Here is a 56,864-nt window from a genome sequence, read left to right on the forward strand (position 1 = left end):
CGGCAAGACCTGCTCGAAGGTCATCGTGGACGGCCAGGCCGCGCCGGTGGCTCACGCCTCGCTGGCGGCGTAGGGTTCGCGACCATGGCCGCCGACATCGACATCTTCGAGGCCCAACGCCCGCGCCTGATCCGGCTCGCCTACCGGATGCTTGGCTCGGTCGCCGAGGCCGAGGACGTGGTCCAGGACGCCTGGCTGCGCTGGACGCGCACCGAGGAGGAGGTGCGCGATCCGGCCGGCTGGCTGGTGCGGGTGACCAGCCGGCTCTGCATCGACCGGCTGCGCTCGGCCAAGGCCCAGCGCGAGGCCTATCGCGGGCCCTGGCTGCCCGAGCCGCTGATCGAGGAACTCAGCGTCGATCCGGTGGAGCGGGCCGAGGATGTCTCGGTCGCCTTCCTGCTGGCGCTGGAGCGGCTCTCGCCGTTGGAGCGGGCGGTGTTCCTGCTGCATGACGTGTTCGACGAGGACTACGCCTCGGTGGCGGAGACCTTGGGGCGCAATGAGGCGGCGGTGCGCCAGCTGGCCGCGCGGGCGCGAACCCACGTGCGCGACGCTCGGCCGCGTTTCACAGTCAGCGAGGCGGACGCGGCCAAGCTCGCAGCCGCCTTCATGGCCGCGGCCGCCCAGGGCGACATGAAGGCGCTATCGGAGGTGCTCGCTGAGGACGCCGTGCTGATCTCCGACGGCGGCGGCAAGCGCACCGCGGCGCTGCGGCCGATGATCGGGCGCGAGGACATCATCCGTCTGCTGGAGGGCCTCGCCTGGCGGACGGGCGGCTCTCAGCTCTGGCCGATCAGCTTTCGCGCGGTGCGGATCAACGGCTATCCCGGCGTCGTCATGGAGCGCGAGGACGGGCCGATGACAGTGGCCTTCCAGCCCGGCGAGGACGGCAAGCTCGCCGCCATCTATCTGGTCCGCAATCCCGACAAGTTGGGGCGGGTGTCGCTGGATCAGTGAGCCTTGCGGTGCGGCAGCAGGTGCAGCACCCCGGCGATGATCCCGCCGATCAACAGGCCGACGACCGCCGAGCCGACCGCGAAAGTCACCCAACCGGTGACCGGCCCGATCGCCGGAACCTGGCCGGCCCAGTGCGAGGCGCCCTCGACCCAGACCGGGATCGGGGTGAGGTGGAAGTGCTCCAGGCCATGGACGATGATGCCGCCGCCGACCCACAGCATGGCGGCGGTGCCGATCACGGTCAGCCAGCTCATCACCGCGGGCATGCCCCTCACCAGCAGGCGGCCGATGACCTGTGAGGAGCGCCCCGGACGTTTGGCCATGTGCAGGCCGATGTCGTCCATCTTCACGATCAGGCCGACCACGCCGTAGACGGCGGCGGTGATCGCGATCCCCACTAGCAGCAGTGCGCCAGCCTGGACGAAGATCGGCTGGTCGGCGACGTCGGCCAGGGCGATGGCCATGATCTCGGCGGAGAGGATCAGGTCGGTGCGGATCGCGCCGTTGACTTTCTGGTCCTCCAGCTCGGTGGCGCTGAGCGCGAGCTCTTCAGGCTCGTCGGCCTCGTCCTCGCCGCGGATCGCTTCGATGATCTTCTCGGTGGCCTCAAAGCACAGGTAGGCGCCGCCCGCCATCAGCAGCGGCGTCACCCCCCAAGGGGCGAAGGCGCTGAGCAGCAGGGCGCCGGGCAGCAGGAACAGCAGCTTGTTGCGCAGCGAGCCGATGGCGATGCGCAGGACGATCGGCAGCTCGCGCTCGGGCGAGAAGCCCATCGCGTAGCCCGGCGACACCGCGGTGTCGTCGACGACCACGCCGACCGCCTTGGTTCCCGCCTTGCCGGCCGCCCCCGCCACGTCGTCCAGCGAGGCGGCCGCCATCTTGGCGATGCCCGCGACATCGTCGAGCAGCGCGACAAGTCCGGAAGCCATCGGGAACCTCTGCTGATTGAAAGACTTGAGCCAAATATCACCGGTCGGTACGAGCTAGCCAAGCGAGCGTGCAGCCGCTTCGCTCATCCGACCCGGACTGCCTGTGGATGGGAATGGGGTCAGATGCAACGGCCCAAGAAGGAAGCGGCTCCCGCGCCATTCGTGGGCGGGACGGGTCGAATGATCCGATTGGTGCGCGAGTTCGACTGGGCCGCGACGTCCCTCGGGGCGGCGGCCGACTGGCCGCCTGAACTGAAGACCATGGTCAACTTCATTCTGGAGTCGCACTTCCCCGCCGCGATCATGTGGGGCAAGGAGCTGACGACGATCTACAACGATGCGTTCCTGCCGATCTTGGGCGATAAGCCCGAGGCGCTGGGACGCCGCTTCGACGAAGTGTGGTCCGAGGTCTGGGATCAGATCGGCCCTATCGTGCATCGCGCTTTCGAGGGCGAAGCGACTTTCATCAAGGACTACCCCTTGATCGTGAACCGATCGGAGCTGCCCGAGCAGGCCTGGTTCACCTTTTGCTACAGCCCCCTGAGGCTGGCGAGCGGCGACATCTGCGGCGTCGTCGACACGGTGGTCGAGACGACCGCCACTGTCCGGGCGCATGCGGACATGGACACCCTGGCCCAGGAAATGAGCCACAGGCTGAAGAACACCATGGCCACGGTCCAGGCGTTGGCCGCCCAGTCGCTGAAGGAGGTGGTCGAGCGCAGCGTCGTTGAGGAATTTCTCGATCGTATCGTCACGCTCGGCAACGCCCACGACGTGCTGTTCCGCCAGAACTGGCAGGTCGTGCCTCTGCGCCGGGTGGCGGAAGCGACGCTGGCGCCGCTCGACGGCCTGGGACAGATCCACCTCAAGGGGCGCGACGTCCAGATCGGCGTGCGCACCACCATGGCCCTGTCGCTGCTGCTGCACGAACTGGCCACCAACGCGGCCAAGTACGGCGCGTTGTCGACCCCCAAGGGCCGGGTCGATCTGGAGTGGAGCGTGCGGGCTGGATTGTTCCGGCTGCGCTGGCGCGAGTGCGGCGGTCCGCCCGTCCAGGCGCCGGCCCATGCGGGCTTCGGCAGCCGGCTGATCGACCTGGGCCTGTCGCCTGAAGGCTCGGTGGTGCGGCGCTACGGGGCGGAAGGCGTCGAGGTCGACATCGAGACGCCGGTCTCAGGCCTGCTGGATCGCTGAGGGGGCTACGCCACGGCTCCGGACGCTGTATCATCCACGTGGTGCGCGTCGACGAACACTTCCTTGATGAGATCAAATCCCGCCTCCGGCCCTCCGACGTGATCGGGCGGACGGTGAAGCTGCGCAAGCAGGGGCGGGAGTATGTCGGCCTGTCGCCGTTCAACAAGGAGAAGACCCCGTCGTTCTACGTGAACGACGAGAAGGGGCAGTTTTTCGACTTCTCGTCGGGCAAGAACGGGGACCTGATCACCTTCCTGCAGGAAACCGAGCGCCTGACCTTCATGGAGGCGGTCGAGCGGCTGGCCGCCGAGGCCGGCCTGACAATGCCCGAGGTCGACGCCCGCTCGGCCGAGCAGGAGCGCCAGCGCCAGGGACTGTCGGACTGGATGGACGCCGCCGCCCAGTGGTTCGAAGGCGCCCTGCGCCGGCCCGAGGGCAAGGAGGCGCGCGCCTATCTGGAGCGCCGTGGGCTGCCGGAGTCCGAATGGTCGCGATTCCGTCTCGGCTTTTCACCGCCCGGGCGCACGGCGCTGAAGGACTACCTGGTCACCAAGGGCGCGCGGCCGGGCGAACTGGTCGAGGCCGGGCTGCTGATCGCGCCGGAGGAGGGCGGGGCGCCCTACGACCGCTTCCGCGACCGGATCATCTTCCCGATTTCCGACCATCGCGGCCGGATCCTGTCGTTCGGCGGCCGGGCGATGGATCCGCAGGCCAGGGCCAAGTACCTGAACGGTCCGGAAAGCCCGCTCTTCCACAAGGGGCGCACGCTCTACGGGGTCGGTGAGGCCCGCAAGATCCTCGGGGCGGCGCCCAGCGGCGAGAACCCGTCCCTGGTCGTGGTCGAAGGCTATATGGACGCCATCGCCTGTCAGCGGGCGGGGATCGCCGCCGTCGCCCCGCTCGGCACCGCGCTGACCGAAGAGCAGATGGAGATGCTCTGGCGGCTGCACGGCGAGCCGACGCTGTCGTTCGACGGCGACCGTGCGGGGCGTCAGGCGGCCTCGCGCTCAATCGACCGGGCCTTGCCGCTGCTCAAGCCCGGCAAGAGCTTCAAGTTCGCGATCGTCGAGGGCGGCAAGGACCCGGACGAGGTGCTGCGCGAGCAAGGGGCGGTCGCGCTCCGCGCCCAGTTGTCGCAGACCACGGCCTTCGTCGACGCGCTGTTCACCCGCGAGCACGACCTGGAGCCGCTGGATACGCCCGAGCGGCGGGCCGGCTTCAAGAACCGGCTGCGCAACGCGGCCGGCCAGATCGCCGACAAGGACCTGCAGCAGGCCTACCGCGAAGCGCTGATGGAGCGCTTCGATGCGACCGGCCCGCGGGCGCGCGCGGCTCCCGAGCAAAGCGCCCGTCCGCAACGTGGAAATGCAGGCGGTTCAAGAGCTTGGCGCGGCGGCGGGCGCGAATGGATCGACCCGGCGCCGACCGAGGCGGGACGCGAGGCGGCGCGCCGGCTGGCCGTGTCGATCGACCCGGTGGCCGCTGCGCTGGCCAAGTATGCGATCGGCGATCCGAGCGTTCTGGACGAACATCTGGAGAACTCGTTCCTCGCCAAAGGCTTCGGTGTCGAAGCTCTAGCGAAGCTGACGGGCGAGATCATCGGATTCAGATTGGATGCTGATCATCTTGACACCGCGACTCTCGCACGCCATCTGGCGTCTTGCGGGTTTAATGCGCTGCTGACAGACATCGACCGGGCCGCTGCGAAATCGGGCGCGCCCATCATGAAACCGGATGTCTCCCTCGACGTCGCTAGATCCCAGTGGTCGCAAGCTTTCGCGGGCCTTTCACGGCTCGTGGCGCTCGACGAGGCTATTGCGTCCGCCAAGGGTAACCTTAGCGGTCGTTCCGATATGGAAGCTCTCGAGCGTCTGAAAGGCGAACGCGACACGCTGAAACGCGCGATCAGAACGGGAACGATTTGGGCGGGAGAAGGGTCGTAAGGGAGTACGACCGTCTGTTCGCTATTGGAGCATCTTCGGCCGGCGCCTGCATGGCGCGGCCGAAATCCGGAGACCTAGATGAGCACGAACACGGCTGAAGCGGAAACCACTGAAACGACCGGCGGTGATGGTCCGCTGCTCGACCTCACCGACGCCGGCGTAAAGAAGTTCATCAAGCAGGCCAAGGCCCGCGGCTACGTCACCATGGACGAGCTGAACAAGGTCTTGCCCTCTGAGGAAGTCACCTCCGAGGCCATCGAAGACACCCTCGCCATGCTTTCGGAGATGGGCGTCAACGTCGTCGAGGCCGAGGAAGACGCCGAAGGCGGCGAAGTCGCCGTCCGTGAAGAGACCGCCGTGGTCGAGACGGCCAAGGAGCCGGCCTACGACCGCACCGACGACCCGGTGCGCATGTACCTGCGCGAAATGGGTTCGGTGGAGCTGCTCTCGCGCGAAGGCGAAATCGCCATCGCCAAGCGCATCGAAGCCGGCCGCGACACCATGATCCGCGGTCTGTGCGAAAGCGCGCTGACCTTCGAAGCCATCATGGTCTGGCGTGAGGAGCTCGGCTCCGGTCGCATCCTGCTGCGCGAAGTCATCGACCTCGAGCAGACCTACGGCGGCGCGAACGCGGCGGCGGCTGAACTGGCCGGCGGCGAGGCTGCCGAGGCCGAAGAGGAAGAGACCACCGAAGACGGCGAAGCCGTGGCCAAGGCCGAGGGCGCCGAGGACGACGACGACTTCGACGACGGCGCGGGTCCGACCATCAGCGCGATGGAAGGTGAACTGCGCGAAGGGGTCATGGCGACCCTCGACGCCATCGCTTCGGAGTTCGACTCGTTCCGCGCCCTGCAGGAGAAGCTGGTCGGCAAGCGCCTGAAGGGCGAAGACCTCTCGGACGCCGACCGCAAGGCCTACACCAGCGCCTCGTTGGCCATCGTCCAGCACCTGAAGACGCTGAAGCTGAACAACAACCGCATCGAGGCGCTCGTCGAGCAGCTCTATGCGATCAACAAGCGTCTGATGGGCCTGGAAGGCCGCCTGCTGCGCCTGGCCGACAGCTACGGCATTTCGCGCTCTGAGTTCCTCAAGGCCTACTTCGGCCAGGAACTGTCGCCGAACTGGACCGACCAGGTGAAGCCGCTGGGCGTTCGCTGGACCAAGTTCGTCGAGAACGACGCCGGCCAGATCGGCGACATCCGCGCCGAGGTCGCCGCCCTGGCGACCGAAACCGGCGTGCCGATCGACGACTACCGCCGCATCGTTCAGACCGTCCAGAAGGGCGAGCGCGAAGCGCGTCAGGCCAAGAAGGAAATGGTCGAGGCCAACCTGCGCCTCGTGATCTCGATCGCCAAGAAGTACACCAACCGCGGCCTGCAGTTCCTGGACCTGATCCAGGAAGGCAACATCGGCCTGATGAAGGCGGTCGATAAGTTCGAATACCGCCGCGGCTACAAGTTCTCGACCTATGCGACCTGGTGGATCCGTCAGGCGATCACCCGCTCGATCGCCGACCAGGCCCGGACCATCCGGATCCCGGTGCACATGATCGAGACGATCAACAAGATCGTCCGCACCAGCCGCCAGATGCTGCACGAGATCGGCCGCGAGCCGACCCCGGAGGAGCTGGCCGAAAAGCTGGCCATGCCGCTGGAAAAGGTCCGCAAGGTCCTGAAGATCGCCAAGGAGCCGATCTCGCTCGAAACCCCGATCGGGGACGAGGAAGACAGCCACCTGGGCGACTTCATCGAGGACAAGAACGCGATCCTGCCGATCGACGCGGCGATCCAGTCGAACCTGCGCGAGACCACCACCCGCGTGCTGGCGTCGCTGACGCCGCGCGAGGAACGCGTCCTGCGCATGCGCTTCGGGATCGGCATGAACACCGACCACACCCTCGAAGAGGTCGGCCAGCAGTTCAGCGTCACCCGCGAACGGATCCGTCAGATCGAGGCCAAGGCGCTTCGCAAGCTGAAGCACCCGTCGCGTTCGCGGAAGCTGCGCAGCTTCCTCGACAGCTAGAACTATTCGGCGCTGGCAGCGCCTGGACGCCCTCGACTAAGCTCTGCGGAGGTTGGTCGGGGGCGTTTTCATGAGTCTTTCCAGGAATCTGGCGCGGGTCCTCACCTGCGCAGCGGCCGTTGCTGCTCTGTCGACGGGCGCCGAGGCGCAGCCGGACACGCGTTCGGCCGAGCGCATCAAGGCGCACGTCGGCTTCCTGGCCGATGACCTGTTACAGGGCCGCGAGGCGGGCACGGCCGGGTTCGACATCGCCGCGGCCTATGTCGCCTCGCAACTGGCGCAGATCGGCGTGAAGCCCGGGGCGGCGGACGGAACCTACTTCCAGCGCGTGTCGATGGTCGCCGGCCGGCCGTCGGACGAGGGCGCGCTCGTCCTGACGTCGAAAGCTGGGCCGGCGCCGCTGAATTTCGGCGAGGACTATCTGCCAGGGCGCAATCTGCTCTCGGCGAGCACCCATGTCGCCGCGCCGCTGGTGTTCGTCGGCTATGGAGTTCGCACGGCCACGCAGGACGACTATGCGGGCCTCGACGTGAAGGGAAAGATCGTCGTCGCTCTCAGCGGCGCTCCAGCTGGACTGCAGACCGAGGAACGCGCCTACTACGCCGGCTCCCGCACCAAACGTTTGGCGGCCGAGGCGAAGGGCGCGGTGGGGTTCATCACCATCATGGCGCCCTCGGACGAGACGCGCCGTCCCTTCGCCAACAGCGCGCGCCAGTGGCGCAATTGGGCCATGGCCTGGCGCGCCCCCGATGGCGCAGCCTTCTCGCCGGCCGCCGCGACGCCGGATCTCGGAGTTCTGAGCGTGAAGGGCGCCGCCAAGCTGTTCGTCGGGGCGCGGCAGTCCTACGACGACGTGGTGAGAGCGGCCGAGACCGACGCGCCGCCGCGGTTCGCCCTGCCATATGGCCTGGACGCGACGATCAACACCGAGACGAAGATCGTCGAAAGCGCCAACGTCGTCGGCCGTATCGAGGGCTCTGACCCCAAGCTGAAGGACGAGGTGGTGGTGCTCTCGGCCCATCTCGACCACATCGGCGTCACTCCGCCGATCAAGGGCGACGCGATCAACAACGGCGCGCTCGACAACGCCGGCGGCGTGGCCACCACCCTGGAGGTCGCCCGCGCCTTCGTGCAAGGCAAGCCGCCCCGCCGCACCCTGCTGTTCCTGCTGAACACCGCCGAGGAGAAGGGGCTGGTCGGCGCCGACTACTTCGCGCGCCATCCGCCGACGTCGGCGCCGATCGTGGCGAACATCAACCTCGACATGCCGGTCCTGACCTACGACTTCGTCGACGTCGTGGCGTTCGGCGCCGAACGCTCGAGCCTCGGGCCGACGGTCCAGCGGGCGGCAGGTCGGATGGGGCTGAAGCTCTCGCCGGATCCGTTGCCGGAGGAGGGGCTGTTCACCCGCAGCGATCACTTCCGGTTCGTCGAGCAGGGCGTGCCGTCGGTGTTCCTGATGACCGGTTTCGAGAATGGCGGCCGCGAAGCCTTCACCTCGTTCCTGAAGGACCACTACCACAAGCCCAGCGACGACCTTTCACTGCCGATCGACTACGCGGCCGGCGCGAAGTTCGCGGCGATCAACTACGAGATCGCCCGCGAAGTGGCCGACGCCGACGCACGACCGGCCTGGAATCGCCGCGACTTCTTCGGGACGCTGTTCGGCAGGCGGTGACACAACGCCGATAGGCGAGCAAGCTTGGCCCATCAGGATGAGGTGGGCGACATGCGCAGGACGATCCTAGGGCTTGGGGCGGCGCTGACATTGGCCGCAGGGGCGCAGGCGCAGCAGATCGCGCCGCCTCCGAAGATGAGCCAGGCCGAGGGCGTGCAACTGTTCGAAGCCGGCGGCTTCAAGGTCGGGAGCGGCGGCGCGATCAACGTCTGCGGCACGGTCTCCCAGCCGAAGTTCGCCTTCATGGACCTGAACGGCGACGGGACACTGGAGGCGGCCGCCGTGGACAAGAACCCCTCCTGCTACGGCGGCGAGGGGCTGTGGTTCACGCTGCTCGCCAAGGGCAAGGACGGCCGCTGGCGCGCTATCGCGAGAGATAGTGGAGCCTTGGGGTTCGAAACATCACGAACGAACGGCTGGCTGGACGTCCGCGTCACGGCCGACTGCGCGCGTATCTGGAAGTATGCCGGCGACGGCTATCAGCGCCCGGCCGCCTGCACGCAGGCCTCGTTCGCCAAGACCGAGGCGTCGACCGGCGTCACCGCCGCCGACCGCACCGCCGCGATGCGCGCCGCGGGCTTCGTCTCCCAGGGCGGCCGCTGGCTGGGCGGCGAGGGCAACTGCGAGGCGGCGATCGAGCCCAGCGACATCCGCGACCTCAATGGCGACGGCCGCCAGGAGATCGTCATCACCGAGACGGGGACCTTCTGCTACGGCAATACGGGCCAGGGGTTCTACATCATGGAGCGGGCCGGAAACGGCTGGCGCACGCTGTTCCAGTCGCAGGGAATTCCCGATTTCCTACCGACCAAGGGGGCCGGCGGCTGGCCGGACATCGTGCTGGGCGGGCCGGGCTTCTGCTTCCCGGTCGTGCGCTTCAACGGCAAGACCTACGCCGTTCACCGCCAAAAGGAAGAGCAGCCGGGGGCCTGCGCCCGGCGCTAGCGCCAGGCGTAGTTGAAGGAGACCGAGATCCGCTCCTTGCGCGCGGCGTTGGCCGGCACCTCGTGGCGCAGCCAGCTTTCCCACATCAGCACCGTCCCCGGCTCCGGCTGGAGGTACACGAAGCTGCGGGCGTCTTCGGGCGCGTCCGCCTCGCGCGGCGGGGCGGCCATCATCAGCGGCAGCCGCGGGTCTTCCAGCTTGAGCGCGCTCGCGCCCTTGGGGATCGCGACATAGACGGTGCCCGACAGCACGCTGTGCGGGTGGATATGCCCCGAATGCGCCGCGCCGGGCTTCAGGATGTTGACCCACAGGCTGTCGAGCTTCAGCCGCCGGCGGCCGAGGTCGAGATGCAGCGCCTTGGCGTAGGCGGCGGCGTGCTTGTCGAGCTTGCGCTTGAGGTCCTCGAAGATGCTGGCCCGCATCGGCAGGTCGTCGAGCGAGGCGTAGGAGGTGTAGCCGCCATAGCCATGCTCGCGGCACCAGGCCTGGCCGGCCATGTCCTCGTCGGCCAGCATCCGGCAGGCGTCTTCCAGCTCGGCGTTGAAGTCCGCAAAGCCGCGCTCCTTGGCGAGGCTGGCTTCATAGACCTGGGTGACGAAGAGAGGGCGCAGGCTCATGGCCCGGCGCTAACGGTCCGCAGCCCCGATGTCAAAGCTAGGCGAGCACGTCCAGCAGTTTGCCCGTCATCTCCTGGGCGCTGCGGATGACCGCGGCGTTGGCGGCGAAGGCGGTCTTGGCGGTGATCTGCTCGACGATCTCGGACGGCAGGTCGACGGCTTCCCCTTCGACGCCCATGCGGGCGGTGCGGCTGGCCGAGGCGTCGAAGCGACGGCTGGCGGCGAGCATTCCGTACTGAGCGGTGGCGATCGGATCCATCGGGAGCCCCTTCCACCGTCGAGCATCGCCGATGCGCGGTTAAGCCTTCGCGCAGCGACATGATGAACACGCCGCTCACCCTGCATCGCCTGAAACCCGCCGCACTCGGCGCGTGTTATGGTCAAGTCGAACTGGAGGTTAGTCCGATGATCCGCACCGCCTTGATCGCCGCCGCGACGCTTGCCTTCGCCGGCGCCGCCTCCGCCCAGGCGCCGCTGTCGCAGAACCCGCCGACCCAGACCATCATCTGCCTGGACGTGAACGGCCAGACCCTGCCGGTGTCCTGCAAGGTGCCGGCCAGCCGTCTCGACAAGCGCGAGGACTTCTGCACCTGCCGCACCGGCACGCAGGTCGATATCGGGATCTGCCCCGACGGGGTGAAGGCGCCGCCTGAGAACCGCGCCTACGAGAAGGCGCGTAAGGCCGCCGTCAAGAACGGCAGCCTGCTCGGCGCCACGTATGAGGGCCGGCCGATGTGCGTGGCCGGCCGCAACACGTTCTAGAGCGCCTTGCCGAGCGCGGCGTAGGTGAGCTTCTGGAACACGGGCAGGGCGGCGCGCCCGCCCATCCGCTGCCCGGTGGCCAGCTGCGAAGCGGCTTCCGGCTCCAGCGGGATCGAGTTCTGGATCAGGTAGATCATCACCATGTCCTCGACAGGGTCGGCCTGCCACCAGGTGCCGAACGCGCCCGGCCAGCCGAACGAGCCCTCCGAGCCCGCGCCCATCCAGGCTTGCTTTTCCGGGTCGGTGATCACCGAGACGCCCAGGCCAAAGCCTTGGCCCATCCAGAACGGAATGCCCATGAACGGGACCTGGCGTTGCTCGGGCGTCAGACGGTTCTCACGCATCGCCTCAAGCGTCTCGCGCTTGACGTAGCGCACGCCGTCCAACTCGCCGCCGTTCAGCATCATCCGGGCGAAGCGCAGATAGTCGTCGGCCGTCGAGATCAGGCCGCCGCCGCCGGCGCAGAACTCCGGCGGGCCCGGCAGGTGCGGGAAGGAGATGTCCTCCATCGCATCGGTCTTCGGGTTGATCCGGTAGAGCTTGGCCATGCGGTCGCGCTTTTCCGGCGGGCACCAGAAGTCGGTGTCGTTCATGCCGAGCGGCTGCAGGATCCGCTCCATGATGAATTCGCGATAGCCCTGACCGGACACCCGCCCGACCAGGAAGCCGAGCACGTCGGTGGCGTGGCTGTAGTGGAAGCGATCGCCCGGCTGATAGGACAGCGGCAGCTGACCCAGCGCCTTCAGCCACGCGTCGGGGCTGAGGTGGCCGCCAAGCGGCGAACCCAACGCGTCTTCGTGGGCCTGGGCGATCGGTCCCATCGAGGTGAAGGCGTAGGCCAGCCCCGAGCGGTGGGTCATGAGGTCGTCGACGGTGATGTCGCGCGCGGCCGGGACCGTGTCGTCGATGGGGCCGTTCGGCGACTTCAGGACGCGCATGTCCTTGAATTCCGGCATCCACTTGGTGATCGGGTCGTCCAGGCGGAGCTTGCCTTCTTCCATCAGCATCAGGACGGCGATGGAGGTGATCGGCTTGGTCATCGAGGCGATGCGGAACAGGGTGTCGCGGGTCATCGGCGCCCGGCCGGCCACGTCGCGGTAGCCGAGCGTGTTGACTTGGGCGACCTCGCCCTTGCGCCAGAGCAGGGTCACGAAGCCCGAGAGATCGCCGGCGTCGACGATCGGCTGCAGGGAGGCGGGGATCGCCGCCAGACCATTGGAAGAAAAGCCGCCCAGAGCCAGATCGCCGTCCATGTCGCCTCGCCAGATGATCCGCCGAGGTCGGATGCCAGGGCGTTTTTCCAGCTATGCCCCGGATGACCTGGAGCCCGTCAACATACTTTTTATTCGAACTATTGGCGGCGTGGCGCCTCGTAGGTCGCCATCATCTCGCCCTGGGCCACGGTGTGGCCCTTGAGGATGTTGAGCAGTTCATGCAGCGGCGTGTCCGGCCCGACTTCCAGATGCTGGTCCAGGGCGAAGACCTGGAAGTAGTAGCGATGCACGCCATGGCCCACGGGAGGGCGCGGCCCGAACCAGCCGTAGTCGCCAGCGTCGTTGCGGCCCTGGATGATCGGGTGGGGGGGATCGATGTACTGAGCCTGGGGTACGCCCTCAGGCAAGCCGCCGGCCTCGGCCGGGATGTTCCAGATCATCCAGTGCACGAACGGCTTCTCCATCGGCGCATCGGGGTCCTCGACGATCAGGGCGTAGCACTCGGCGCCCTCGACTTCGGTCCAAGTGATCGGGGGAGATAGGTTCTCGTGATAGGCCGAATGGCGGTCGGCCAAGCGCCCGTCCGGGGCCTGGGACGGCGACATCACGACGAGGCCGGCTTGGTCGCGCGGCTCGACCTTGAAGATGGTGATGGTTTCACCGGAATGGGCAGGGCTGGACATTGGATTGCTCCTTGCGCTCCCCGGAAGGAAGCGCGCGGCCAACGGCTTGGTTGCGGCGATCGGGAAAAGGCCCTAGCCGGTAGCGCATGATCCCGCGTCGCGTGTCCGCTTCGGTTCGCCTGGCCTTGCTCGCCGCTCTGGCGGCAGCTTGCGCGGCCTGTACGCCGCTGGGGGTTTTCGCGACCTTCACGCCGCGCGACCCGGCGATCCTGACCGCCCATGACCAACCCTACGGCCCCGGCGGGCGCCAGAGCCTCGACGTCTACGCCCCGCGGCGGATGGATGCGGCCCGGCCGGTCGCGGTGTTTCTCTATGGCGGCGGTTGGGAGCGGGGGCGCAAGTGGGACTATGGCTGGGTCGCCCAGGCCCTGGCCGCGCGCGGCTATGTCGTGGTGCTGCCGGACTATCGGCTCTACCCGCAGGTCCGGTTCCCGGCGTTCCTGAACGACAGCGCTCAGGCCGTGCGGTGGGCGGTCGATCACGCCGCCGCCTATGGGGGCGATCCCTCACGCATCGTTCTGCTGGGCCATTCGGCCGGGGCCTACAATGCGGTGATGCTCGGACTGGAGCCGAGCTACCTGCAGCACGCCGGGGTCGATCCGGCCCGCATCGCCGGCGTGGTCGGCATCGCCGGGCCCTATGACTTCCTGCCGCTGAAAGGGCACATGGCCGACGTGTTCGGCGGCGGCGATCCGGCCTCCACCCAGCCCGTGCGGCTGGCGCGGGCCGACGCGCCGCCCATGCTGCTGGTCACCGGCGCGGCGGACACGATCGTCGATCCGCGAGAGACGGCCTCGCTGGACACGGCGCTTCGCGCGGCGGGCGCCCAGGTCGAGAGCCGGAGCTATCCGGGCGTCGGTCACAACGAGATCATGGCTGCGATGTCGCGCCCGTTCCGCGATCGCGCGAGCGTGCTCGGCGACATCACCGGCTTCATGGAACAGGTCGCTGACGCCCCGGCAGCTCACGCGTTTGTCACTGGTCGCAAGCCCTGATCCAAAGGGCGATGAATCGCGCCTAAGCTATAGGAAGTAAGGCTAAAAATCGCACTCGTGGACCGTTGTTCGGCCGCGACATATTGCCGTTAGGTCAACCTTGCTGCGCCGCCGCAATTGTGGTGTTCCCCAATCGACGCTATATCCGGCGGCCCTTCGTTTCCGAAGGTTTGTGCGCCGCAGTTAGAAGGACCGCCCATGCTGGTGACCCTGATGAAGGCCAAGCTTCACCGCGCCACGGTGACTCAGGCCGATCTCGAGTACGAAGGCTCGATCGCGATCGACCGCGATCTGCTGGACGCCTCGGGCATCCTCCCCCACGAGCAGGTCGACGTCCTGAACATCACCACCGGCGCGCGGTTCACCACCTACGCTATCGAAGCGCCGCGCGGATCCAAGGTGATCGGCGTCAACGGCGCGGCCGCCCGCCTCGTCCAGAAGGGCGACAAGGTGATCGTGGTCACCTACGGCATGCTGCCGGCCGAAGAGGCCCGCAACTATTCGCCGAACGTCGTGCTGCTCGACGACGGCAACGAGATCAAGCAGGCCGCCTGATGCGCGTCCTGGCCGCGCTGGGCCTGTCCGCCGCGGTCCTCGCCGGCTGTTCGCCGACTGCGCCCAAGGGCGTGGACAAGGCGGTTCTCGACGAGGCCGTCTCCCGGGCCATCGGCGATCCCGGCACCTGCGTGCTGATCGCCGAGAACGGCAAGACCGTCTATCAGTACGGCACCCATGTGGTGTGCGGGCGCTCGCTTCCGTCCTGCGAAGGGCAGGGCGTGCAGACCCTGGATCAGCTGCTGAAGGCCACGCCGGCGACCGGCGAGCGCAAGACCGCCAGCTGCCGCAGCAATCCCGAGGGCAGCCGTATCGTCGCCTGGGCCAGCGGTCCGGTCGAGGGGCGTCCGGGCATGACCTACGCCGCGGTGATGGAGGCCAACGAGGCTCCGCCCGGCATCGTCATCGCCGACAAGCTGACCGCCGCCTTCGCGCGCGCCGGGCTCGGCCCGAAATAGGCCCTCCCCCGAGGGGGAGGGCCGTTTCGCTTACCGCGACAGTTCGTAGAGACCGGTGATGTCCACGCGGACGTTCAATTCGCCGGCGGCGATCGGCGCGCCGCCGTCGGCCATTTCCTTGCGAGCGTAGGCCATCATCGGAGCCGGGGGCGGCGAGGGCATGTAGCTGCCGCCTTCGCTGAGGTTGACCAGCCGGTTGACGCGATGACCGGTCGCGCGGGCGTAAAGGTCTGCCTTGGCGGCCAGCGCCTTGACCGCTTCCTGACGGGCGGCGTTCTCGGCCGCGCTCGGATCCTTCAGGCCGAAGGAGATGCCGTTCACCTGGTTGGCGCCGGCCTTCACCGTGGCGTCCACGGCCCCGCCCAGCTTGGCCAGGTCGTTGACGGTGATCGTCACCTGGTTCGAGGCTTGGTAGCCGCGCAGCTTCGGCGGCTCGTTCTGGACGTAGTCGTATTGGGCGTTGAGGTTCAGGCCCGAGGTCTGGATGTCCTTCTCGGCGATGCCGGCCTTGCGCAGGGCGGCGATCACCGAGTTCATCTTCTCGTTGTTGGCGCCCAGGGCGCCGGCGGCGGTCGGGGCCTCGGTCACGACGCCGAGGTTGATGGTCGCCTTGTCGGGCGCGACGCGGGTCTCGCCGTACGCCGAGAGGTTGAGCGTGGTCGTCTGGAACATCGAACCTGCCGAGGGTTGCGCGGTTTGAGCGAAGGCGGCGGGCGCGGCGGCGGCGGCGAGCAGCAGGGCCATGGCGCCGGCGCGGACGAAGGTCTTCATCGAAATCTCCACAAACGCCCCGGGGGTAGGGCGGGATCGAGGTCTCCAAACGTCGGATGACGGTGGAGGTTGCAGTTCTGACAAAGCCAAGCTGAACGGCAGCTTTAAGGCGCGTGCAGGTCGTGGTAACCCGCAGCCCTGCGTCGCTGCAGGGGCCTGTAGCTCAATGGTTAGAGCCGACCGCTCATAACGGTCTGGTTGTAGGTTCGAGTCCTACCGGGCCCACCAGCGATGTTCGCGCCTCGCTTGCTCGCGCCGCCACGCAGACTGCCAGCATCATCAAACTGTCACGCAGAGCCGCTTTAGGAGCGCAGCCCGAGCCGCCGGCGTCTGCCGCGGCGGGCGATTCACAGGAGACCGGGCGGTCGCATCCCATGAATGGCGAGCGGGACATCATCACGGCTTGGATCGCCCGGGAAATCGTCCCTCATGAAGGCGCTATGCGCAAATGGCTCGCGCGGCGCTGGCGCGGCGCGGTCGATGCGGAGGACGTCATCCAGGAGGCCTATTGCCGGATCGCGGGGCTGGCGCGCATCGACCATATCGACAACCCCGCCGCCTATTTTCACCGCACCGTCCACACCGCGGCCACGGACATGGCCCGCCGCGCCGGCGCAAATAATCTGGTTTCAGTGACCCAAGACGACTGGTTTGGCGTCATCGATAGTAAGCCCCTGCAGGATCGGGTGCTGGAGGCGAGCGAAGAGCTCCATCGGGTGAACGCGCTGCTGTCGGGTCTGTCGGACACCTGCCGCCGGGTGATCGAGCTGCGGCGCATCGAAGGGCTGTCGCGAAAGGAAACCTCCGAGCGGCTGGGCGTGAGCGAGAACGACGTGAAAAACCTGTTGGTGCGCGGCCTGCAGAAAGTCCTGAAGACGATGGCCGAGCAGGAAGCGGAGGGCGAGGATCCGGAGCAGGCCCGCACGAAGGTGCAAGCGCATGGCTAGCTCAGTCCCGGCCCTCAGCATCGACGATCAGGCCGCTCAATGGGCGGTCGAGGCGGCTTACGGCGACATGACGGTCGAGGTCCGCGCCGCCCTCGACGTCTGGCTCGCGGCGGACCGGCGCCATCGCGGCGCCTATGTGCGCGCGCGGGCCGTGTTTCTCGCCATGGAGGACGCCGTCGTCGCTGCGGGTTCCACGGCGATGTCGCCGACGCTTGGCCCGATCAACGAGATCCCGGCTTCGAGCGCCAGGCGCCGGCCTTCGATCTCGCCGGGTGGACGGAAGGTCTTCGGGGCCGCGCTGGCCGCTTGCCTTGCGGTCTTCGTCCTGGGCGGCGCGTACGTTGTGTCCCGCACCGACCAACCCGCCCTGGCCGCCGGGCGCATCGTCAAGCTGGATGACGGCTCGGTCGCGACCTTGCTGGGCGACGCGCGGATCGACGTCGTCCTGTCGGCGGACGCCCGGCGGGTCACCTTGCTGAGCGGCGACGCCACCTTCCAGGTCGCAAAGGATAAGGCCCGGCCGTTCGTCGTGAGGTCGGGCGAGGTCTATGCGCAGGCGACCGGAACGGTCTACTCGGTGGCGCGCGTCGGGCCTCGGGGCGGGACCGTGAAGGTCATGGAAGGCAGCGTGCTGGTCTGGCCTGGCGATCAGCGCGAACGAGCGGTCCTGCTGCGCGCCGGCGAGGCGCTGACCCTCGACCCGCCATCGCCGGCGCCGGCTCGCCCGCGTCCGGAGAAGGCCGCCAGCAAAAGCCCGTCGCGGCCGGCGGCCTCGGCGCAGATCGCGCTCGACGACACGCCGATCCGGGTGGCCGTCGCCCGTCTCAACCGCGTCAACGCCACCAAGATCGTCCTGGCCGACCCGGCGATCGGCGACATCCGCATCGTCGGTCTGTTCAAGGCGGACGATCCCGACGAGTTCGCGAGAATGGCGGCGGCGGTATCTGGCGGAGAAGTCGAGCGCAGCGCCGGCGTCATCGTAATAAAACTGAGATAAATCAGAGCAAAATATTTAACGCGCTCAAGACGATCCGAATTCGGGGGACGTCCTGTCGAGAGATTGAAAGACGTCAATCTTCGGGGGTTCTCTAGGTGCTGCGTACAACTTTCCAATCGACTGCTTCGGCCTTGGCGGTCGCGGCGGTGTTCTGCGTGCCGGCCGTCGCACAGGCCCAGACGCGCAACTTTGACGTCCCGGCCCAGGCCGCCTCGACCGGCATTCAGGAATTCGCCCGCCAGGCCGGAATTCGGGTCATCGCGACCGCCGCCGATACGAACCAGCGTCGGACGAACGCGGTCCAGGGCAGCCTCGACACGCGTCAGGCCATGGAGCGGCTGCTGTCGGGCACCGGGCTCTCGGTGCGCAGCTTCGACGGCGGCATTGCGGTGTTGAGCGCCGCGGACGGGCGGTCCGACGCAGGCGGCGAGGTCGAAGCTCTCGTCGTCACCGGCAGCCGCATCGCTCGTCCCGAGCTCGACTCGTCGATGCCCGTCAGCATCGTCTCATTCGACGCGGCCAAGGATTTCGGGCGTTTCACGGCCTATGACGCGCTGAAGCAAATCCCGGCCGTCGGTCCAGGCCTGGGCGAATGGAGTTCGCGCAGTCAGGCGTACGACAAGGGCGTCGCCAACATCAATCTGCGCAACATGGGCGCGAACCGTTCGCTGGTCGTCGTGGACGGCCACCGCTGGGTCTCGGGCGGCGCGCGGACGATGGCGGTCGACCTGAACACCATCCCTTCGGCGTTGATCGATCGCTTCGAGGTCGTCACCGGCGGCGCGGCGGCGATCTACGGGGCGGACGCCGTCACCGGGGCCGTCAACGTCATTATGAAGAAGGAGATGACCGGCGTTTCGACCTCGCTGACGTCCGGCATTTCCGAGGAAGGAGACGCCGACCAGCACCAGTTCTCGGCGGCCACGGGCTTCAAGTTCGCCGAGGATCGCGGCCGCGTCGTGATCGGCGGCAACTTCATCTACACCTCGCCGGTGCTGGCCACGGATCGCTATCCGAAGAACTGGGCCTATCAGGTGAACCCGGCCAACACCGGGCCCAACGACGGCATCCCCGACAACATCATCGTCGACACCAAGCAGTTCTACCGCTCCAACTACTCCACCTTCTGCCTCTTCAACCTGCAGGGATGCGGCACGACGCGGAACGGCGATTGGTACCAGTTGATCAATGGCCAGGTGGTGGCGATCCCCCGCGACTCCTATCGCGTCATCACCACCGGCGAGCTGGGCACCCAGGCCGGCGGCCCGGACACCGCCTTCGGCACCCTGGCCAACATCACAATCCGCGACGAGTCCAAGAAGGCCTCGGTCTACGGCAACCTATCCTACGATCTGACGCCGGATATCGTCTGGAACACGTCCTTCGGCCTGGCCAAGAGCTGGGTCAGCGGCAGCAGCTCCTGGCCGCACTACCGCGACGACTTTCGGCCGACCAACTGGTGGGGCGTCAATCCCGCCACCGGGGCGGGCCACTCCGGGGAAGTCGCCCGGCTGACCGACCCCTTTCTGCCGGAGTCGCTCCGTCAGTTCATGTTGGCCAACGGGCTGACCGCCATCCCGCTGAACCGCCAGTACACCAACCTCCCAATCCAGGAAGAGATCCACGACCGCACCGCCTTCACGCTCGGCTCGGAGGTAAGCGGGCCGCTGACCGAGAGGCTGAACTGGCAGGGTTTCATCCGCTACGGGCAGGTGAAGGATCAGGTCCGCTACACCAACATGCTCGGCAAGCGTGAATGGCTGTATGGGCGGGACGCCATCGTCCTCGATGGGCAAGTCGTCTGCGCCGACGCCGGTGCGCGGGCCAGCGGCTGCGTTCCCTTCAATTTCTACACCACCGACGCCCCCAGTCAGGCGTGGGTCGACTACGCAATGTACGACCGCCACGAGCGGACGAAGAACCAGATGCTGAACGCTGGCGTCGGCGTCGACGGCAGCCTGTTCAGCCTGCCGGCCGGCGATGTTCTGGTCGCGGCCGGCCTTGAGTGGCGGCAGGAAAAGCTCTCCACCCGCGACGATCCCGACGCGGCCAAGCTCAGCAACATCATCTGGGCGCCCGGCATGGACCACTCGGTGCATCCGCCGATGGACGCTGCCCGCAACGTCTCGGAAGCCTATGCGGAGTTGGTCGTTCCGCTGCTGAGCGAGGCGCCGCTTGCGCACAAGTTGTCGGTCGAGGGCGCCTATCGCTACTCGCACTACAACGACAACCCCGCGACGGACACCTGGAAGGTGGGGCTCAATTGGTCCCCGATCCCCGGCCTGACCGTTCGCGGCGCCAAGTCGTACAGCGTGCGCGTGCCCAACTTCGGCGAGCTCTTCTCGCCCGTCGGCGTGCAGAACCTCGGCAGCATCGCCGATCCTTGCGAAGCGGCGCTCATCAACCAGGACCGTGATCGGGCGGCCAACTGCGCCGCGACGGTCCCGGGGTGGAGCGGGCCGCTGCCCGACGCCAACCTCAACGCCCCGAGGATATTCACGGGCGGCAATCCGAACCTGACGCCGGAAACCGGAGACACCTATTCGTTCGGGGTGGTCGTGGAGCCGAGCTTCTTTCCCGGCTTCGACCTCACCGTCGACTACTGGGCGATCGACATCGAAAATGTCGTCACCTCGATCGCCTACAACACGATCATGAACAACTGCGTGGACGCCAGCGGCGGCCCGGACATGGGCTATTGCCGGTTTGTCCATCGCCATGCGACCGACGGTCCGGGGCACCTCGCCGGCCAGGTGGACTTCGTGGAGGCGCAGTTCGCCAACCTGGCCGCGCGCCGCTCGCGCGGGATCGACTACTCGGCGAACTACCGCCGCCCCGTTGGCGACGGCGTCCTGCGCCTCAGCTTCATGGGCTCGCAGTTGCTCGAACAGACGACGATCGCGCAGATCGGCGGCACGGCCAGCGACGCCGCCGGGCAATGGAACAATCCGAAGTTCAAGGGCACGCTGACGGCCGGATACGAGATCGGCAAGTTCAGGTTCGGCCTGAACACCACCTACACCTCGGCCAGCCGCTTCAACATCAACGACCAGTCGGACGAGACGCGCGAGCGGTCCGAAGTTCCCGCGTACTTCAACCACAACCTGAGTGTGACCTTCAGTCCGACGGACCAGTACAGCCTCCAGCTCGGCGTGCGGAACTTCACCAACAACCGCATCGACCATCCGGTCCTTCAATGGACCTATGCCGCCCCGAACCAGACTGAAGGCAACGCCCAGGGCGTCGCTTTCATGGACGCGGTCGGCCGCTACTTCTTCCTCACCCTGAAGGCGGACTTCTGATCATGCAGGCGCTTCTCTCAATCATCGCCGCCGCGATGCTCGCTTCAGGCGCGCACGCCGCAGAGCCGAGCCAGCCGATCGTGATCGCCCATCGTGGCGGGGCGTTGCTGCTGCCCGAAAACACCTTGCCGGCGTTCGACAACGCGCTCGCCCTGGGCGCTGAGATGCTCGAATTCGACATGGTCATGACCGCCGACGACCAGCTCGTCGTGCAGCACGATCCCACCGTCAACGCGAGCTTCTGCACGGCCGAACCCGGTTCGGGGGTGTCGCCCGGCCCGGTCCGGGCGATGACGCTCGCCGATGTGCTCAAGTTCGATTGCGGATCGAAGCACCGGGCCATCTATCCGACGCAGAAGCCGGTCCCGGGCGCGCGCATGCCGACGCCTGACGCGGTTTTCGCCCGCTACAAGGACACTCCGGCGCTGTTCTTCGGCGAGACCAAGATGCCCAAGCCGGCCGAGGGGCAGGTCGATCCGGTGGCGTTCGCCCGCCTGATCGACGTGGCGGTGCGCAAACACGGCCTCGAGGACCGCTTCATCCTGCAATCCTTCGACTGGCGAACGGTCGATGCGATGCACGAGATCAACCCGAGTATCCGCACCTGCCTGCTGGGCGCGAAGGCGGAGAAGGGCGCCTACCTGCCGCTGCTTCGTCAGCACCACGCCAGTTGCCTGACCCTGAGCTCGAAGGTCACGGACGCGGAGGAGGTGAGGCAGCTGCGCAACGCCGGCGTGATGGTGATCTCCGACGTCGTCGACGACGAAGCCGGCTGGCGGATCAACCGCGAACTGGGGATGAGCGCCATCTTCACAAACGATCCCGAGGGCCTGATCGAGTTTCTCAGGCGCGGCCGCGACTGACGCACACTATGCTCTTGCTCTGGTCACGGGCCTCTTCGGTGGTTCAGGCCCCCGCCAGGCCTCGACCTTCCAAGGCATCATATGTTGATGCTGGCGACGGGCCGACAAGCCTAGCCTTTCTTCTGGCGGACCGGCGACCCCTCCTCAATCCCTGGCGCCGTGCCGTGACCCGCTCCCAGGTGGGGGCGGGTCTCTGCGCCATCGCCGAGCGGTCAGTCAGCCCCTGAGGTCATCGATCGTGATCTCGGCCCGAGGATCGAACGGTGTCGCTCCGCGTTCCACTTTCATACTCAGCCCGCCGGCACGGCGGAGCACAGACCCCTCGTCAGCGACAGTCCGACAAACTTTGGTTCGCTGTGGGCCAGCAAGGCGGCCACATGATGGACCTTGGCGACTATCGCATCCTCGTCGCAGAGGATGATTACCTGCTGTCCGCGGATATCACTGAAGCGCTCAAGCGGGCAGGCGCGCACGTTGCGGGGCCCGTCGCCTCCAACGCCGAGGCGTTGATTCTGCTCGACGGCGGCCGAATCGACGGCGCGGTCGTCGACGTCGGACTTCGGGACGGCGACGCCCACGACCTGATGTCGGCTCTACGCCGCAACAGCGTGCCCTATGTGATCGTGTCGGGGTATGCCCCCGCTGTGTTTGCGCATCTCGGCGATCACGGGTCCTTCTTCGAAAAGCCGGCGATGGCCGAGCGCGTCCTTCGCCGACTCGCCGATCAGATCATGAGCACGTCGCCTACGCAGCGAGGAGAGGGTGGAGGACGCCCATGGGAGTGGCGGCGAGCGGCCGGGGCCTGAACCCACGCGGAGCGGCGCGCTCCTGCGCCAAGAAATCGAGCCTCTGCATCAAAAGTAAACGCGCTCGCCCCCGCCGAACCAATCTACGGGTTGCGCGTCGGCGGGCCGCTGGCGGGTGAGGTGGGGGCGACCAGCCCTTTGATCTGCGGAGATTTCGATAACGCGGTTCGGGCGGCCGAAAACCTGGCGCGCGCCGCGGTGCAGCGGGGCGAGACGGGCGTCGTGAAAATCGTGGGAGCCGACGACGGGACGTACATCCGGGTGTTCGCCCCTGAGGGCGCCCGCAGCCCGCCGCGGACCGGCTACGCGCCCGAACAAGACGGGAGAAATCAGCCTCAAGCGCGTCTGGACTAGGCCGTCAACAGGGCCGAACCCGCCCCCGCCCGCGCAACGCTAGAAGACGCCGGCGCGCTGGCCGATGAAAACGACTGCAAGCACGATCAGCACGACCTGGATGATCCAGTTCAGCGGGGACGGGATCGGCATCTTCTGCAGAGCGAAGAGCGCCAGGGCGAGCAGCACAACGACGACGAGGATCAGGATCAGAATGGACATGAGATCCAAACTTGTACCTTGATCGGAAGTTCCACTTCGGGGAGTCCGCCCGTGCGAACTCTGACTTAGGGTGCGACCAAACCCTCCGCCCGGCGTTTCCGATCCATCATCCCAAACAAGGACCGGTTCTCATGGCGACTGCCAAAGAACGCGCCGCGGGCGCGCCGACGACCGCTGTCGGCGCTGGCGGCGAAACTCACCAGGGCGCAAGCGCGCCGGAAGCCCGCCTGACCACCAATCACGGCGTTCCAGTCAGCGATAACCAGAATTCGCTGAAGGGCGGCCGACGAGGCCCGACGTTGCTGGAAGACTTCGTTCTGCGGGAAAAGATCCAGCACTTCGATCACGAGCGTATCCCTGAGCGGATCGTCCATGCCCGCGGGTCGGCGGCGCACGGCTTCTTCGAACTGACGGAGTCGCTGGCCGACGTCACCCGCGCCAAAATCCTGACCGAGGTCGGCGAGAAGACCGAGGTGTTCGTCCGCTTCTCCACGGTGGCCGGCGGAGCCGGGTCGGTCGACACGCCACGCGATGTGCGCGGCTTTGCGGTCAAGCTCTATACCAAGGAGGGCAACTGGGACCTGGTCGGCAACAACATCCCGGTGTTCTTTATTCAGGACGCCATCAAGTTTCCCGACCTCGTGCACTCGGTGAAGATGGAGGCCGACAGGGCCTATCCCCAGGCCGCCAGCGCGCACGACACGTTCTGGGACTTCGTGGGCCTGATGCCCGAGACCACCCACATGATCATGTGGGCGATGTCGGACCGCGCCATCCCGCGATCGTTCCGGATGATGGAGGGGTTCGGCGTCAACACGTTTCGGCTTCTCAACGACGCCGACGAGGCGACGTTCGTGAAGTTCCATTGGCGCCCGAAGCTGGGCCTGCAGTCCACCTGTTGGGACGAGGCGGTGAAGATCGCGGGCGCGGACCCCGACTACCAGCGGCGGGACCTTTTCGAGGCCATCGAGCGGGGCGATTTTCCGGAGTGGGAGTTCGGGGTCCAACTGCTGTCGCAGAAGCAGGCCGACGCCCTGCCTTTCGACATTCTGGACGCGACCAAGGTCATCCCCGAGGAGTTGGCCCCGATCCGCGTGGTCGGCCGGCTGGTCCTGAACCGCAACCCCGACAATTTCTTCGCCGAGACCGAGCAGGCCGCGTTCCTGCCGACCAATGTGCCGCCCGGCATCGACTTTTCAGAGGATCCGCTGCTGCAGGGGCGGCTGTTCTCGTACCAGGACACCCAGCTGTCGCGCCTGGGCACCGTCAACTTCCACCAGATCCCGATCAACAGCGCCAAGGGCTGTCCGTTCCAGAACCTCCAGCGCGACGGCAAGATGCAGACGATGGTTCCGAAGGGCAGGGCGAATTACGAGCCCAACAGCCTGGCCGAGCAGGGCGAGGTCGGTGGTCCCCGTGAGGATCCGGAAGGTGGTTTCAGAAGCTTTGCGCTCCCGCTTGAGGAGACCAAGGTACGGCTGCGCGCCGCAACTTTCGCCGACCACTACAGCCATGCGCGACTGTTCTACCGCTCGCAGAGCGCCGTCGAGCAGGCCCATCTGGCGAGCGCCATCGTCTTCGAACTCTCAAAAGTGGCGATCGAACCGATCCGGGTGCGGGTCATGGCCAACCTGCGCAATGTCGACGAGGATCTCGCCGCGCGAGTGGCAGGCGGATTGAACATGGAGCTTCCGGCCAAGTCCAAGCCCGCGGCCGATCCAATCGATATGGAGCCCTCGCCGGGGCTGCGTCTGATCGACAAGTACCCGCCTAGCCTCAAGGGGCGCGCGGTGGCGATACTGGTCACCGACGGGGCGGACGGCGGCGTCGTGCAGGCCGTGCGAAAGGCGGTCGAGGCTGCGGGCGCGGCAGTCAAGATCATCGCGCCCAAGATCGGCGGCGTGAAGCTGAGCGACGGAGACGTCCTGAAGGCCGACGGCCAGCTGGCCGGGTCGCCGTCGGTCCTGTTCGACGCCGTCGCTCTGGTTCTCTCCGAGGACGGCTGCGCCGACTTGCTGAAAGAGAGCGCAGCGACCGACTTTGTGCACAACGCCTTCGTCCACCTGAAGGCGATCGCATTCACGCCGCAGGCTCAGCCCTTGCTCGACAAGGCCGGGGTCGAGCCGGACGCGGGCATCGTCGAACTTGGTGCGGCGAAGAACTTCATCGAACCGGCGAGCACCCGGCAATGGGATCGTGAGGCAGCGGTGCGGATGCTCGCGTAGGCGCTCGCGCCTTCGGCTTCGAATCGGTAAGGGGAGAAATCGGCCAGCATCGCGCTGGCCGTGCCGCCCATCGCTCCTGCGATCAACTCCGCCGCCAGGCGCGCGAAGGTGACGCCGTTACCCCCAAACCCGGCGGCGAGCCAGATCTGCTCAGAGCCGCGCAACGGCCCGATCGCCGGCAAGCCGTCGGGAGACGATCCGAAGGTCGCGCCCCAGGCGCGATCAGGGGAAAGCGACGGCCCGCCCACGAGATCCGCGCCGCGTTGCGCGAGAACCGCCGCCTTCGCTGCGATCGCGCGGTCGCGTGCCTCAGCGTCGACGAAGGGTTCGTCCTCGCCGCCGATGATGATCCGGCCGTCACGCGTCGTGCGTGCATAGAGGTAGGGCTGCGCGGCCTCCCAGATCAGCGCGTTCTCACGCCAACGCGGTGAGCTTCCAGGCGGAGTCGCGATTGCAAAGCTCGAACTGAGCGTGAAGCTGCTCGGAAGCGCGGGCCGGGCGGCTTCGTAACCCGTCGCCAGCACCACATGGCGGGCGCGTAGCGCGGTCTTATCGGTGATGAGGCGAACGTCGTGCGCCGCAGCTTTCAGGGTCAGAACGTCTGCGGGATAGATCGCCGTCGCGCCCCGGCTCCGCGCCGCGGCGAGCAGGCCCAGGGTCAACGCGACGGGATCCACTTCATACGCGCCCCGCGAAAGGATCGCCGGCCGCGCGGGAATAGCGAAGCGTTCAGCTACAGGTTTAGCTGGGACGTAGGTGGATGGCAGCTCAGCGCGGCGACGTGCGGCGGCCTCGACCCGCAATTCATCTTCGTCGAGCAGGTCGCCGGCAAGATAGAGCTCTGGGCGTTCACGCCAGCTGCAGTCGATGTGTAGTGCCTCAATATCCGAGTTCAGCGCCTGCACCGCGGCCCTGACGCTGCGCCAGCGGCGTACGGCGGGCGCCCACCCGATCTGCGCCGCCAACAGCGTCAACGGCGTGTCGGAGGCCCACATCACCAAGGCGGTCGATGCCGAGGTCGCACCAAGGCTAGGGGCGCGGCGATCGAGGATCGCGACGTTCAGCCCGTCTCGCGTTAGACGTTCGGCCAGCATCGCGCCCATGATCCCAGCGCCCACGATAGCGACGTCAAAGACCCCGTCAGCGCTGGCGTCGCTTGCTCCGGCGTCGGCGTCTGCGGGCCGCCAGCAGGGGCGCCCGCCGCGCAGGTCCATTCGAGGCGTCAAACTCATCGGGGCCCCTATCGTCACGCATGCAGAGGCCAACCTGCGCCTCACGAGGCGTCAACGCGCGGGGCCCAGAACGGTCGCGTCTCGTGGCCGCTTACGCCCCCGATCTGACGATCGGAGGCGGGCCCCTGCGTGAAACGGCCGGCGCGGGAGAGGCGTCGGCCGCTTGTGGCCGCAAGTGAGGCGTCAGTGAGCGGCGGATCGGCCCAGCTCGGCCATGAGCTCGGTCTTTCGAGCCTTCAGCCGCTCGCCCATCTGGTCGAGGTCCTCGTCGCCCTTCTTGGCCTGGGAGAAGAGGCCGCCCGGCTGCTCTTCCTCTTTCACGTGGTGCTTGATGTACTCGCCCAGCACCTTGACCTTGGCGTCGTAGAACTCGTCGGACGGCTTCATCGCCTCAATCTCGGCGATCAGCTTCTTGGCGGAGTCGTGCTCGACATACGCTTCGTCCAGCAGGTCGTCCTCCACCTCGCCGCGCTCGGCGGGATAGAAGATTTCCTCTTCGATGCGGGTGTGGACCTTGAGCGCCAGGGCGATCTTGTTGAACAGCGCCAGACGTTCCTTGTCGCTTTCAAGCTGCTCGTACTCGTCGAACCAGGTTTCCACTTGGCGGTGATCTTGCTTGAGCAGACTGATCGCCAGGGGATCGCGCCGGCCCGTGCGGCGGGTACGCCGCGGGGCGGCGCGCGTCGCAGTTTTGGACTTTGCCGTAGACTTTGCAGCGGTGGCCATGACCTTCCTCTCGATGGGTTGAATGGGCCGGGCGGCGGAGCAGGGGAGCCGCTCCGCCTGGGCTCCCTCAGCGCGGGCCTGCGCCGCGCTCCACGTCATCAGCGCCGCGATCTTGGCGGTCGATCTGCGGGTCGCGGTCCTGCCGCTCGTCACCCTGCCGCTCTCCGGGACGCTGTTCGTCCTGGCGGAAGCTGCGTTCCTCGCCTTGCGAGGGGGCCCCGTCCTGGGTCCGCTGGCCGCCTTCTTGGCGGTTGATGTCGGCGGGATTGGGGTCTTGGCTTTGCTGGGTCATTGGTTCCTCCTTTTGAGTAGGAGGCGAACGGTCGCCGCTCGGGTGCGTTCCTATTGTAAAGCTATAATAATAAACAAATACAATATCTTATTATCATATGTTAATCAGCTTGAGCCGTTGTGGCGGGGTGTGGTCAGCAGGTCGTCAACGCCGCCGCTTGTGGCCGCTCGGCGGCGCGACCAAGCCGCGAACTCAATGTCACGCGTCTTTCGCGCTCTGGACTATCAAATGTGGAGATGTCCACGGGCCAGGCGCGGTAGAATGCATGCGGGCCTGCGGCAAGGGACACGCAATGGCTGGAGGGCTTTGGGTTGCGTAACAGCGCATTGAACGCAGCCAACGATTCCATCGTGGCGGAGGCGCGGGCGGAACTGGCGATGGAGATCGCCGGTCTGGGGACGTTCGAGCGCGACTTGCAGTCGGGTTGGGTGAGCTTCTCGGACCGGGCCAGCGAAATCTACGGCGTCGGCGCGGCCATGCCTTGGAGCGACTGGCTCCAAGGCGTCCACGTCGAGGATCGCGACGACCTGCTGGCGCTGAAGGAGCAGATTCTCTCCGACGCCGGCCTGATCGACTGCGAGGCCGCGTTCCGCTACCGGCGCATGGACGGTGCCGAACGATACATCGTCAAGCGGTTCCGGGTCCTGCGCGACGGGCTTGGCGCGCCGGTGCAGGTCGTCGGCGTCATCGCCGACGAGACGCTGCGCCGGGCCGAGGAACTGCGCGGCGCATGGCTTCTCGCCCAGCTCCAGCATCGGGTGAAGAACGTGATGGCGATGGTTCGGTCGCTTGCGCGACGCACGCTTGAGAATTCGAGCGATCTGGCCGGCTACTTCTCTCACTTCGATGGCCGTCTGAACGCGCTGGCGCGCGTCCAAAGCGCCCTCGTGCGCCGGGTCGATGAAGGTCTGGATGTTGAGGAGATGGTCCGCGAGGAACTGCTGCAGGTCGCCGCCGAGGATGAGCAAATCGAAGTCAGCGGGCCGGCGGTGCGGCTGCATGGCCCCGCGGCCGAGTACATGGCGCTGACTCTCCATGAGCTGGCCGTCAACGCCATGAAGTTTGGCGCTCTAGCGGCTCAGGAGGGCACGGTGCTTGTCGCGTGGGAGGTTTCGCGCGAGGCCGACGGCGAAAGACTCAGGCTGAGCTGGTGCGAGAGCGGGGTCCCGGCGCTGGCGGCGAACCCTGCGCGCGTCGGCTTCGGCCGCCAGCTTGTGGAGCAAGGCCTTCCCTATCAGCTTGACGCCAGGACGGCGTTCAAGCTCGAGCCGGGCGGGCTGCGGTGCGAGCTCGACATTCCGCTCTCGGTTGGGGAGGGACGCTCGTGAGCTTCGTCCTGAACCCTTCGTCCAGTCCGCGCGCCGCGATCGTCATCCAGCGGCTGAAAGCCATCGCTCATCTGGGCGAGGACGCCGAGGCGCTGTTCGCAAGTCTTTCCGATGTCCAGTCGCTTCCAGCTGGGGCCGAGCTGGTCAATGAACGCGATACGATGGAGCGGCCCCGCTATCTGCTCAGCGGCTGGGCGGCCAAGGTGCGTTGGCTGCCGGACGGACGCCGCCAGATCTTCAATTTCATGGTGCCGGGAGAGGGACTGGGCGTGTGCATGCGCCCCAACCCGCTCGCCCTCTCGACGGTCGTGGCGCTGACGCCCCTGCAGTACATCGACGCCGGACCGGTGCAGCGGGCCATTCTCAGCGATGACGACCGGTGGAACGATCTGCGTGAGGCCATTCACGTCGCCTCCAGCCTGGGCGAGGCGTATCTACTGTCTCAGATCATGCGCCTTGGCCGGCAGACGGCCTACGAGCGCCTGTGCCATCTGCTGTTGGAGATCCGCGATCGGCTGATGCTGGTCGGCATGGCCAGCGAGACCCACTTCGTCATGCCCATGACCCAGGAGACGCTGGCGGACGCGACGGGCCTGAGCATCGTGCACGTCAACCGCATCCTGCAGCAGCTGCGCCGCGAACGCCTCCTCGAACTGCAGGCCGGAAAGGCTCACCTTCGCGATCCGGCCACTTTGGCGGCGATCGCCGACTACAAGGCGCCGCAGCCTTCCGAGGCGGCTGATCGGTTCCGTCATTAACATGGGTGAATGCCGCCGCCTGACTTAGGCGGCAAACGTCCCGGCGTGCGTACGGACGGCGGGGGAATTCGACAGGACGGAGACGCGGCGCCCGCCGGGCTGGTCGGGCGGCGCGTGCTCGTGGTGGAAGACGACTGGCTGCTGGCCAGCGAGATCACCAGGGTCCTGGAAGCTGCGAATTGCGTGGTGATCGGTCCGGCGCCCACCGTGGCTTTGGCCCGCGCGCTCATCGAAGGCGATCCGGCGCTGGATGCCGCGCTCCTGGATATCAATCTCCAGGGGCAGCTGAGCTACGACGTGGCCGACCTCCTGCTCGCGCGAGGCGTGCGCTTCGCCTTTGTGACCGGCTACCCTAAGACCATGCTGCCGCGCCGCTTCAGTGAGGTTCCGCTGTACGAGAAGCCGTTCGAACCGCGTCGGGTCCTGAGCGGTCTGCTCGCCGATGACGCCGAGCCCGCCTGAGGAGCTCGGCCGCGACCGACGGCGCGCGCCGATCGCAATCAATCGTGACCGCCGCGCCGGAGCGGAACTGCCCGCAGCTGCTTAACATTGGTGAATGCGCGAGCCCTGCTTGGCGACGTCATACTGCAGGGATCGACCCCTGGAGGTTTCGGTGAGCGCTCGGCAGATGAATGGCGGCGGCGCAGCCGCCGCAGGGGCGAACCCGGCGCCGACCGCCAGTGGCATGGAGGCGCTGCAGGCCCTCTACGACCTGACCGATCGGCTGCTGAGAGCCTCGAGCCGGGAAGACATCTTCCAAGCCGCGCTCGACGCCATGGAACGGGGGCTGGGGTGTCCGCGCGCCTCGATCCTGCTGTTCGACGATCTGGGCGTCATGCGCTTTGTCGCGTGGCGCGGGCTATCCGACGCCTACCGTGCGGCAGTCGAGGGACACACCCCGTGGCGGCCAGGCGAGGAAGCGGCCCTGCCGATCACGATCGGCGACATCGAGGCCTCGAGCGAGGCCGAGGACATCAAGGCGACGATCCGCGGCGAAGGGATCGGATCGCTGGCCTTTGTGCCCCTGACCTCGGCGGGGGCGGTCGTCGGCAAGTTCATGGTTTATCGTCCGGCCCCGCACGACTTCGGTGAAGCCGAGATCCGGCTGGCTCTTATCATCGCGCGACAGCTCGGTTTCGCGCTTGAGCGTCATCAGGCCGAGGCGCGCGCCCGGCGCAGCGGCGAACAGTTCGCGGCGATCTTCGACAACATCCCGGTGATGATCAAACTGTTCGAGCCGCAGACGGGACGGCTTCGGCTGAACTGGCAGTTCACGCGCACCCTCGGCTGGACAGGCGTTGAGGCCGCCTCGGTCGATCTGATGGCGGAGCTCTTTCCAGAGCCCGCGGTTCGCGCCCAGGTGCGCGGCAACATGGATCGCTGCGAGCCCGGTTGGTCCGACGTCGCGATGATGGCGCGCGACGGCCGACGCCTCGAGACCAGCTGGGCGAATTTCCGGCTTTCGGACGACAGTCGGGTCGGTATCGGTATCGACATCAGCGAGCGAAAGCAGGCCCTGGAGCGACAGCAGCTTCTCCTGCACGAGATGGATCATCGCATCCGCAACCTCTTCAGTCTGACGAGCAGCATGGTTCGGCTCAGTGCGCGCGAGCCTGGAGATCGTGCGGGGCTGGCGCGCGACCTGGAAGAGCGGCTCGCGGCCTTGGCGGCCGCGCACGCCCTGACGATGCGCAAGGACGGGGAGGGGGCGAGCGCTGCGAAACTTCATCAGCTCATCCGCGCGATCCTCGCCCCCTATCACCGCGGCGACGAAGGACAGCTGGACGTCGTCGGACAGGATGTGGCCCTGCGCGGCGAAGCGGTCACGTCGTTTGCGATCCTGATCTATGAGCTGGCGACCAACGCGGCCAAGTACGGGGCGTTGTCCCAGGCGGACGGCGAGATCAGGATCGCGACGCGGCGCAAGCATCGCGTGCTGGAACTGGACTGGGAGGAGATGGGCGGGCCGCCCGTCGCCGCCATGCCCTCCGTCGGCTTTGGCAGTCGCCTGTGCCGCGCGGCGGTGGCCCAGCTGGGGGGCGATCTGCAGCAGGTCTGGCGTCCGGAGGGCCTGCAGATCCGTGTCTCGGTGGCGCTCGATCGATGTCTGCCAGGCGACCCGCTAGGCGACCCGGACCTCGCCGCCGCGAGCTGACACCATCATATGCAAATGCGACGGCGCTTCGGCGGTCGCAGTCTCTCCGGCGTGAGGAGAGCCGTCCATGCCCGTCGGCGCCGAAATCATCGTCATTCGCTTCGCTGGAGGATGGACCCTGCTGGCCGGAAGCGGGCGATGGGGCCGCTATGCGTCGAGCGTGGATGCTGAGCGGGCCGGTCGCCGAATTCAGAGCCGGGAGCTGGCCCAGGGGCGCGAGTGTTTGCTGCTGCTTCAGGACGCCAGCGGGCAGCTGCGCCCGGTCGACACATGACGACCTACTCGGTCATCGTCACGATGCGATCGGTTTGCTGATCGGCGAACCGCGGATGGACTTCGAGTCCGACCTGGAGGCGATTGCATCGGTCTTCATGGCCGACATCCCGCAGCGCTACGAACTTTGGTGCGGTGAACGTCTGCTGGGGCTTTTCCTGGCCGCCGCGAAGCTGGATAGGCCGGGCGCGCCCATCGTCACGTACCATGACAATGGGGGCCTCTTGGTTTGAGGTTTCGATCGCAGGCGCCCGCGCGGCCGCTATGGCCCCGGCTCAGCGCGTCGCGCCTTGGCCCGCGCCTCGACGCTCGCCTCGAACCCCAGCGCCCGGGCGACCCGGCCGTTCCAGTCGTAGGGGTCTGCGCGCACGATCGCCTGGCCGCTCTCGTTGAAGAGCACGGTCTGATAGAGCAGACGGACGGGAATGGGGTTGGGCAAGGAAACGGTCTGCTCCTGTCCTTCGGCGCGCGCGCGGCGCCATGCGTCGCTGACGCCTTCCTGGGCGGCGACGATCTCGGCGAAGCCCAGGGCGTCCTCGACCCGCACGCAACCATGGCTGCGCTGGCGCTGGACCTCGCCGAAGAGCTGCTTGGCCGGCGTGTCGTGAAGGTAGATGGCGTGCTCGTTGGCCATGTCGAACTTCACCAGACCGAGCGAGTTGCCGGGGCCTGAGGCCTGCACGATCCAGCCGTCCTTCCAGGCCATGTTGTTGCGGCGAAGATAGTCTTCACCCTTGGACGCAAGTTCCCTGCGCTCAATGGAGCGCGGGACGGTCCAGGTCGGATTGGCGACCAGACGTTGGATCGGCGAGGCGAGTTGGGGTGTCGCCGTATCGGGTTCGCCGACAATGACCCTGCGGCTGTCGACTATGGCGCCGTCCCGCCAGTAGGTGAGCCGCGCCGCGGCGATGTTGACGTCGATACGCGTCGCAGGGGGCTCGCGCTCCAGCCACCGCAGGCGCTCCATATTGGCGGCGATCTGCCGGGCTCGCTGGCTGTCGGTGAGGCTGAGCGCTTCGAGCGTCCTCCCGCCGAGCACGCCGTCGGCCTCGATGCCGTAGTCGGCCTGCATCCGCCGAACCGCTGCAACGATTGGGGCGGTGTAGATCAAGCCTTGCGCTTGGCGGGGCTCAAGGTAGTCGAGCGCGACAAGACGCGCGGCGACGACCTGCAGGCGCGGATCGGAATCTCCCGGCTTGATCGACGCCGAAGCCTTGGAGAGGTCCGGACCGGGGGGCGGCCCCTCGCGTTCCAGCGCCAGATAGGCCTGAGAGAGTTTGCGATAGTTCTCGTCCTGCGGCGCCAGTCCTTCCAGCCAGGCGTCGACCTTGCGATCGGACATGGCCTGCGCCAGTCCCCGCTGCAGATCAGGTTCCGGGCGCGGCAGGGTGTAGACGTTGAAAAGCTTGTGCGGATCGCTCGCGCCGCGCGCCAGGGCCGAGGCGTAGGCCAGAGCGGTCTTGGTCAGCGCCGCGTCGTCCTCTCCACGCTTCGGAGTTGCGAAGGCCAGCCTGTCCAGGCCGTGCGCGCGGCGCTTGTCGATGGCGTCCGCCAGTTGCCGGGTAAGACCCGCGTCCCAAGGCGGCGTCTCGAGCGCTTGGTCGGCGCCGGATCTGGCGGGGGGCGTCTTGGCGTTGCAGCCCATGAGGGCAAGGGACAAAACAAGCGGGGCGACGAACTGACCTGGGCGCACGCGGAACTCCTACTGGACAGCCTCAACGCCTAAGGCGGCGCTTGCGCTCCATCGGCGGGCGACTTGCAGACCGGGGGGCGACGTTCCCATCTAAGGCTCGAGGAGACGCCGATGGACATTTCGCCTGCCGTTCTGGGGTATCTGTTTGGACTGTTCGCAGTGGGCGCTGTCGCGTTCACGGTCGGACTGCGCCTGGGCGTGCGGACGACGGTCAGTCCTCAACTTTCCGAAGATGAGAAGGTCGCCGCCGCGTTCGGCGTGCTGCGCCGGCATGTCGAGCGGCGCGCCCTCGCCGAGATGGAGTCTTCCGGCGCGCCGATCTGGTCGCCTGACCCCGAACGCGTTGCAGACCTCAGTCACGGTCTGGAGCGCGACGTCCCGGCATTGGTGGGACGCAATGCGGCCGTGCCGCGCCGATCTCCGGGCGAAGGGCGGCGTTAGGGCGGGCCCGGCGGCCGCGCGCGGCGTCAGCTGAGCTTGATCTTCCGTTCGATCTCGGCGGCGGCCTTCTCGGCCTTCTTGCGTCGCTCGAAGACGCTTCGCATGTGCTTCAGGTCGCTGTCGCTGAGCCGCTCTTCGGCGGCCACGAACTGCTCCTGCTCTTCTTCGCGGATATGATGCAGGTACTCGGCCTTCAGGCCGGCGAACCGCCGCAGCCACCCAGGAGAGGCCATGTCGCGCGCCGCGAGATCGGCGAGCATGTCCTCGATCTCCTTGTGCTCGGCGATGGCGTGCCGCGCGAAGTCGGTCGTCTGCGGATCGCGCAGCACGCTGGACCACAGGGCCTGCTCCTCGGCCGCGGCATGTGCTTTCAGCTCTCGGACGAGCTCCTCGAAGAGTTTGCGACGCGCCGGAGAGGCGCCCTGCGTTTCCTCGATCATCGCCAGAAGCGCGCGGTGGCGGTCGTGGTCTTCGACCAGGCGGCCGAAGACGTCGGGGTCGCCGCGGAAACTGGTCTTCGGCGTGCTGCCGAGGCGGACAGGCAGGTCTGGCGCGAGCGCCTTGGCCTTGGCCACTGCGGAGGCCTTGGCCTGCGCATCCGTCATCCTGCTTGCTTGCACCATCACGCGCCTTTCTGGACACCGCCCGCCAGAGTCGGGCTGATGGGGCGTACGCAAGCGAGGACCAAAAGTTCCAGAGAGACGCGCGTCAGTCGGCGAAGCTCGGCGCCGGCGCCGCGGCTAGCGGCAGGACGAGCGTAAAGCGGGTCTCGCGCGCACACGAGGATGCGCTCAGCTCGCCGCCGTGCGCCTTGGCGATTTCCGAAGCGATGTGCAGACCCAGGCCAAGACCGCCCTGGCTCGGCTGAACCTCGCCGCGCACGAACGGGTGGAACAACCGCTCCATGGTCGCTGGAGGGATCGGCTCGCCGCTGTTGGCGACCGACAGTGTCAGTTGCTCGCCGGCGATCGTCGCACGCAGCCGTACGGGCGCCTGCTCGGCGCCATAGGCCAGGGCGTTCGCGAGCAGGTTCGAGACCAGCTGGCTCAGCCGGCCGGGGTCAACCGGCGCCTGGGCCGGCAGGTGAAAGTCGCACTCGATCAGGCGATCGGGATGGCTCGCTTCCAACTCCTCGACCACCTGGCGCAGGATCGGTTCGAGGTCGTGCTCGCGGCGTTCGAGGGCGATGCCGCCGCCGAGCCTGCCGCGGGCGAAGTCCATGACGTCGTCGATCAGTCCGGCCATGCGGTCGGTGCTGGCTTGCATCAGCCGTATGACGTTCTGCCCCTTGTCGCTCAGCGGCTCTTTGCGCAGGAGACGGGCTGCGCCGCCGATCGAGGCGAGGGGATTGCGCAGGTCGTGGCCGAGGACAGCGATGAACTGTTCGCGCAGCCGCGCAGTCTCCTGCTCGAGAACGAGTTGGCGGCGCGTCAGCTGCTCCATGGCCTCCAGCGCTTTTGCGTGCGCCTGGAGTTGGTCGCGCTGCTCGGCCAGCTGTTGGCGCTGGCGGTGGAGTTCGAAGAAGACATTGGCCTTGCTGCGCAGGATGTCGGCCTCGATGGGCTTCTGGATGAAGTCGACCGCCCCGGCCTCGTAGCCGCGGAAGCGGCGTCGTCCGTCGGCGCTGCCCGCCGTCAGGAAGATGATCGGGACGTGGCGGGCGCGCGCGGCGCCGCGCATGAACTCGGCGAGCTGGAAGCCGTCCATCTGCGGCATCTGGACATCGACCAGGGCCAGGGCGAAGTCATGCACGAGCAGCAGTTCGAGCGCCTCTTCCCCCGAACGAGCCGAGAGGCATTCGAGCCCGTCGCGCCGCAGCAGGGCCTCCAGCGAAATGAGGTTCTCTTCCAGGTCGTCGACCAGCAGGAACTTGACGGGCTGCATGAGCTATCTGCTCCCCATGGCGATCAGGATGGATGCGAGTTCGGCCAGCTTCGCCGATCGGGCGGACGGGCAGGCCTTGAGCGCGGCGTGCGGCATGGTCGCCACGTGGGCGTGGTCTGGATCTTCCACGAGCGCGACGCCGCCGGCGTCGGCGACCGCCTTCAGACCGGCCGCGCCGTCGGCGCTGGCGCCGGTCAGCACCACCCCGGCAAGCCCCGGCCCATAGGCGTCAGCGGCGCTCTCGAAGAGGACGTCGATCGACGGGCGTGAATGCAGCACGGGCGGGTCGATCGAGAGGCCGAGCGTGAGGTCCTGCTCCACGAGCAGATGGTAGTCGGCCGGGGCGAAGTAGATCGTCCCGGCCTCGACCGGTTCCTTGTCTTCGGCTTCGCGCACCGGCAGGCGGCATTTCGCCTCGAACAGCGGCACCAGCGCGTTGGTTTTGGCGGGCGGCACGTGCACCACGATCAGGATCGGCAGCGCGAAGTCCTTGGGCAGCGCCGGCAAGATGGCCGAGAGCGCCTCCACGGCGCCTGCTGACGCGCCCATGACGATGGCCTGCGGGCTCATGCGTCGCGCCTCTGATAGATCTTCTCTTCGGGCGCGAACGGCGCAAAGGCGTCGGCGTGGGCCGAGAACCGCAGGCTTTCCTTCGATCCTAGCCCGAGGAAGCCCTTGCGCGTCAGCGCGTCGCGGAAGAGGCCGGTGGCGCGGTCCTGGAACTGCCGGTCGAAATAGATCAGCACGTTGCGGCACGAGATCAGCTGCATCTCGGCGAACACCGCATCGGTCACCAGGCTGTGGTCGGAGAAGACCACGCGATCGCGCAGCGACTGGTCGAGGACCGCGTTGCCGTAGTCGGCGCTGTAATAGTCCGAGAGCGACGACTTGCCGCCGGCTTCCTGGTGGTTGGCGGTGAACGTCTTGATGCGCTCGAGGCTGTAGACGCCGCGCGAGGCGGTTGCGAGCGCCTCGGGATTGATGTCGGTCGCATAGAAGAGCGTGCGCGCCTCAAGACCTTCTTCCCGAAACAGGATGACGAACGAGTAGAGTTCCTCGCCGCCGCTGCAGCCGGCGATCCAGACCTTGAGGGAGGGATAGGTGCGCAGATGCGGGATGACCTTCTCGCGCAGCGCGCGCCAGTAGCTGGGATCGCGGAACATCTCGCTGACCTGGACGGTCAGATAGTCCAGCAGCTGCGGCAGCACCGCGGGATCGTGCAGCACGCCGTCCTGAAGGGCTGAAATGCTGGGATATCCCAGCTGCTTCAGGGCCTGGCGCAGGCGGCGTTTGATGGAGGCGCGCGAATAGTGCCGGAAGTCGTAGTGGTATCGGCGGTAGAGCGCCTCGAGCAGCAGCTCGATCTCGATGTCGTCGACCCGGGTCACGGCTACCTCGGCATCCAGACGCGGACGAGCGAGAGCAGCTTGTCGACATCGAGAGGCTTGGCCATGTAGTCGTTGGCTCCAGCCTGCAGGCAGCGCTCCTGATCGTCGGGCATGGCTTTGGCGGTCAACGCCACGATCGGCAGCTTGGCCCAGTGAGGGTTCTTGCGGATCTCCCGGGTCGCGGTGAGCCCGTCCATCACCGGCATCATGACGTCCATCAGGACCAGGTCGATGTCGCCTGATCCGTCCTGGGAAGCCTTGAGCGCGGCGATGGCTTCTTCCCCGTTGCGGGCGATCTCGACGACCACGCCACGCGGTTCGAGGATGTTGGAGAGCGAGTAGATGTTCCGCACGTCGTCCTCGACGATGAGGATGCGGCGGCCTTCGAGCACCGCGTCGCGGTTGCGGGCCTGGCGCAGCATCTTGCGCTGTTCCGGGGGCAGCTTGGACACCACTTGGTGCAGGAACAGCGAGACTTCATCGAGCAGCCGCTCGGGCGACTTGGCGCCCTTGATGATGATCGAGTGCGAGTAGCGGCGCAGCTGCTGTTCGTCGTCCGGCGACAGGTCGTGGCCGGTGTAGACGATCACCGGCGGGAAGGCGTAGGCGCCCTCGTTGCTCAAGGTCTCGAGCAACGCGAAGCCCGAAGCGTCCGGCAGCGACAGGTCCAGGACCATGCAGTCGAAGGTTTCCTGCTTCAGGCGCTCCAGGCACTCGGCGGCGGTGCCGACGCCGACCGTCTGCACGTCGCCCGAGGCGAGCAGGCGGCCCACCGCCTCGCGCTGGACCTCGTCGTCCTCGACGATCAGCACCCGGCGCACCGTCCGCGTGAGCTGAGCTTCCAGGGATTGCAGAACCTGAGCCAGCTCCTCGCGCTTCACCGGCTTGACGAGGTAGCCCACCGCGCCGAGCGACAGTGCGGTCTGGGTGTGGTCCGAGGCCGAGACCACGTGGACCGGTATGTGGCGGGTCTCGTCGTCGCGTTTGAGCTGATCGAGCACCGTCAGGCCTGACTGGTCGGGCAGGCCGACGTCGAGCACCACGGCGCTGGGCTTGAAGCGTTTGGCGAAGTCCAGGGCCTCCTCGGCCGTGCGGGCGATCAGGCTCTGGAATCCGAGATCTCGCGACAGGTCGCGGACGATGGCGGCGAAGGGGCCGTCGTCCTCGACGATCAGCAGGCTGCGCCGCCCGGGGACCAGCCCGTCGCGATCATCGGCGAGCGTCTGCGGCGGCCTGGCCTGAGAGGGGGGTGAACGCGGGGGCGACGCCGGCGGCGCGGCGGCCGGGCTCGCCACAGGCGGAGCTGGGCGCGGCGCCACCAGGGACGGGTCGTAGGCGAGGGGAACCACCAGCGTGAACGTGCTGCCTTGCCCCTCGGTGCTGCTCACCGAGATCGTTCCGCCCAGCAGCCGCGCCAGTTCCGTGGAGATCGACAGGCCAAGGCCCGTACCGCCGTACCTGCGGCTGATGGTGCCGTCGGCCTGATGGAAGGCCTGAAAGATGCTGGCCTGCTGGTCGGCCGCGATGCCGATGCCGGTGTCGGTCACCGAGAACGCCACCCGGTCGTCGTCGACCGGCGCGATCGTCAGGCTGACGGCGCCCGCGTCGGTGAACTTGAGGGCGTTCGACAGCAGGTTCTTGAGGATCTGCTCCAGTCGTTGGCGGTCAGTCTCCAGGCTGGCGGGCCCGCCAGCGTCGACGTCGATCTCGAAGGCCAGGCCGCGCTCGGCGGCGATCGGTCGGAACAGCTGATCCAGCCCGGCGGCCAGGCTTGCCAGCGCGGTCGGCTCCGGACGGATCTGCAGGTGGCCGGCCTCGATCTTGGACAGATCGAGGATGTCGTTGATCAGCGTCAGCAGGTCGTCGCCCGACGACTGTATCGTCCGCGCGAACTTGACCTGTTCCTCGCTCAGGTTGCCGTCGGGATTGTCGCCGAGCAGCTTGGAGAGGATCAGCAGCGAGTTGAGCGGCGTCCGCAGCTCGTGGGACATGTTGGCCAGGAAGTCGGACTTGTAGCGGCTGGCCTGTTCGAGTTCGCGCGCCTTGAGCTCGACCGTGGCGTTGAAGCGGGCGAGGTCGTCCCTCTGGGTCTCGAGCTGCTGGGCCTGCTCCTCGAGTTGGGTGTTGGTCTGCTCGAGCTCGACCTGCTGCTGCTCGAGCCGGACCTGCGACTCCCTCAGGGCGCGGCCTTGCTCTTCCAGTTCCTCGTTCGAGACGCGCAGCTCTTCGCTCTGGACCTGCAGTTCCTCGGCCTGCCGCTGGGTCTCGGCGAGCAGGGCGCGCAGTTCGCTGCGATACTGGGCCGAGCGCATGGCCACGCCGATCGCCGGGGCCGCCTTCTCCAGCAGTTCCAGGACCGGCGCATCCACGGGGTTGAGGAAGCCCAGCTCCATGACCCCGGTCACGGCGCCGTCCGCCAGGAGCGGCACGATCAGCAGGTGCGCAGGCTTCGATCGGCCCAGCGCCGAGCCGATGGTGAGGTAGCCCTCAGGGACATCGCGGACCAGGACCGCGGCGCCGGTGTCGACGACCTGGCCGAGCAGGCCCTCACGCGCGGCGAACCGCTCGGTGATCGTCGCATCGGCCGGCACGCCGAACTTGGCGGCCAGCCGATAGTCACCGTCGTCGTCGGCGAAGATGGCGCCGGCCTGCGCGCCGATGTAGCGGGTGTAGAAGTCGAGCACCCCGTCGCCCAATTGGGGCAGGGACAGGTCGCCGAGCATGGCGGTGGCTGCCCCGGTTTGGCCGGTCCGCAGCCAGTCTTCTCGGGCCCGCGCCCTGGTCGCGCGCCGCACCAGCAGTCCGACGACGAGCGTCAGGGCGAGGCCGAGCACGCACGACAGAATGCCGCTGATCCAGGCTGTGCGATATGCGGCCTCCATCTCCGCGAGCCGGATCGACCGCTGCCGGATCTCCTCCTGCTGCATGGCGTCGAGCTGCGAGCGAATGGCGTCCATGACCGCCTTGCCGCGGCCGGCTTCGACCACGGCGGCGGCGGCGTCGCGGCCCTGGCTGCGGCGCAGCACGATCGTCTGTTCCAGTTCGACGAGCTTGGCGTCGACGTTCCGGCGCAGCGAGCCGATCCGGCTTTGCTGAACAGGATTGTTCCGCGCCTCGTCCGCGATGGCTTCCATGCGCGCCGGGATGGCGGCGACCGCGTCGTTGTAGGGATCGAGATACCGCTCGTCGCCGGTCATGACGAAGCCGCGCTGACCGGTCTCGGCGTCCTGCAGCGCCGAGAGCAGCCGGCTGAACGACATGATGACCGTGTGGGTGCGGACCACCTGCTCGTTGTTGTCGCGCAGCATCTGGACGTTGAAGAACGCGACGGCGCCGCTGATCAGGAAAAACGTCAGGGCCCCGACGAGTCCGATGGTGGTCCAGACCTCGGAGCGGCGGGCGAACGGCGAAGAGATATCGGGCAGAGACGCAGCCGCCATTCGTGTTCCTTGTACGGTTCTGGACGCCACAACCCCGCGGCGCGACCGACGTAACAGTTCGGCGCCACGAACCGAAACCTCGTTTGTTAATGCGCGCTGGTTCGACGCGCCCCCATGGTTGCGGCGGCCGCGAGTTCGTCGCGGCCGGATGAACTGAAGCTTCGCTGGTGTTGGGGATGTGGCGCGCCTGCCGTCGCAGGCCGAGACAGCGTCCCGGCGATCACTTCCCGGTGAACCATTTGCGCCGGCGCGGCTTTTCTACCGGCTATCGAACATAGAGGAGACAAAGATGCGCAATCTGACGATCATCGCTGCCGGAGCCGCCGCGCTGCTGCTGAGCGCCTGCAACAGTCCGCAGGACAAGGCTGCCGAACAGCAAGCCGACGCCCTCGAAGCACAGGCCGCGGCGACGCCTAACGAAGCGCAAGAGAAGGCGCTCAACGCCGAAGCCGATCGGGTCGAGCAGCAGGCCGGCAACGCAGACGGCGGGGCGACCACCGCCAACACGCCCGATACCAGCCCCTCGAAGTGAGATCAGCGCGGCGACCAGTCCCAGCGGGACTGGTCGCTACGTGAGGGCTGCGGCGATCTATTGACTGAGCATGTAGCTGCGCTAGCGCCCTTTGCGACGAGTTCGGCCGAAGTAGAGCAGCAGGCCGGTGACTGCGAACAGCGGCATGTTCAGGGCCGCTAGGGTGATGGCGATCCGGCCGGGCAGGCCGAACCATACGCCGCGATGCAGTTCGAACACCCCGATCACCAGATCCTGACCAAGCCGCGCGGCGAGGGCTGTAGATTTAAAATCCCATTATGTTTATAGGAATAAAGAATCTGAAGTCCGAGGCCGTGTTTCATGACCCTTACCCAGCTGCGCTACCTCCTCGCGATCATCGACAGCGACCTTAATGTGACGGCCGCCGCCGGTCGCGTGCACGCCACGCAGTCCGGGGTCTCGCGGCAGCTCAAGCTGTTGGAGGAAGAGTTGGGCTTCCAGATCTTCATCAGGATGGGCAAGTGCCTCGACCGGATCACGCCCGAAGGCGAGAAGGTGATCGCCCATGCGCGCGCCACCATGGCCGAGATCGAGCGCATCAAGGGGCTGGCCAGCCGGCCGCGGGCGGGGAACGTCGGCGCCCTGGCGTTCGCCATGGCGGCGCAGGAGGCCGAGCGCTGCCCTAAGCGCCTGACCCGGGCCTAGCCGAGGCCAGATCGTCGACCAGGCGGTCTAGGAGCCTGACCCCGTAGCCCGTCGCGCCCGGCGGCTGGGTCGGACAGACCGACGGATCGCGCCAGGTCGGGGCCGAGATGTCGAGGTGAGCCCAGGCGCCGGCGCCGGCGAAGCGGCGCAGGAAGCGTGCGGCGATGCTGGCGCCGCCCAGCCGGCCGATGCCGACCGCGACGTTCTTCACATCGGCGATCCGGCTTTCGATGTGACGGTCGTAGGTCGCGGGCAGCGGCATTCGCCACAGCGGTTCGCCAGCGGTCTCGCCGGCCTTGAGCAGGGCGCGGGCAAGGTCGTCGTCCTCGCAGTAAAGGCCCCCAAAGTCGCCGCCCAGCGCGACCATGATCGCGCCGGTCAGGGTGGCGACGTCGATCATCGCAAAGGGCGCGAAGCGTTCGCGGCAGTACCAGAGGGCGTCGGCCAGGACGAGGCGGCCCTCGGCGTCGGTGTTGATCACCTCGATGGTCTGGCCCGACAGCGAGGTGACGACGTCGCCGGGACGCTGGGCGGCGCCGTCGACCATGTTCTCGACCAGGCCGAGCACGGCGACGACATTGGCCGGCGCCTTGCGCAGGGCGAGCGTGAGCATCGCCCCGGAGATGGCCCCGGCGCCGCCCATGTCCCACTTCATGTCCTCCATGCCGTCGGCCGGCTTGATGGAGACGCCGCCGGTGTCGAAGGTCACGCCCTTGCCGACCAGCGCCAGCGGCGGGGCCTCGCCGGCGCCTTTCCACTGCAGGACCGCCAACTGGGTTTCGCGGGCGCTGCCCTGGCCGACGCCGAGCAGGGCGCCCATGCCCAGTTCCGCCAGCTCAGCCTCGCCGAGGATCTCGACCGCCAGACCCGACGGGCGCAGGTCCAGCAGCCGGCGCGCGAACTCGGCCGGATAGAGCACGTTGGCCGGCTCGGAGATCAGGTCTCGGGCGAAGGCGACGCCGTCGCCAAGGGCCTGCAGCGGGTCGTGGGCGGCCGCCGCTGCGGCGACGTCAGGGCAGATCACATGGACGCTGGCGACGCTGGGACCGCCGGCGGCCGGTACGCGCGTCTTGTAGCGGTCGAAGCGATAGGCCGCGAGCCGCACGCCCAGGGCGCAGTGGGCGGCGACCTGCGCCGCGCCGCCTGGCGGATGCAGCCAAAGCTCGGCCGCGCCAAACGCTTCGGCCGCGCGCCAGGCCTCGGCGGCGAATTGTTCGGCGGCCCGCGGGTCGAACGCGTCGCGGGCGCCGGCCCCGATGACAAGGACGGCGGCGGCGTCGAGGCCGGCCGGGGCCGCAACGATCAGGTGCTCGCCGCGTCGCCCGCCGAACCGGCCGCTCAGCGCGCGGCTGAGCGCGCCCCCCGTCAGGACGTCCAGGCGCATGCCTTCGGGCGAGAGGCCGGCGTCCTCGAACGCGGCGACGGCGATCGCGGCGTCGGCCTGGGCGGCGGCGGCGGCGGCGAACTCAACCAGCATGGGCGGCTCGGTGCTTGCGGCCGGCGGCAAGGGCGTGGGCTGCTTCGAGTGGTGCGGGATCAATGAGGGCGGGCAGGTCGAGGCGGGCCGAGAGCACGCCGCGTTCCAGCAACTGATCGTGCTTGGCGCCGAGCAAGCTGCGCCGCGCCGGGCTCAGCGATAGGTCGAGCTGGCCGAAGATGCGCGGCGAATAGGCGTCCTCCACGAAGTCGACCGGCAGGCCGGTGTCCTGGGCGATGATCTCGCGGGCGGCGTCGCGGTTGGCGCGGGCCCAGCCGTCGGCGTCGAGCAGCCGCGCCAACCAGCGCGCGACGAGGTCGGGACGCTCGGCGATCAGCCCGCCGCTGGCGGTGAGCACCAGCGGGTGGCCGTTGACCGTGTCGCCTTGGTCCTCCGGCGCGGCGAGGTCGGCGATGCGTTCCAGACCGAGGAACGCCTGTAGCAGCGCGCCCATCGCCGCGTCGCTGTAGACCACGTCGATCTCGCCGCGGATCAGGGCGGCGACTTCCTCGCGCTGGACGGCGAACTGGCTGCGTGCGCCCCACAGCGAGCGTCCGGCGTCGGCCCCGGTGACGGCGTCCTCGACATAGGTGCGGGCGATCGGCAGGTCGACGAGTTCGACGTCATCGGCGCTCAGCCCCGCCAGCTCCAACGCATGGCGGTAGCCGGAGCTCACCAGCGCCCGCCACCAATCGGTCGCGTCGTTGAGGCGTCGCGGCAGGGACAGCCGGCGGCCCTTGAGATCGGCCAGCGACGCGAGGCCGGAGCCGGGCAGGGCGTAGAGGCCCGCCGCGCGGTCGGGCCAGGCCAGGCCGAGGATCTTCACGTCGGCCCCGCTGGCGGCCGCCTGTAACGGCGGGACGTAGCCGCCGAAGCGGAATGAGTTCGCCTGGCTGTGGTCGTAGTGCGAGAGATGCACGGTGCGATCCCGGGCAGACGCCAGAGACCGGACGGCGATGCCGTCGTGCGCGAACTCCTGCTCCAGCCAGCCCTGGCGGATCGCGATCGAGGCGGCCGTCGGGGCAGGGCAGCGGGTGTACCAGAGGGTGTCGGGCAAGGGGGGCTCCGTCGGTCAGCTGTCGAGGCCGGCCACGCCGATGTCGCGGCGCACCCGGTAGTCGGCGGGCCGCACGCCATGCTCATCGAAGAGGTCGCGGTTGTCGGCGGCGTCGAGGAAGGCCAGGCGGCCACGGTCCCAGAAAGTCTCGCCGTCGATGACGATGGTGGGGTCGAACACTTGGCCGCAGATCTCGCCGGGCGCCGGGCCGCACATGTGGAAATGGGCGTAGCGGGGGCTGCCGAACGCTAGGCCGCTCCAACGGTCAAGCTCGGCCAAGGCCGGACGCGGATAGAATGTCATCGGATTGACGCCCGCGTGCCAGGAGTTGACCCGCAGGGGCTCGCCGCCGAACAGGTCGCCGACCCGGGCGAATTGGGCCTTGGCCTGGGCGACGACGTCGTCCTCGCCGTCGAAGTCGACAATGACGCCGTGCTCGAGGGTCAGCGTCAGCGGCGTCGCCAGGGGCAGCAAGCTGTCCGGGTAGGGGCTGATGTAGGTCGAGGTGAGCGCCTGGCTCAGCACCAGCCGGCCGCTGGCGCCGGCCGCCGGCAGCGGCGGCACGATCATCACCGGGAAGGTCGCCACGGTGAAGTCGCTGGCCGGGGCGGTGGACGGCGTCAGCTCGAAGGTCAGGTCGGTCCCGCGCGGGCAGGCGATCGCGCCGGTGCGGGCGCGGCCGAGCCGCCGCGTGAGCCGGGCCTGCGCCGCCGCGAGCAGGCCGTAGGGCTGGGTCGCGAACGGGGCGCCGAGCAGATCGAAATCGAGTGCGTAGGACATCACCTTGCGTCCGGCCCCAGGCAGCGGCTGGAAGCGGAGCTGATCGCCGATGCGCGCCACGAAGAGGGTCTGGTCGGCCTGTCCGATCGCCTCCATCACCGAAGCTGGAACACTGTCCAGGTCGTGGGAGGCCGCCACCTCCAAGATGCGCGGGCGAGCGCCTAGCGCGCGGGCCTGTTCGGCGATGAAGCCGCCCATGGCGTCGTCGTAGTGGCCCGACGCCGGCGGCTCGACGATCAGCAACAGGTGGTCGCCGGGGCGGACTTCGGCGCATTCGACCAGCAGGTTCCAGGCGCCGAGAACGGCGTCGGCGGATACTGGGAGGCCTTTCTGAGCCAACATGTTCGGGCCTCTGAGCAACCTGGCCGGGGTCCGGCGCGGGGCCTTCGCAATAAGGCCTCCCGAGCGAAATCCCTTATGATCAATGGTGCTTTCACACGCTGAAAACGGCGTGGCACAGCTTGGCCAAGTCGCGGTCGTCGGCGGGCGCAGAGGCGCTTGAACGACAGCCGGGCCGGGGGGCCGCCGCGCGGCGGGAGGCATGCGTCTCCCGAGCGCGGCCGTGGCCGTGTTCACCCCTTTCGCAGGGGGCGGGCCGGCGCAGTCCAGTCCTCAAATCCAATGGAATGCGGCGGGGCCAGCCGCGCAGCGGGAACGCGCGCCGACGCGTGTTCGCACGCCACTTTGTGAGGAACGAGCATGAGACGTCATTTCGCCGGAGCCAGCATTCTGGCCCTCGCCGCGACCCTGACCGCGGGCCCGACCTGGGCGGACGATGCGTCGCTGGACGAAGTCGTGGTGACCGGCACCCGGCGCGCCGACGTCACGGCGCTGACCGCCGCCGCCCCCGTCGACGTGGTGGGAGAGACCGCGTTGCGGGCGAGCGGGTCGCAGTCGCTGGTCCAGGGACTGCGCGCGACGGTCCCGTCGGTCGGCTTCTCGCAGACGGGCGGCATCATCGGCGCGCGGCTGGCCAATTCGGTGTCGCTGCGCGGGCTGCCGGCCGGCAACACGTTGGTCCTGGTCAACGGCAAGCGCCGCACCCCCACCGCCAAGGTCTCGACCGGCAACGAGTGGAGCCGCGGCTCGCAGCCGGTCGATCTGAACGACATCCCATTGGAGGCGGTGGCGCGGGTCGAGGTGCTGCGCGACGGCGCCTCGGCCCAGTACGGTTCGGACGCCATCGCCGGGGTGGTCAACGTGGTGCTGCGCGGCGACGAGCCGGGCGGCTATGTCCAGGCGAGCTACGGCCAGTTCTACGAGGGCGACGGCGTCAGCCGTAACCTGAGCGGCTGGTACACGGTGCCGCTCGCCGACAAGGGCTTCCTCAACGCCAGCCTGCACCTGCGCAACAGCGGCTCGACCGATCGCGACAACCCGGACATCCGCACCTACTACTTCGCCGGGGACCCGCGCGAGGCGTCGGCCAACAAGGATTTCGGCTTCTACGGCGCCCCGAACGCGCGCTCGGCGACCGGGGCGCTGAACGGCGAGTACGCCCTGTCGGAGGCCCTGACCGCCTACGGCTTCGGCACCGCCGCGTACCGCAAGTCGACCAACAAATACATGATCCGGCCGGCGGCCGATAACAACGTCCGGGCCCTGTTCCCGAACGGCCAGATGGCGCAGGTCGCCTATGTGTTCCGCAACTACGACCTGACCGGCGGGCTGCGATACGACGCCGGCGAGCAGGGGGTGTTCGACGCCAGCCTCGAGTACGGCCACGGCCGGCAGAGCTCGAGCATGTACAACGGCCAGAACGCCACCTACGGGCTGGCGACCCCGACCGAGTTCTTCCTGGGCAACTACAATCAGGCGCAGCTGAACCTGCAGCTCGACTATGTGCGGGAACTGCCGGTGAGCTGGTCGGCCGCGCCGCTGACGCTGTCGGCGGGCGTCGGCTTTCGGAACGAGGAGTTCTCGATCGACGCCGGGGATCGCGCCTCGTTCGCGGACGGCGGGGTGGCGATCCTCGACGGGCCGAACGCGGGCCGGCGGCCGACGCCCGGCGCAGCGGACTTCGCGGGTCTGCAGCCGGCCGACGCGGGGTCCTACGATCGCCAGATCTACAGCCTCTATCTGGGGGCCGAGCAGCAGGTCACCGAGCGGCTCCAGCTGGGCGCCGCCGCGCGGGCCGAGGACTATTCGGACTTCGGCTCCAACGTCACCGGCAAGCTGTCGGGCCGCTATGACTTCACGCCGCAGGTCGCGGTGCGCGCCAGCCTGTCGAACGGCTTCCGGGCTCCGTCGATGGGGCAGATCGGCGCCTCGCAGACCACCTCGCTGTGGATCCAGCCGGCGGTTGGGGCGCAGTTCCTGGGCGTCTCGGCCTTCTATCCGGTGTCGAACCCGATCGCCCGTGCGCTGGGCGCCAAGGACCTCGATCCCGAGCGCTCGACCAATCTTTCCGTCGGGTTTGTGCTGCGTCCGGTCGGAAACCTGTCGCTGAGCGTCGACGGCTATCAGATCGAGGTGCAGGACGTAATCCTGCCGGTCGACAACCTGACCGGCGCGGCGCTGACCTCCCGGCTGGCCGCCCTGGGCGTGACCAATGTCAGCGCCGTGCGGTTCTTCGCCAACCAGGCCGACCTCACCGTGCGCGGGGTCGACGTGGTCGGCCGCTACAGCTGGACGTGGGAAGGCGTCGGCGCCTTCGACGCCAGCCTGGGCGCGAATTTCAACAAGGTCGAGATCGACGCGATCAAGCCCAATCCCCCGGAACTGGCCGGTTCGGGCCTGGTGCTGGTGGGACGGGTGTCGCAGGGCTACCTGACCCAGTGGGCTCCCAAGGACAAGCTGATCGCCAGCCTGAACTACGCGGCTGGGCCGATCGACGTGAACGTCAGCGCGGTGCGCTACGGCGAGTACAAGAACACCACCGCCAACCCCGCCAACGATCAGGTGTTCAGTCCGCAGTGGGTGGCCAAGCTGGCGGTGTCCTACAGCTGGGAGAACGGCACGAAGCTGACGCTCGGCGCCGACAACCTGTTCGACAGCTATCCGGACCGGCCGCTGCCGCAGAACCGCTTCAACGGCTTCAATAATTACGACCTCGTCGCCCCCGAGGGCGGCAACGGCGGCTACTACTACGCCGCCATAAGCCGCCGCTTCTGAGCCTCCCATGAAGCTCCGGATGCCCCACACGCTGTTGTTGTTGCTGGGTTTTATGGCTTTGGCGCTGGTCGTCACCTGGCTGCTGCCGGCCGGCGCCTTCCAGACGCTCGAGGTCGCGCCCGGCCGCACCGTGGTGGTTCCAGGCACCTACGCCCCGTTGGAGGGCCGCGCCTATCTGCCGCCCTGGGCGTTGCTGACCGCCATCCCGCGCGGGCTGGGCGAGGCGCAGGGCGTCATCTTCTTCATTCTGCTCGTCGGCGGGGTGTTCGGAGTGCTGCGGCGGACCGAGGCCATCGAGGCGGGGGTCGGGGCGCTGATGTCGCGGGTGCGGGGGCGTCAGACCCTGCTGATCCTGGGCGCGACGGCGGTCTTCGCCGTGCTGTCGGCCAGCTTCGGCATGGCCTCGGAGTATCTGGCCTTCGTCGGGATCATCGTCGCGCTCTGCGCCGCTGTCAGGCTGGATGCGATGACGGCGGCGGGCGTGCTGCTGGTCGGCTACGGGATCGGATACGGCGCCTCCACGACCAATCCCTTCACGGTGGTGGTGGCCCAGGAGATCGCCGGCGTTCCGCTGGGGTCGGGCCTGTGGTTCCGGGCGCTGGTGCTGGCCGCCGCCTATGGCGTCGGCGTCCACCACATCCTGCGATATGTGAGGCGAAGGAGCGGCGAGGCTGACGTCGCGGCCGGGCCTGCGGCAGAGGAGGCCAGTTTCCCTCCGATGACAGGACGGCGGCGGCTCGTGCTCGCGCTGTTGGGTGTGACGATCCTCGCGCAGATGGCCGGCGTCGTACTCGGGCATTGGCGTCTGCCGCAGCTGAGTGGGCTCTATCTCGGGCTCGGGCTGGCGGTGGCGGTGGTGGCGCGGATTCCCGGCGACGAGGCCTGCCAGGCCTTCGTCGAAGGCGCTTCGCGGCTGACCGGCACGGCGCTGCTCGTCGGGGTCGCAAGGGCGATCGGGCTGATCCTCGAGGACGGGCAGGTGCTGCATACGCTGGTGCACCTGACGTCGCAGCCGCTGGCCGCCCTGCCGCCGGCGGCGTCGGGCGTCGGGATGCTGGGCATCCAGAGCTTCCTGAACATCTTCATCCCGTCGGGCAGCGGCCAGGCGTTCGCGACGATGCCGCTCATGGCCCCGGTCAGCGATCTGGTCGGCATCTCGCGGCAGGTTTCCGTGCTCGCCTTCCAGTTTGGTGACGGTTTCACCAACCTGATCATCCCGACCAACCCCTTCTTGATGGCGGTGCTCGGGCTGGCGGGAGTGCCCTACGGGCAGTGGGCGCGGTTTGTCTGGCCGTTGATGGTCAAGCTGATGGCGCTCTCGGCGGTGGCGATCGTGATCGCCGTGCAGATCGGGCTATGAGCCTGCGGCGCCTGCGCCGCTTAGAACTCCTGCGGAGCCGGCTTCCAACTCGTGACGGTGATCGCCCCCATGGGCAGGGGGGCGTCACGTCGCGCGACGGCGCAGCGCATGGCGCCCATGCGCACGTCGAGGACGTGAAAGTCGTGCCGCACGCCGTCATCGACGGTCGAAACGCGCCGCCACTGATCGAAGTCTACTGAGGGGAAGCCCACCGTAACGCGGGAAGGGTCGTGCGTGACCCCTTTCCCCAGCGACTTGAGGACCGCTTCCTTCCTGACCCAAAGCCGCAAGAGGTCCACGTCCGCCAGATCGCGGTCACGCGGTTCGGCCAGTTCGTCGGGCGAGAAGACGTGGCTCATTTCCTCGCGGGTCAGGACGAGCGATCCGGTTTCCAGATCAACCCCGATCTCGCGCTCGCGGTCGATTGCGACCACGGCAAAATCATCCGAATGCGCCAGATTGAAGTGCGGACCGCCCGGAAGGCTGAGTTTGCCCCATTCGTTGACGTTGAACGATACTTCGGCGGGTGCGCACGCCAGATAGCTGGAGAGGACGCTTCGCAGCGCTGCGTGAGCGACGACGTAGCGTCGTTGCAGATGATCAAAGTGGAATGAGCGCGCCCTGGCGAGTTCCTCGGGCGAAAGACACGCGGTGAGCTCTGTCGTGAGCGGGCCGGCAAGATCAATTTGGATCAAGTCCAGAATGGCTCAGCTCCCCCCATCATCCTCAGCTGACCGTTTCCAGCCTCTCCGTCTACAGCATTTATTTGGACGTGCAGGCGTCGCGGAAGTCTTTAATTAATGCCTGTATGTCCTTGTAGCGTTGTCGAATTTCGTTATCGAAAAATTTGTTATGTCGCCGAACGATCCCGTTGTCTCCCCGGCATCGCACTAGCTAGTCTTTTCAGTATGTAACTAGATAAGGTCTCTTGTCGCAGGAAATCCTTGTCGGCCAGAACGGCCGAACTTTGGGCGGTTTCAAATGACGATACAAAGCGCCTACTTTGTTGGGGATGGCACACTTCTGATCCGCTGCGCTGAAGCGTTTGCGGAGACCGGCGGGCGGGTGGCGGGCATCGTCACCTCGGACCCGCAGATCGCCGCCTGGGCGCGCGAGGCCGGGCATGCGCTGCTTGGCGTCCCTGGCGCGCCGGAGCTTGAGCGCGGCGGGGCGGACTACCTCTTCAGCGTGGCGAACCTCACGGTCCTGGCGCCTGACGCGCTGGCCGCGGCGCGAGTGATGGCGATCAACTTCCACGATGGTCCGCTGCCTGGGCGCGGCGGGCTGAACGTTCCGGCATGGGCGATCCTCGAAGGCGCCGAAGAGCACGCCGTGACCTGGCATGAGATGGTCGAAGCCGTCGACGCGGGGCGCGTGTTGAAGTCGCGCAGCTTTGCGATCGCGCCGACCGAGACGACGTTCAGCCTGAACCTGCGTTGCTACGAGGCGGGCGAGGAGACTTTTCGAGAACTGTTGAACGACCTGTCCACGGGGCGCTTGAGTGCGACGCCGTTGAGCGGGGAGCGCAGTCAGTACGCGCGCGCGAAGCGTCCGGCCGCCCTCGGGGTCATGGACTTCAACCGGCCTGCAGCCGAGCTTGGCCGCATGGTGCGGGCGCTGGACTTCGGGGCGCGGCGCAACCCGCTGGCGCTGCCCAAGGTGTTGCTGGGCGAAAAGCTCCTGGTGGTTCGCACGCTCGAGCTCAAGGGCGAGGGCAGGGGGCGGCCGGGCGAGGTGCTCGCGCTCGATGCGAATTCGATCACGTTGATGGCTGGGGACGGCGCCGTCGAACTGACGGGTCTCACCGACATGGACGGTCATGCCGTTGATCCGGCGTCGCTCGGCGTCGCGGTGGGCGCGACGGCCGCCACGCTTGCCGTGGTCGCCGCGACGCTGCGGGGCGTGGGCTCGGCCGAGCGTTTCTGGGAGGCCGCGCTGGCGAGCGCCAGTCCGTTGCTTCCGCCCTATCCGCGCGACCATGCGGCGGAGGCGACTGAGGCGTCGCTCGCCATCGGGCAGGTCGCTGTCGACGCTCTTGGGGCGGCCTGGGCCGCATGGATGGCGTGCAGCTCTGGCCAATCGCGCGTCACGCTTGCGACGGCCGCCGACGCTGCAAATCCCGCATTGTCCGATCGGCTTCCGGTCACGGTCGAACTCGACCTCGCCGGCACGGCCGGTTCTGCGTACGCCGCCTACTCGGCAGCCTTGGGCCAAGCTCGGGCGCAGGGCCCTATGGCGGTCGACCTGCCATTGCGGCTCGAAGGGCAGGCCGCGGCGCAAGCTGCGCGCTCGGCCCTCGGCGTCGTCGTCGCCGGGCGTCCGGGCCAGCTGAAGGCCGACATCTTGCTTCAGGGCGATCCCGCGACGATCAGCGTCCGCCCGGGTCTCTTCGCGCCCGACGTGGTGCGCGCGATCGCAGCGGACTTCAGCGCCTTCTGCAACAGCTTCCTTGGCGAACCTGCCGCTGTGCTGGGCAGCCTGCCGCTGGGCCATGACCAGGCGGCGACGGCGGCGGATGGGCCGGGCGAGAGCGCCGACACCGTCCACGCCCTGATCGCCAGGATGGCGCAGGACATTCCGGACGCCGTCGCCATCGAAGACGGCGGCCGCAAGCTGACCTATCGCGAGCTCGAGGAACGCGCGGCCAAGCTGGCCGGAGCGTTGGCGGCGCGCGGCGCAGGGCCAGGTTCAGTGGTCGGGCTCTACCTCGATCGCAGCGCCGATCTTCTCGTGAGCATGCTGGCCATCCTCAAGACGGGCGCGGCCTATCTGCCGCTCGACCCGTCCTATCCGGCGGATCGCATCGCCTTCATGATCGAGGACTCGGCCGCCGCGCTCGTGGTGGCCAACATGGGCGCCGCTCTGCCCGGGTTCCTCGATCCGGCCCGGGTGGTCTCGTACGAGGCTGGTCAGGACTTCGCCGGAATGCGCGGCGGACCGGCCGACCTGGCATACCTGATCTACACGTCCGGTTCGACGGGCCGGCCCAAGGGCGTGATGATCGAGCATCGCAACGTCACGAACTTCTTCGCAGGCATGGATCGCGCCGTGCCGCTCGAGCGCGGGGCGCGGCTGCTGGCGGTCACGTCGATGTCGTTCGACATTTCCGTGCTGGAGCTTCTGTGGACGCTGACCCGCGGCGCGACCGTCGTGCTGCAAGGCGGAGGCGGCAAGGGCGACATGCCGGCCTTTTCGCTGTTCTACTTCGCAGCACAATCCGGCCCTGCGGGCGCGGACGCCTATCGCGTCCTGTTCGAGGGCGCGCGCTTCGCCGACGAGAACGGCTTCGAGGCCATCTGGACGCCCGAGCGCCACTTCCATGAATTCGGCGGCCTGTATCCAAGCCCGGCGATCAGCTCGGCCGCGCTGGCCGGGATGACGAAGAACGTCAAGCTGCGGGCGGGCTCGGTGGTCGCGCCGCTGCACCATCCGGTTTCCATCGCCGAGAGCTGGGCGCTGGTCGACAACCTGTCCGGCGGACGCGCCGGCATCGCCATCGCGTCCGGCTGGCAGCCGAACGACTTCATTCTCCGGCCGGAGAACTTCCCCGAGCGCAAGTCGATCGCCTTGGGAACCGTCGATACGCTCCGCCGTCTGTGGGCCGGCGAGGCTCTGGAGTTTCCTGGACCCGACGGCAAGCCGGTCGCCGTGAACATCCATCCGCGTCCCGTGCAGAAGGACTTCCCGCTCTGGATCACCGCGGCGGGCAATGTCGACACCTTCGCTGAAGCCGGACGCCTGGGATGCGGGGTGCTGACCCATCTGCTGGGTCAGTCCATCGACGAACTGAAGGAAAAGATTGCGGCCTATCGCGAGGCGCGCGCCGAGGCGGGCTTCGCCGGGTCCGGCCACGTGGTGCTGATGCTGCACACCTTCGTTTCCGAGGACGAGGAAACGGTGCTGCGCACGGCCCGCCAGCCGATGAAGTCCTATCTGAACAGCGCCGTCGACCTGGTGCGCCGCGCGTCGTGGACCTTCCCGACCTTCGTTTCGCGGGCCGATGCGACGGGGCGCAGCCCCCAGCAGGTGTTCGAGAGCGAGGACCTCACGTCGGACGAGCTCGACGCCCTGCTGGATCACGCGTTCGAGCGGTATTACCGCCGAGCCGGGCTGTTCGGGACCCCGGAGACCGCCAAGGAGATCGTCCGCGACGTGACGGCGGCGGGCGTCGATGAAATCGCCTGCCTTATCGACTTCGGCATTGAGTCCGAGGCCGTGCTGGCCAACCTCAAGCACATCCGCACGCTGATGAGCGAGTTGGAGCAGGAGGGCGGCGTCGGCCACAAGAGTTCGGTCGCGCAGGACATCGTCGACAACGCGATCACGCACTTGCAGTGCACGCCGTCGATGGCCGCTTATCTCGCCGCCGATGCGGCGGGTAAGCGCGCGCTCCAGCAACTCGATTGCCTGATGGTCGGCGGCGAGGCGCTGGCGCCCGATCTAGCGCGTGATCTGCGCGCCGGTCTCAAGGGACGGCTGCTCAACATGTATGGGCCGACCGAGACGACGATCTGGTCGTCGGTCGCCGCGCTTGACGAGGTCGGCGAGCGGGTCCCGCTCGGCGAGCCGATCGCCAATACGGGTTTGAGCGTCCGCGCGCCCGGCGGCCAACTGGCGCCCCGCGTCATGGAAGGCGAGTTGTGGATCGCGGGGGCGGGCGTTTCGCCCGGCTACTGGCGGCGGCCGGATCTGACGGCGGAAAGGTTCGTCGAGCGTGAGGGCCGACGCTGGTATCGCACGGGCGATCTGGTGCGGATGCAGGCTGACGGCGCGCTGGAGTTCCTCGGGCGGATCGACAACCAGGTGAAGGTCCGCGGCCACCGCATCGAGCTCGGAGAGATCGAGGCCGTGATCGCCGAGTCCGACGCCGTCCGACAGGTGGCGGTGAAGGCGGTCGAGTTCGGAGCCGACGACCAGCGGCTGATCGCCTATGTCACGGCGGGCGGCTCGGCGTTCAGCGAGCGGGACATGCTCGCGCGCCTGGCCGAGAAGCTGCCCGAGTTCATGCGTCCCACGCAGATCGTCGTGCTCGACCGCATGCCGATGACGCCGAACGGCAAGATCGACCGCAAGGCGTTGCCGCTTCCCAAGACGGTCGCCGAGCGCGGTGAGATGGTCGCCGCCACCGACGACACGGAGGCGGCCGTGGCGTCGATCTGGAAGGACGCTTTGGGTCTGGAAGAGATTTCCGTCACCGAGAACGTCTTCGATCTCGGCGCCCATTCGCTGCTGGTCGTTCAGATGCAGCGGCGCATGAAGGCGCACTTCGCGCGCGACATCGCCATCACCGACATCTTCCGGTTCCCGACGGTTCGCGCGATTGCGGCGCATCTGTCGAGCGACGCCGCCCCGGCCAACTCAGCCGCCGACAGGGGCGCTGCGCGCGCCGCTGCTCGGCTGGCCAGAATGGGCCGCAGATAGGAGGGGGACGTGGGACACGATGCGAGCACTGCGTCTGGCGGCCGTATCGCCATTGTCGGCCGCGCTGGCCGATTTCCCTCGGCGCGGAATGTCGACGAGTTCTGGGCGATGCTCCGCGATGCGCGCAACGGCGCGCAGCGCCTGACCGACGCCGAGCTTCTGGCGCGCGGCGTCAGCCGCCGGCGCCTCGCCGACCCGAATTATGTGCGCGTCGCCAACATCTTGCCGGACATGGAGTGCTTCGACGCCGGCTTCTTCGGATTTTCGCCGCGCGAGGCGTCGATCCTGGATCCGCAGCACCGACATTTTCTTGAGTGCGGCTGGGAAGCGCTCGAGGACGCCGGCTATGTTCCGGAGAAGTTCGACGGCCGCATCGGCGTGTTCGCCGGATCGGGCATGCAGGCCTATCTGCCGTTCAATCTGCTGAGCAACCCCGACCTGGCCGAGCAGGTCGGTCTGTTCCTGCTGCGGCACACGGGCAACGACAAGGACTTCCTCACCACCCGTCTATCCTATCTGCTGAACCTCACCGGTCCGTCGATTGCGGTGCAGACCGCCTGCTCGACCTCGCTGGTGGCCGTGCACACGGCCATAGGCTCGCTGCTCAACATGGAATGCGACATGGCCCTTGCGGGCGGCGTCACCATCGAGCTGCCGCATCGTGTCGGCTACACGTACAGCGAAGGCGAAATCCTTTCTCCGGACGGCCTGTGCCGCGCCTTCGACGAGGACAGCAAGGGTACGGTGTTCGGCTCGGGCGTCGCGTTGGTGGTGCTTCGCCGTTACGAGGACGCGCTGGCCGACGGCGACGACATCAAGGCGGTGATCCTGGCCAGCGCGGTCAACAACGACGGCTCGGGCAAGGCCAGCTACCTCGCGCCGTCGGTCGACGGTCAAGCTGAAGCGGCCGCCGAGGCGCTCGCGCTCTCGGGCCTGTCGGCCAACGACATTTCCTACATCGAGACCCATGGGACCGGGACGCCGATCGGCGATCCGATCGAACTCGCGGCGCTCCAGCAGGTCTATGGCGGCGCGCCAAAGGCCGGCATCGGCATCGGCTCGGTCAAGACCAACATCGGCCACCTCGATACGGCCGCCGGCAGCGCCAGCCTGATCAAGGTCGTCGAGGCGATGCGGCATCGCACGCTGCCCGCCAGCCTCAATTTCTCCAAGCCCAACAGCCGGTTCGACTTCGACGCCAGCCCGTTCCGCGTGATCGCCGAGGGCGCCGCTTGGGAGCGGAGCGGTCCGCTGCGCGCTGCGGTCAACTCGCTCGGCGTCGGCGGCACCAACGCGCACGTGATCCTCGAGGAAGCGCCGCGCCGCGAGGCGTCGGCCGATGACGGCGCCTGGAAGCTGTTTCCGTTCAGCGCGCGAACGAAGGCCAACCTCGACGACGCTCGCGAGCGTTGGGCCGACTGGCTGGGCG

At 67.8% G+C, this 56,864-nt stretch carries 49 protein-coding genes, 1 tRNA gene and 2 pseudogenes (2 of these 52 cut by a window edge); 31 read left to right on the forward strand and 21 right to left on the reverse strand.

What is annotated here, in order from left to right; all coding sequences use genetic code 11:
* Nucleotides 1-73, forward strand: partial view of a hypothetical protein gene (locus tag AC1Q87_RS19215; RefSeq protein ID WP_492610436.1) — the 3' end only. The gene continues 479 nt to the left of window position 1, outside the view; 73 of the gene's 552 nt are visible here — the last part of the coding sequence; its start codon lies beyond the left edge, outside the window; it ends in the stop codon at nt 71-73.
* An 11-nt stretch (nt 74-84) separates the two neighbouring features.
* Nucleotides 85-957: a sigma-70 family RNA polymerase sigma factor gene (locus AC1Q87_RS19220; protein WP_492610437.1), complete on the forward strand. Its 873-nt coding sequence runs from the start codon at nt 85-87 to the stop codon at nt 955-957.
* Here AC1Q87_RS19220 and AC1Q87_RS19225 read toward each other — a convergent pair.
* A complete protein-coding gene (locus tag AC1Q87_RS19225) occupies nt 951-1,886 on the reverse strand; it encodes a DUF808 domain-containing protein (protein WP_492610438.1) in 936 nt (311 codons plus the stop codon). The two genes, AC1Q87_RS19220 and AC1Q87_RS19225, sit on opposite strands and share 7 nt — an antisense overlap.
* Before the next feature lie 180 nt (nt 1,887-2,066).
* Here AC1Q87_RS19225 and AC1Q87_RS19230 point away from each other — a divergent pair, with 180 nt between their 5' ends.
* The 5 genes from AC1Q87_RS19230 to AC1Q87_RS19250 all read left to right on the forward strand — a co-directional run bounded on the left by AC1Q87_RS19230 (nt 2,067) and on the right by AC1Q87_RS19250 (nt 9,668).
* On the forward strand, nt 2,067-3,080 hold the full coding sequence (locus AC1Q87_RS19230; RefSeq protein WP_492610439.1) for a sensor histidine kinase: 1,014 nt from the start codon (nt 2,067-2,069) through the stop codon (nt 3,078-3,080).
* 41 nt (nt 3,081-3,121) lie between these two features.
* Complete coding sequence (dnaG, locus tag AC1Q87_RS19235) at nt 3,122-5,023, forward strand: DNA primase (RefSeq protein WP_492610440.1); 1,902 nt, start codon at nt 3,122-3,124, stop codon at nt 5,021-5,023.
* A gap of 78 nt (nt 5,024-5,101) precedes the next feature.
* On the forward strand, nt 5,102-7,045 hold the full coding sequence (rpoD, locus tag AC1Q87_RS19240) for an RNA polymerase sigma factor RpoD (RefSeq protein WP_492610441.1): 1,944 nt from the start codon (nt 5,102-5,104) through the stop codon (nt 7,043-7,045).
* Nucleotides 7,046-7,115: 70 nt separating this feature from the next.
* On the forward strand, nt 7,116-8,723 hold the full coding sequence (locus AC1Q87_RS19245) for a M28 family metallopeptidase (RefSeq protein ID WP_492610442.1): 1,608 nt from the start codon (nt 7,116-7,118) through the stop codon (nt 8,721-8,723).
* 51 nt (nt 8,724-8,774) lie between these two features.
* Nucleotides 8,775-9,668 carry a hypothetical protein gene (locus tag AC1Q87_RS19250; protein WP_492610443.1) on the forward strand — a complete coding sequence of 298 codons (894 nt, stop codon included), beginning with the start codon at nt 8,775-8,777 and terminating at the stop codon, nt 9,666-9,668.
* Here the strand turns inward: AC1Q87_RS19250 and AC1Q87_RS19255 are convergent.
* Together AC1Q87_RS19255 and AC1Q87_RS19260 are read right to left on the reverse strand one after the other, a co-directional pair.
* Complete coding sequence (locus AC1Q87_RS19255; RefSeq protein ID WP_492610444.1) at nt 9,665-10,285, reverse strand: TIGR02466 family protein; 621 nt, start codon at nt 10,283-10,285, stop codon at nt 9,665-9,667. The two genes, AC1Q87_RS19250 and AC1Q87_RS19255, sit on opposite strands and share 4 nt — an antisense overlap.
* 37 nt (nt 10,286-10,322) lie before the next feature.
* Entirely contained in the window at nt 10,323-10,544 is a 222-nt protein-coding gene (locus AC1Q87_RS19260) for a flagellar basal body rod C-terminal domain-containing protein (RefSeq protein WP_492610445.1), read from the reverse strand.
* Nucleotides 10,545-10,690: 146 nt separating this feature from the next.
* On the opposite strand from AC1Q87_RS19260, the gene AC1Q87_RS19265 reads away from it, so the two are divergent.
* Nucleotides 10,691-11,047 (forward strand): hypothetical protein, encoded by a 357-nt coding sequence (locus AC1Q87_RS19265; RefSeq protein WP_492610446.1) that lies wholly within the window; start codon nt 10,691-10,693, stop codon nt 11,045-11,047.
* Here the strand turns inward: AC1Q87_RS19265 and AC1Q87_RS19270 are convergent.
* Both AC1Q87_RS19270 and AC1Q87_RS19275 read right to left on the reverse strand, forming a co-directional pair.
* A complete protein-coding gene (locus tag AC1Q87_RS19270) occupies nt 11,044-12,300 on the reverse strand; it encodes a serine hydrolase domain-containing protein (protein ID WP_492610447.1) in 1,257 nt (418 codons plus the stop codon). The two genes, AC1Q87_RS19265 and AC1Q87_RS19270, sit on opposite strands and share 4 nt — an antisense overlap.
* 98 nt (nt 12,301-12,398) lie before the next feature.
* A complete protein-coding gene (locus AC1Q87_RS19275) occupies nt 12,399-12,944 on the reverse strand; it encodes a YbhB/YbcL family Raf kinase inhibitor-like protein (protein WP_492610448.1) in 546 nt (181 codons plus the stop codon).
* A 101-nt stretch (nt 12,945-13,045) separates the two neighbouring features.
* On the opposite strand from AC1Q87_RS19275, the gene AC1Q87_RS19280 reads away from it, so the two are divergent.
* The 3 genes from AC1Q87_RS19280 (at nt 13,046) to AC1Q87_RS19290 (ending at nt 14,952) form a co-directional block, all read left to right on the forward strand.
* A complete protein-coding gene (locus AC1Q87_RS19280; RefSeq protein WP_492610449.1) occupies nt 13,046-13,939 on the forward strand; it encodes an alpha/beta hydrolase in 894 nt (297 codons plus the stop codon).
* A 198-nt stretch (nt 13,940-14,137) separates the two neighbouring features.
* Complete coding sequence (panD, locus tag AC1Q87_RS19285) at nt 14,138-14,494, forward strand: aspartate 1-decarboxylase (protein WP_492610450.1); 357 nt, start codon at nt 14,138-14,140, stop codon at nt 14,492-14,494.
* Nucleotides 14,494-14,952 carry a hypothetical protein gene (locus AC1Q87_RS19290; RefSeq protein WP_492610451.1) on the forward strand — a complete coding sequence of 153 codons (459 nt, stop codon included), beginning with the start codon at nt 14,494-14,496 and terminating at the stop codon, nt 14,950-14,952. The genes panD and AC1Q87_RS19290 overlap by 1 nt, the downstream gene beginning before the upstream one ends.
* A 30-nt stretch (nt 14,953-14,982) precedes the next feature.
* Here the strand turns inward: AC1Q87_RS19290 and AC1Q87_RS19295 are convergent, their stop codons facing one another.
* Nucleotides 14,983-15,723 carry an SIMPL domain-containing protein gene (locus AC1Q87_RS19295; RefSeq protein ID WP_492610452.1) on the reverse strand — a complete coding sequence of 247 codons (741 nt, stop codon included), beginning with the start codon at nt 15,721-15,723 and terminating at the stop codon, nt 14,983-14,985.
* A 152-nt stretch (nt 15,724-15,875) separates the two neighbouring features.
* Here AC1Q87_RS19295 and AC1Q87_RS19300 point away from each other — a divergent pair.
* The 6 genes from AC1Q87_RS19300 (at nt 15,876) to AC1Q87_RS19325 (ending at nt 22,638) form a co-directional block, all read left to right on the forward strand.
* Nucleotides 15,876-15,951 (forward strand) — tRNA-Ile (locus AC1Q87_RS19300).
* 146 nt (nt 15,952-16,097) lie between these two features.
* Nucleotides 16,098-16,670: an RNA polymerase sigma factor gene (locus AC1Q87_RS19305; protein WP_492610453.1), complete on the forward strand. Its 573-nt coding sequence runs from the start codon at nt 16,098-16,100 to the stop codon at nt 16,668-16,670.
* Nucleotides 16,663-17,667 carry a FecR family protein gene (locus tag AC1Q87_RS19310; protein ID WP_492610454.1) on the forward strand — a complete coding sequence of 335 codons (1,005 nt, stop codon included), beginning with the start codon at nt 16,663-16,665 and terminating at the stop codon, nt 17,665-17,667. Before AC1Q87_RS19305 ends, AC1Q87_RS19310 begins: the two co-directional genes overlap by 8 nt.
* A gap of 95 nt (nt 17,668-17,762) precedes the next feature.
* Entirely contained in the window at nt 17,763-20,969 is a 3,207-nt protein-coding gene (locus AC1Q87_RS19315) for a TonB-dependent receptor (protein ID WP_492610455.1), read from the forward strand.
* A gap of 2 nt (nt 20,970-20,971) precedes the next feature.
* Entirely contained in the window at nt 20,972-21,832 is an 861-nt protein-coding gene (locus tag AC1Q87_RS19320; protein WP_492610456.1) for a glycerophosphodiester phosphodiesterase family protein, read from the forward strand.
* Between the two features lie 377 nt (nt 21,833-22,209).
* Nucleotides 22,210-22,638: a response regulator gene (locus AC1Q87_RS19325; protein ID WP_492610457.1), complete on the forward strand. Its 429-nt coding sequence runs from the start codon at nt 22,210-22,212 to the stop codon at nt 22,636-22,638.
* Between the two features lie 393 nt (nt 22,639-23,031).
* Here the strand turns inward: AC1Q87_RS19325 and AC1Q87_RS19330 are convergent, their stop codons facing one another.
* Nucleotides 23,032-23,193 (reverse strand): hypothetical protein, encoded by a 162-nt coding sequence (locus tag AC1Q87_RS19330; RefSeq protein ID WP_492610458.1) that lies wholly within the window; start codon nt 23,191-23,193, stop codon nt 23,032-23,034.
* Between the two features lie 131 nt (nt 23,194-23,324).
* Here AC1Q87_RS19330 and AC1Q87_RS19335 point away from each other — a divergent pair, with 131 nt between their 5' ends.
* Nucleotides 23,325-25,418, forward strand: coding sequence for a catalase (locus AC1Q87_RS19335; protein ID WP_492610459.1), 2,094 nt, complete (start codon nt 23,325-23,327; stop codon nt 25,416-25,418).
* Nucleotides 25,419-25,507: 89 nt separating this feature from the next.
* On the opposite strand, the pseudogene AC1Q87_RS19340 reads toward AC1Q87_RS19335, so the two are convergent.
* From AC1Q87_RS19340 to AC1Q87_RS19350, 3 genes and pseudogenes are all read right to left on the reverse strand, one after another.
* Nucleotides 25,508-26,650 (reverse strand): annotated as a pseudogene (locus AC1Q87_RS19340) (NAD(P)/FAD-dependent oxidoreductase); the annotation flags it as partial.
* Between the two features lie 183 nt (nt 26,651-26,833).
* Nucleotides 26,834-27,286, reverse strand: a complete 453-nt coding sequence (locus tag AC1Q87_RS19345) for a hemerythrin domain-containing protein (RefSeq protein ID WP_492610619.1) — start codon at nt 27,284-27,286, stop codon at nt 26,834-26,836.
* A 157-nt stretch (nt 27,287-27,443) separates the two neighbouring features.
* A complete protein-coding gene (locus tag AC1Q87_RS19350) occupies nt 27,444-27,668 on the reverse strand; it encodes a hypothetical protein (RefSeq protein WP_492610460.1) in 225 nt (74 codons plus the stop codon).
* Between the two features lie 311 nt (nt 27,669-27,979).
* On the opposite strand from AC1Q87_RS19350, the gene AC1Q87_RS19355 reads away from it, so the two are divergent.
* The 6 genes from AC1Q87_RS19355 (at nt 27,980) to AC1Q87_RS19380 (ending at nt 32,415) form a co-directional block, all read left to right on the forward strand.
* Nucleotides 27,980-28,996 carry a sensor histidine kinase gene (locus AC1Q87_RS19355; protein ID WP_492610461.1) on the forward strand — a complete coding sequence of 339 codons (1,017 nt, stop codon included), beginning with the start codon at nt 27,980-27,982 and terminating at the stop codon, nt 28,994-28,996.
* Nucleotides 28,993-29,754 (forward strand): Crp/Fnr family transcriptional regulator, encoded by a 762-nt coding sequence (locus AC1Q87_RS19360; protein WP_492610462.1) that lies wholly within the window; start codon nt 28,993-28,995, stop codon nt 29,752-29,754. Before AC1Q87_RS19355 ends, AC1Q87_RS19360 begins: the two co-directional genes overlap by 4 nt.
* Nucleotides 29,755-29,799: 45 nt before the next feature.
* Nucleotides 29,800-30,216 (forward strand): response regulator, encoded by a 417-nt coding sequence (locus AC1Q87_RS19365; protein ID WP_492610463.1) that lies wholly within the window; start codon nt 29,800-29,802, stop codon nt 30,214-30,216.
* 151 nt (nt 30,217-30,367) lie between these two features.
* A complete protein-coding gene (locus AC1Q87_RS19370) occupies nt 30,368-31,909 on the forward strand; it encodes a sensor histidine kinase (RefSeq protein ID WP_492610464.1) in 1,542 nt (513 codons plus the stop codon).
* Nucleotides 31,910-31,976: 67 nt separating this feature from the next.
* Nucleotides 31,977-32,183, forward strand: coding sequence for a hypothetical protein (locus tag AC1Q87_RS19375; protein ID WP_492610465.1), 207 nt, complete (start codon nt 31,977-31,979; stop codon nt 32,181-32,183).
* Nucleotides 32,184-32,217: 34 nt separating this feature from the next.
* A complete protein-coding gene (locus AC1Q87_RS19380) occupies nt 32,218-32,415 on the forward strand; it encodes a hypothetical protein (protein ID WP_492610466.1) in 198 nt (65 codons plus the stop codon).
* Between the two features lie 29 nt (nt 32,416-32,444).
* Here AC1Q87_RS19380 and AC1Q87_RS19385 read toward each other — a convergent pair whose 3' ends face one another.
* Complete coding sequence (locus tag AC1Q87_RS19385; protein ID WP_492610467.1) at nt 32,445-33,842, reverse strand: L,D-transpeptidase family protein; 1,398 nt, start codon at nt 33,840-33,842, stop codon at nt 32,445-32,447.
* Nucleotides 33,843-33,986: 144 nt separating this feature from the next.
* On the opposite strand from AC1Q87_RS19385, the gene AC1Q87_RS19390 reads away from it, so the two are divergent.
* Nucleotides 33,987-34,316, forward strand: a complete 330-nt coding sequence (locus tag AC1Q87_RS19390; protein ID WP_492610468.1) for a hypothetical protein — start codon at nt 33,987-33,989, stop codon at nt 34,314-34,316.
* Between the two features lie 26 nt (nt 34,317-34,342).
* Here the strand turns inward: AC1Q87_RS19390 and AC1Q87_RS19395 are convergent, their stop codons facing one another.
* From AC1Q87_RS19395 to AC1Q87_RS19415, 5 genes are all read right to left on the reverse strand, one after another.
* A complete protein-coding gene (locus AC1Q87_RS19395) occupies nt 34,343-34,921 on the reverse strand; it encodes a hemerythrin domain-containing protein (RefSeq protein WP_492610469.1) in 579 nt (192 codons plus the stop codon).
* A gap of 103 nt (nt 34,922-35,024) precedes the next feature.
* Nucleotides 35,025-36,200 carry a hybrid sensor histidine kinase/response regulator gene (locus AC1Q87_RS19400; protein ID WP_492610470.1) on the reverse strand — a complete coding sequence of 392 codons (1,176 nt, stop codon included), beginning with the start codon at nt 36,198-36,200 and terminating at the stop codon, nt 35,025-35,027.
* Nucleotides 36,201-36,203: 3 nt separating this feature from the next.
* A complete protein-coding gene (locus AC1Q87_RS19405; protein ID WP_492610471.1) occupies nt 36,204-36,770 on the reverse strand; it encodes a chemotaxis protein CheB in 567 nt (188 codons plus the stop codon).
* Complete coding sequence (locus tag AC1Q87_RS19410) at nt 36,767-37,588, reverse strand: CheR family methyltransferase (RefSeq protein ID WP_492610472.1); 822 nt, start codon at nt 37,586-37,588, stop codon at nt 36,767-36,769. The genes AC1Q87_RS19405 and AC1Q87_RS19410 overlap by 4 nt, the downstream gene beginning before the upstream one ends.
* A gap of 2 nt (nt 37,589-37,590) precedes the next feature.
* Entirely contained in the window at nt 37,591-41,028 is a 3,438-nt protein-coding gene (locus AC1Q87_RS19415; protein ID WP_492610473.1) for a response regulator, read from the reverse strand.
* A 289-nt stretch (nt 41,029-41,317) separates the two neighbouring features.
* On the opposite strand from AC1Q87_RS19415, the gene AC1Q87_RS19420 reads away from it, so the two are divergent.
* Nucleotides 41,318-41,560 (forward strand): hypothetical protein, encoded by a 243-nt coding sequence (locus AC1Q87_RS19420; RefSeq protein WP_492610474.1) that lies wholly within the window; start codon nt 41,318-41,320, stop codon nt 41,558-41,560.
* A gap of 81 nt (nt 41,561-41,641) precedes the next feature.
* On the opposite strand, the pseudogene AC1Q87_RS19425 reads toward AC1Q87_RS19420, so the two are convergent.
* Nucleotides 41,642-41,812, reverse strand: a pseudogene (locus tag AC1Q87_RS19425) (PepSY domain-containing protein); the annotation flags it as partial.
* A 69-nt stretch (nt 41,813-41,881) separates the two neighbouring features.
* Between AC1Q87_RS19425 and AC1Q87_RS19430 the strand changes: the two are divergent.
* Nucleotides 41,882-42,226: a LysR family transcriptional regulator gene (locus AC1Q87_RS19430; RefSeq protein ID WP_492610475.1), complete on the forward strand. Its 345-nt coding sequence runs from the start codon at nt 41,882-41,884 to the stop codon at nt 42,224-42,226.
* On the opposite strand, the gene AC1Q87_RS19435 is transcribed toward AC1Q87_RS19430, so the two are convergent.
* From AC1Q87_RS19435 to AC1Q87_RS19445, 3 genes are read right to left on the reverse strand one after another with little or no spacing between them, the layout of a single operon-like run.
* The gene (locus AC1Q87_RS19435) at nt 42,204-43,703 is read right to left on the reverse strand and encodes a leucyl aminopeptidase (protein ID WP_492610476.1); all 1,500 of its coding nucleotides are present in this window, start codon (nt 43,701-43,703) and stop codon (nt 42,204-42,206) included. The two genes, AC1Q87_RS19430 and AC1Q87_RS19435, sit on opposite strands and share 23 nt — an antisense overlap.
* On the reverse strand, nt 43,693-44,760 hold the full coding sequence (locus AC1Q87_RS19440) for an ABC transporter substrate-binding protein (protein ID WP_492610477.1): 1,068 nt from the start codon (nt 44,758-44,760) through the stop codon (nt 43,693-43,695). Before AC1Q87_RS19440 ends, AC1Q87_RS19435 begins: the two co-directional genes overlap by 11 nt.
* Before the next feature lie 15 nt (nt 44,761-44,775).
* The gene (locus AC1Q87_RS19445) at nt 44,776-45,882 is read right to left on the reverse strand and encodes a hypothetical protein (protein ID WP_492610478.1); all 1,107 of its coding nucleotides are present in this window, start codon (nt 45,880-45,882) and stop codon (nt 44,776-44,778) included.
* Between the two features lie 357 nt (nt 45,883-46,239).
* On the opposite strand from AC1Q87_RS19445, the gene AC1Q87_RS19450 reads away from it, so the two are divergent.
* The gene (locus AC1Q87_RS19450) at nt 46,240-48,654 is read left to right on the forward strand and encodes a TonB-dependent receptor plug domain-containing protein (protein ID WP_492610479.1); all 2,415 of its coding nucleotides are present in this window, start codon (nt 46,240-46,242) and stop codon (nt 48,652-48,654) included.
* 19 nt (nt 48,655-48,673) lie between these two features.
* Nucleotides 48,674-50,014, forward strand: coding sequence for a YfcC family protein (locus AC1Q87_RS19455; protein WP_492610480.1), 1,341 nt, complete (start codon nt 48,674-48,676; stop codon nt 50,012-50,014).
* Between the two features lie 20 nt (nt 50,015-50,034).
* On the opposite strand, the gene AC1Q87_RS19460 is transcribed toward AC1Q87_RS19455, so the two are convergent.
* Nucleotides 50,035-50,709 (reverse strand): 4'-phosphopantetheinyl transferase family protein, encoded by a 675-nt coding sequence (locus tag AC1Q87_RS19460; RefSeq protein WP_492610481.1) that lies wholly within the window; start codon nt 50,707-50,709, stop codon nt 50,035-50,037.
* A 370-nt stretch (nt 50,710-51,079) separates the two neighbouring features.
* Between AC1Q87_RS19460 and AC1Q87_RS19465 the strand changes: the two genes are divergently transcribed.
* Both AC1Q87_RS19465 and AC1Q87_RS19470 read left to right on the forward strand, forming a co-directional pair.
* A complete protein-coding gene (locus tag AC1Q87_RS19465; RefSeq protein ID WP_492610482.1) occupies nt 51,080-55,435 on the forward strand; it encodes a MupA/Atu3671 family FMN-dependent luciferase-like monooxygenase in 4,356 nt (1,451 codons plus the stop codon).
* 9 nt (nt 55,436-55,444) lie between these two features.
* A protein-coding gene (locus AC1Q87_RS19470) for an amino acid adenylation domain-containing protein (RefSeq protein WP_492610483.1) crosses the window boundary here: on the forward strand, nt 55,445-56,864 show its 5' end (the start). It continues 7,862 nt past the right edge of the window; 1,420 of the gene's 9,282 nt are visible here — the first part of the coding sequence; the start codon lies at nt 55,445-55,447; the stop codon falls past the right edge of the window.

This window comes from Phenylobacterium sp. GW823-FHT02A09, assembly GCF_058797775.1.

Bases quoted from the DNA above. Each gene is read 5' to 3' on its own strand.
- AC1Q87_RS19220 (WP_492610437.1), top strand. From the start codon at position 85: ATGGCCGCCGACATCGACATCTTCGAGGCCCAACGCCCGCGCCTGATC.
- AC1Q87_RS19225 (WP_492610438.1), bottom strand. From the start codon at position 1,886: ATGGCTTCCGGACTTGTCGCGCTGCTCGACGATGTCGCGGGCATCGCC.
- AC1Q87_RS19230 (WP_492610439.1), top strand. From the start codon at position 2,067: ATGATCCGATTGGTGCGCGAGTTCGACTGGGCCGCGACGTCCCTCGGG.
- rpoD (WP_492610441.1), top strand. From the start codon at position 5,102: ATGAGCACGAACACGGCTGAAGCGGAAACCACTGAAACGACCGGCGGT.
- AC1Q87_RS19245 (WP_492610442.1), top strand. From the start codon at position 7,116: ATGAGTCTTTCCAGGAATCTGGCGCGGGTCCTCACCTGCGCAGCGGCC.
- AC1Q87_RS19250 (WP_492610443.1), top strand. From the start codon at position 8,775: ATGCGCAGGACGATCCTAGGGCTTGGGGCGGCGCTGACATTGGCCGCA.
- AC1Q87_RS19255 (WP_492610444.1), bottom strand. From the start codon at position 10,285: ATGAGCCTGCGCCCTCTCTTCGTCACCCAGGTCTATGAAGCCAGCCTC.
- AC1Q87_RS19260 (WP_492610445.1), bottom strand. From the start codon at position 10,544: ATGGATCCGATCGCCACCGCTCAGTACGGAATGCTCGCCGCCAGCCGT.
- AC1Q87_RS19265 (WP_492610446.1), top strand. From the start codon at position 10,691: ATGATCCGCACCGCCTTGATCGCCGCCGCGACGCTTGCCTTCGCCGGC.
- AC1Q87_RS19270 (WP_492610447.1), bottom strand. From the start codon at position 12,300: ATGGACGGCGATCTGGCTCTGGGCGGCTTTTCTTCCAATGGTCTGGCG.
- AC1Q87_RS19275 (WP_492610448.1), bottom strand. From the start codon at position 12,944: ATGTCCAGCCCTGCCCATTCCGGTGAAACCATCACCATCTTCAAGGTC.
- panD (WP_492610450.1), top strand. From the start codon at position 14,138: ATGCTGGTGACCCTGATGAAGGCCAAGCTTCACCGCGCCACGGTGACT.
- AC1Q87_RS19290 (WP_492610451.1), top strand. From the start codon at position 14,494: ATGCGCGTCCTGGCCGCGCTGGGCCTGTCCGCCGCGGTCCTCGCCGGC.
- AC1Q87_RS19295 (WP_492610452.1), bottom strand. From the start codon at position 15,723: ATGAAGACCTTCGTCCGCGCCGGCGCCATGGCCCTGCTGCTCGCCGCC.
- AC1Q87_RS19305 (WP_492610453.1), top strand. From the start codon at position 16,098: ATGAATGGCGAGCGGGACATCATCACGGCTTGGATCGCCCGGGAAATC.
- AC1Q87_RS19310 (WP_492610454.1), top strand. From the start codon at position 16,663: ATGGCTAGCTCAGTCCCGGCCCTCAGCATCGACGATCAGGCCGCTCAA.
- AC1Q87_RS19320 (WP_492610456.1), top strand. From the start codon at position 20,972: ATGCAGGCGCTTCTCTCAATCATCGCCGCCGCGATGCTCGCTTCAGGC.
- AC1Q87_RS19325 (WP_492610457.1), top strand. From the start codon at position 22,210: ATGATGGACCTTGGCGACTATCGCATCCTCGTCGCAGAGGATGATTAC.
- AC1Q87_RS19330 (WP_492610458.1), bottom strand. From the start codon at position 23,193: ATGTCCATTCTGATCCTGATCCTCGTCGTCGTTGTGCTGCTCGCCCTG.
- AC1Q87_RS19335 (WP_492610459.1), top strand. From the start codon at position 23,325: ATGGCGACTGCCAAAGAACGCGCCGCGGGCGCGCCGACGACCGCTGTC.
- AC1Q87_RS19350 (WP_492610460.1), bottom strand. From the start codon at position 27,668: ATGACCCAGCAAAGCCAAGACCCCAATCCCGCCGACATCAACCGCCAA.
- AC1Q87_RS19375 (WP_492610465.1), top strand. From the start codon at position 31,977: ATGCCCGTCGGCGCCGAAATCATCGTCATTCGCTTCGCTGGAGGATGG.
- AC1Q87_RS19390 (WP_492610468.1), top strand. From the start codon at position 33,987: ATGGACATTTCGCCTGCCGTTCTGGGGTATCTGTTTGGACTGTTCGCA.
- AC1Q87_RS19395 (WP_492610469.1), bottom strand. From the start codon at position 34,921: ATGACGGATGCGCAGGCCAAGGCCTCCGCAGTGGCCAAGGCCAAGGCG.
- AC1Q87_RS19400 (WP_492610470.1), bottom strand. From the start codon at position 36,200: ATGCAGCCCGTCAAGTTCCTGCTGGTCGACGACCTGGAAGAGAACCTC.
- AC1Q87_RS19405 (WP_492610471.1), bottom strand. From the start codon at position 36,770: ATGAGCCCGCAGGCCATCGTCATGGGCGCGTCAGCAGGCGCCGTGGAG.
- AC1Q87_RS19415 (WP_492610473.1), bottom strand. From the start codon at position 41,028: ATGGCGGCTGCGTCTCTGCCCGATATCTCTTCGCCGTTCGCCCGCCGC.
- AC1Q87_RS19420 (WP_492610474.1), top strand. From the start codon at position 41,318: ATGCGCAATCTGACGATCATCGCTGCCGGAGCCGCCGCGCTGCTGCTG.
- AC1Q87_RS19430 (WP_492610475.1), top strand. From the start codon at position 41,882: ATGACCCTTACCCAGCTGCGCTACCTCCTCGCGATCATCGACAGCGAC.
- AC1Q87_RS19435 (WP_492610476.1), bottom strand. From the start codon at position 43,703: ATGCTGGTTGAGTTCGCCGCCGCCGCCGCCGCCCAGGCCGACGCCGCG.
- AC1Q87_RS19445 (WP_492610478.1), bottom strand. From the start codon at position 45,882: ATGTTGGCTCAGAAAGGCCTCCCAGTATCCGCCGACGCCGTTCTCGGC.
- AC1Q87_RS19450 (WP_492610479.1), top strand. From the start codon at position 46,240: ATGAGACGTCATTTCGCCGGAGCCAGCATTCTGGCCCTCGCCGCGACC.
- AC1Q87_RS19455 (WP_492610480.1), top strand. From the start codon at position 48,674: ATGCCCCACACGCTGTTGTTGTTGCTGGGTTTTATGGCTTTGGCGCTG.